General features: G+C 73.0%; 49 protein-coding genes and 1 pseudogene (1 of these 50 only partly in view). 26 read left to right on the plus strand and 24 right to left on the minus strand.

Features of this window, described 5'->3' with window-relative positions:
- Positions 1 to 330: 330 nt before the first annotated feature.
- The 3 genes from AB0P03_RS24960 to AB0P03_RS24970 all read left to right on the plus strand — a co-directional run bounded on the left by AB0P03_RS24960 (position 331) and on the right by AB0P03_RS24970 (position 1,932).
- Positions 331 to 780 (plus strand): hypothetical protein, encoded by a 450-nt coding sequence (locus AB0P03_RS24960; protein ID WP_363630827.1) that lies wholly within the window; start codon positions 331 to 333, stop codon positions 778 to 780.
- A gap of 194 nt (positions 781 to 974) precedes the next feature.
- Positions 975 to 1,451, plus strand: a complete 477-nt coding sequence (locus AB0P03_RS24965; RefSeq protein ID WP_363580989.1) for a hypothetical protein — start codon at positions 975 to 977, stop codon at positions 1,449 to 1,451.
- Between the two features lie 313 nt (positions 1,452 to 1,764).
- Complete coding sequence (locus AB0P03_RS24970) at positions 1,765 to 1,932, plus strand: hypothetical protein (RefSeq protein WP_363580993.1); 168 nt, start codon at positions 1,765 to 1,767, stop codon at positions 1,930 to 1,932.
- Between the two features lie 230 nt (positions 1,933 to 2,162).
- Here AB0P03_RS24970 and AB0P03_RS24975 read toward each other — a convergent pair whose 3' ends face one another.
- A complete protein-coding gene (locus AB0P03_RS24975; RefSeq protein WP_363580995.1) occupies positions 2,163 to 3,683 on the minus strand; it encodes a hypothetical protein in 1,521 nt (506 codons plus the stop codon).
- Positions 3,684 to 4,178: 495 nt separating this feature from the next.
- Complete coding sequence (locus AB0P03_RS24980; protein ID WP_363630828.1) at positions 4,179 to 5,792, minus strand: FAD-dependent oxidoreductase; 1,614 nt, start codon at positions 5,790 to 5,792, stop codon at positions 4,179 to 4,181.
- A 71-nt stretch (positions 5,793 to 5,863) separates the two neighbouring features.
- Here AB0P03_RS24980 and AB0P03_RS24985 point away from each other — a divergent pair, with 71 nt between their 5' ends.
- Positions 5,864 to 6,520, plus strand: a complete 657-nt coding sequence (locus AB0P03_RS24985) for a TetR/AcrR family transcriptional regulator (protein ID WP_363580999.1) — start codon at positions 5,864 to 5,866, stop codon at positions 6,518 to 6,520.
- A 244-nt stretch (positions 6,521 to 6,764) separates the two neighbouring features.
- Here AB0P03_RS24985 and AB0P03_RS24990 read toward each other — a convergent pair whose 3' ends face one another.
- From AB0P03_RS24990 to AB0P03_RS25015, 6 genes are all read right to left on the minus strand, one after another.
- Positions 6,765 to 7,112: a hypothetical protein gene (locus AB0P03_RS24990; protein ID WP_363581001.1), complete on the minus strand. Its 348-nt coding sequence runs from the start codon at positions 7,110 to 7,112 to the stop codon at positions 6,765 to 6,767.
- 322 nt (positions 7,113 to 7,434) lie between these two features.
- Positions 7,435 to 8,457: an ABC transporter ATP-binding protein gene (locus tag AB0P03_RS24995; protein ID WP_363630830.1), complete on the minus strand. Its 1,023-nt coding sequence runs from the start codon at positions 8,455 to 8,457 to the stop codon at positions 7,435 to 7,437.
- A complete protein-coding gene (locus AB0P03_RS25000) occupies positions 8,454 to 9,542 on the minus strand; it encodes an ABC transporter ATP-binding protein (protein ID WP_363630832.1) in 1,089 nt (362 codons plus the stop codon). Before AB0P03_RS25000 ends, AB0P03_RS24995 begins: the two co-directional genes overlap by 4 nt.
- Positions 9,539 to 10,417 carry an ABC transporter permease gene (locus AB0P03_RS25005; RefSeq protein ID WP_363581007.1) on the minus strand — a complete coding sequence of 293 codons (879 nt, stop codon included), beginning with the start codon at positions 10,415 to 10,417 and terminating at the stop codon, positions 9,539 to 9,541. Before AB0P03_RS25005 ends, AB0P03_RS25000 begins: the two co-directional genes overlap by 4 nt.
- Entirely contained in the window at positions 10,404 to 11,372 is a 969-nt protein-coding gene (locus AB0P03_RS25010) for an ABC transporter permease (RefSeq protein ID WP_363630834.1), read from the minus strand. Before AB0P03_RS25010 ends, AB0P03_RS25005 begins: the two co-directional genes overlap by 14 nt.
- The gene (locus AB0P03_RS25015; RefSeq protein WP_363630836.1) at positions 11,369 to 12,922 is read right to left on the minus strand and encodes an ABC transporter substrate-binding protein; all 1,554 of its coding nucleotides are present in this window, start codon (positions 12,920 to 12,922) and stop codon (positions 11,369 to 11,371) included. Before AB0P03_RS25015 ends, AB0P03_RS25010 begins: the two co-directional genes overlap by 4 nt.
- 234 nt (positions 12,923 to 13,156) lie before the next feature.
- On the opposite strand from AB0P03_RS25015, the gene AB0P03_RS25020 reads away from it, so the two are divergent.
- The 7 genes and pseudogenes from AB0P03_RS25020 (at position 13,157) to AB0P03_RS25050 (ending at position 23,923) form a co-directional block, all read left to right on the plus strand.
- Positions 13,157 to 13,759, plus strand: coding sequence for a TetR family transcriptional regulator (locus AB0P03_RS25020; protein WP_363581013.1), 603 nt, complete (start codon positions 13,157 to 13,159; stop codon positions 13,757 to 13,759).
- A 187-nt stretch (positions 13,760 to 13,946) separates the two neighbouring features.
- Complete coding sequence (locus AB0P03_RS25025; protein ID WP_363581015.1) at positions 13,947 to 14,762, plus strand: tyrosine-protein phosphatase; 816 nt, start codon at positions 13,947 to 13,949, stop codon at positions 14,760 to 14,762.
- Positions 14,756 to 16,549 (plus strand): glycoside hydrolase family 3 N-terminal domain-containing protein, encoded by a 1,794-nt coding sequence (locus tag AB0P03_RS25030; RefSeq protein ID WP_363630838.1) that lies wholly within the window; start codon positions 14,756 to 14,758, stop codon positions 16,547 to 16,549. The genes AB0P03_RS25025 and AB0P03_RS25030 overlap by 7 nt, the downstream gene beginning before the upstream one ends.
- 201 nt (positions 16,550 to 16,750) lie before the next feature.
- The gene (locus AB0P03_RS25035) at positions 16,751 to 17,956 is read left to right on the plus strand and encodes a cytochrome P450 (RefSeq protein WP_363581019.1); all 1,206 of its coding nucleotides are present in this window, start codon (positions 16,751 to 16,753) and stop codon (positions 17,954 to 17,956) included.
- A 334-nt stretch (positions 17,957 to 18,290) separates the two neighbouring features.
- Positions 18,291 to 19,355 (plus strand): annotated as a pseudogene (locus AB0P03_RS25040) (type III polyketide synthase); the annotation flags it as partial.
- Between the two features lie 329 nt (positions 19,356 to 19,684).
- Positions 19,685 to 21,355 (plus strand): multicopper oxidase family protein, encoded by a 1,671-nt coding sequence (locus AB0P03_RS25045; protein ID WP_363581021.1) that lies wholly within the window; start codon positions 19,685 to 19,687, stop codon positions 21,353 to 21,355.
- Between the two features lie 186 nt (positions 21,356 to 21,541).
- Positions 21,542 to 23,923 (plus strand): LuxR C-terminal-related transcriptional regulator, encoded by a 2,382-nt coding sequence (locus AB0P03_RS25050; RefSeq protein ID WP_363630839.1) that lies wholly within the window; start codon positions 21,542 to 21,544, stop codon positions 23,921 to 23,923.
- On the opposite strand, the gene AB0P03_RS25055 is transcribed toward AB0P03_RS25050, so the two are convergent.
- Both AB0P03_RS25055 and AB0P03_RS25060 read right to left on the minus strand, forming a co-directional pair.
- Entirely contained in the window at positions 23,913 to 24,080 is a 168-nt protein-coding gene (locus AB0P03_RS25055; RefSeq protein ID WP_350876060.1) for a hypothetical protein, read from the minus strand. The genes AB0P03_RS25050 and AB0P03_RS25055 overlap by 11 nt on opposite strands.
- A 45-nt stretch (positions 24,081 to 24,125) precedes the next feature.
- On the minus strand, positions 24,126 to 24,302 hold the full coding sequence (locus AB0P03_RS25060; RefSeq protein ID WP_350876063.1) for a hypothetical protein: 177 nt from the start codon (positions 24,300 to 24,302) through the stop codon (positions 24,126 to 24,128).
- 219 nt (positions 24,303 to 24,521) lie between these two features.
- Between AB0P03_RS25060 and lxmK the strand changes: the two genes are divergently transcribed.
- The 5 genes from lxmK (at position 24,522) to AB0P03_RS25085 (ending at position 30,706) form a co-directional block, all read left to right on the plus strand.
- Entirely contained in the window at positions 24,522 to 25,724 is a 1,203-nt protein-coding gene (gene lxmK, locus AB0P03_RS25065) for a class V lanthionine synthetase subunit LxmK (protein ID WP_363581025.1), read from the plus strand.
- A complete protein-coding gene (locus tag AB0P03_RS25070) occupies positions 25,721 to 26,761 on the plus strand; it encodes a T3SS effector HopA1 family protein (RefSeq protein ID WP_363581027.1) in 1,041 nt (346 codons plus the stop codon). Before lxmK ends, AB0P03_RS25070 begins: the two co-directional genes overlap by 4 nt.
- A gap of 5 nt (positions 26,762 to 26,766) precedes the next feature.
- Positions 26,767 to 27,747, plus strand: a complete 981-nt coding sequence (locus tag AB0P03_RS25075) for an LLM class flavin-dependent oxidoreductase (RefSeq protein WP_363630841.1) — start codon at positions 26,767 to 26,769, stop codon at positions 27,745 to 27,747.
- A gap of 179 nt (positions 27,748 to 27,926) precedes the next feature.
- Positions 27,927 to 29,321: an alpha/beta fold hydrolase gene (locus tag AB0P03_RS25080; RefSeq protein WP_363630843.1), complete on the plus strand. Its 1,395-nt coding sequence runs from the start codon at positions 27,927 to 27,929 to the stop codon at positions 29,319 to 29,321.
- Positions 29,322 to 29,515: 194 nt separating this feature from the next.
- A complete protein-coding gene (locus tag AB0P03_RS25085; protein WP_363630845.1) occupies positions 29,516 to 30,706 on the plus strand; it encodes an alpha/beta hydrolase in 1,191 nt (396 codons plus the stop codon).
- 142 nt (positions 30,707 to 30,848) lie between these two features.
- Here the strand turns inward: AB0P03_RS25085 and AB0P03_RS25090 are convergent, their stop codons facing one another.
- Both AB0P03_RS25090 and AB0P03_RS25095 read right to left on the minus strand, forming a co-directional pair.
- Positions 30,849 to 32,084, minus strand: coding sequence for an epoxide hydrolase (locus tag AB0P03_RS25090; RefSeq protein ID WP_363630847.1), 1,236 nt, complete (start codon positions 32,082 to 32,084; stop codon positions 30,849 to 30,851).
- Positions 32,085 to 32,344: 260 nt separating this feature from the next.
- Positions 32,345 to 33,403, minus strand: a complete 1,059-nt coding sequence (locus AB0P03_RS25095; RefSeq protein WP_363581037.1) for a helix-turn-helix domain-containing protein — start codon at positions 33,401 to 33,403, stop codon at positions 32,345 to 32,347.
- A 110-nt stretch (positions 33,404 to 33,513) separates the two neighbouring features.
- Here AB0P03_RS25095 and AB0P03_RS25100 point away from each other — a divergent pair, with 110 nt between their 5' ends.
- Positions 33,514 to 34,491 (plus strand): alpha/beta hydrolase, encoded by a 978-nt coding sequence (locus tag AB0P03_RS25100; protein ID WP_363581039.1) that lies wholly within the window; start codon positions 33,514 to 33,516, stop codon positions 34,489 to 34,491.
- A gap of 331 nt (positions 34,492 to 34,822) precedes the next feature.
- On the opposite strand, the gene AB0P03_RS25105 is transcribed toward AB0P03_RS25100, so the two are convergent.
- A complete protein-coding gene (locus AB0P03_RS25105; protein ID WP_363630849.1) occupies positions 34,823 to 35,650 on the minus strand; it encodes a lipase family protein in 828 nt (275 codons plus the stop codon).
- A gap of 195 nt (positions 35,651 to 35,845) precedes the next feature.
- On the minus strand, positions 35,846 to 36,724 hold the full coding sequence (locus AB0P03_RS25110) for an oxidoreductase (protein WP_363630850.1): 879 nt from the start codon (positions 36,722 to 36,724) through the stop codon (positions 35,846 to 35,848).
- Between the two features lie 376 nt (positions 36,725 to 37,100).
- Between AB0P03_RS25110 and AB0P03_RS25115 the strand changes: the two genes are divergently transcribed.
- Positions 37,101 to 37,856: an SDR family oxidoreductase gene (locus AB0P03_RS25115; protein ID WP_363581045.1), complete on the plus strand. Its 756-nt coding sequence runs from the start codon at positions 37,101 to 37,103 to the stop codon at positions 37,854 to 37,856.
- 177 nt (positions 37,857 to 38,033) lie between these two features.
- On the opposite strand, the gene AB0P03_RS25120 is transcribed toward AB0P03_RS25115, so the two are convergent.
- The 3 genes from AB0P03_RS25120 to AB0P03_RS25130 form a co-directional block, all read right to left on the minus strand.
- Positions 38,034 to 38,888, minus strand: a complete 855-nt coding sequence (locus tag AB0P03_RS25120) for a PIG-L family deacetylase (RefSeq protein WP_363581047.1) — start codon at positions 38,886 to 38,888, stop codon at positions 38,034 to 38,036.
- A 165-nt stretch (positions 38,889 to 39,053) separates the two neighbouring features.
- Positions 39,054 to 39,902, minus strand: coding sequence for a hypothetical protein (locus AB0P03_RS25125; RefSeq protein WP_363630851.1), 849 nt, complete (start codon positions 39,900 to 39,902; stop codon positions 39,054 to 39,056).
- A gap of 232 nt (positions 39,903 to 40,134) precedes the next feature.
- On the minus strand, positions 40,135 to 41,181 hold the full coding sequence (locus AB0P03_RS25130; protein ID WP_363630853.1) for an Lrp/AsnC family transcriptional regulator: 1,047 nt from the start codon (positions 41,179 to 41,181) through the stop codon (positions 40,135 to 40,137).
- Between the two features lie 150 nt (positions 41,182 to 41,331).
- Between AB0P03_RS25130 and AB0P03_RS25135 the strand changes: the two genes are divergently transcribed.
- Positions 41,332 to 42,516: a M20 family metallopeptidase gene (locus AB0P03_RS25135; protein WP_363581053.1), complete on the plus strand. Its 1,185-nt coding sequence runs from the start codon at positions 41,332 to 41,334 to the stop codon at positions 42,514 to 42,516.
- A gap of 56 nt (positions 42,517 to 42,572) precedes the next feature.
- Entirely contained in the window at positions 42,573 to 42,899 is a 327-nt protein-coding gene (locus AB0P03_RS25140; RefSeq protein ID WP_363622167.1) for a nuclear transport factor 2 family protein, read from the plus strand.
- A gap of 66 nt (positions 42,900 to 42,965) precedes the next feature.
- On the opposite strand, the gene AB0P03_RS25145 is transcribed toward AB0P03_RS25140, so the two are convergent.
- Together AB0P03_RS25145 and AB0P03_RS25150 are read right to left on the minus strand one after the other, a co-directional pair.
- Complete coding sequence (locus AB0P03_RS25145) at positions 42,966 to 43,637, minus strand: hypothetical protein (protein WP_363630855.1); 672 nt, start codon at positions 43,635 to 43,637, stop codon at positions 42,966 to 42,968.
- 283 nt (positions 43,638 to 43,920) lie between these two features.
- Positions 43,921 to 44,844 carry a hypothetical protein gene (locus tag AB0P03_RS25150; protein WP_363630857.1) on the minus strand — a complete coding sequence of 308 codons (924 nt, stop codon included), beginning with the start codon at positions 44,842 to 44,844 and terminating at the stop codon, positions 43,921 to 43,923.
- Positions 44,845 to 45,148: 304 nt separating this feature from the next.
- Here AB0P03_RS25150 and AB0P03_RS25155 point away from each other — a divergent pair, with 304 nt between their 5' ends.
- Entirely contained in the window at positions 45,149 to 45,574 is a 426-nt protein-coding gene (locus AB0P03_RS25155) for a hypothetical protein (protein WP_363581061.1), read from the plus strand.
- 93 nt (positions 45,575 to 45,667) lie between these two features.
- Here the strand turns inward: AB0P03_RS25155 and AB0P03_RS25160 are convergent, their stop codons facing one another.
- Both AB0P03_RS25160 and AB0P03_RS25165 read right to left on the minus strand, forming a co-directional pair.
- Positions 45,668 to 47,068, minus strand: coding sequence for a HAMP domain-containing sensor histidine kinase (locus AB0P03_RS25160; protein ID WP_363581062.1), 1,401 nt, complete (start codon positions 47,066 to 47,068; stop codon positions 45,668 to 45,670).
- A complete protein-coding gene (locus AB0P03_RS25165) occupies positions 47,065 to 47,751 on the minus strand; it encodes a response regulator transcription factor (RefSeq protein WP_063352055.1) in 687 nt (228 codons plus the stop codon). The genes AB0P03_RS25160 and AB0P03_RS25165 overlap by 4 nt, the downstream gene beginning before the upstream one ends.
- 181 nt (positions 47,752 to 47,932) lie before the next feature.
- Between AB0P03_RS25165 and AB0P03_RS25170 the strand changes: the two genes are divergently transcribed.
- From AB0P03_RS25170 to AB0P03_RS25185, 4 genes are all read left to right on the plus strand, one after another.
- Positions 47,933 to 49,150 (plus strand): UDP-N-acetylglucosamine--N-acetylmuramyl-(pentapeptide) pyrophosphoryl-undecaprenol N-acetylglucosamine transferase, encoded by a 1,218-nt coding sequence (locus AB0P03_RS25170; protein ID WP_363630859.1) that lies wholly within the window; start codon positions 47,933 to 47,935, stop codon positions 49,148 to 49,150.
- Positions 49,151 to 49,224: 74 nt separating this feature from the next.
- Entirely contained in the window at positions 49,225 to 50,253 is a 1,029-nt protein-coding gene (locus AB0P03_RS25175; protein WP_363622064.1) for an SDR family NAD(P)-dependent oxidoreductase, read from the plus strand.
- Positions 50,254 to 50,501: 248 nt separating this feature from the next.
- Complete coding sequence (locus tag AB0P03_RS25180) at positions 50,502 to 51,272, plus strand: hypothetical protein (protein WP_363630861.1); 771 nt, start codon at positions 50,502 to 50,504, stop codon at positions 51,270 to 51,272.
- A gap of 292 nt (positions 51,273 to 51,564) precedes the next feature.
- A complete protein-coding gene (locus tag AB0P03_RS25185) occupies positions 51,565 to 52,356 on the plus strand; it encodes a nucleotidyltransferase domain-containing protein (protein WP_363630914.1) in 792 nt (263 codons plus the stop codon).
- A 272-nt stretch (positions 52,357 to 52,628) separates the two neighbouring features.
- On the opposite strand, the gene AB0P03_RS25190 is transcribed toward AB0P03_RS25185, so the two are convergent.
- A complete protein-coding gene (locus AB0P03_RS25190) occupies positions 52,629 to 53,009 on the minus strand; it encodes a VOC family protein (protein ID WP_363581071.1) in 381 nt (126 codons plus the stop codon).
- 180 nt (positions 53,010 to 53,189) lie between these two features.
- Positions 53,190 to 54,323: a DUF4185 domain-containing protein gene (locus tag AB0P03_RS25195; RefSeq protein ID WP_363581073.1), complete on the minus strand. Its 1,134-nt coding sequence runs from the start codon at positions 54,321 to 54,323 to the stop codon at positions 53,190 to 53,192.
- 394 nt (positions 54,324 to 54,717) lie between these two features.
- Here AB0P03_RS25195 and AB0P03_RS25200 point away from each other — a divergent pair, with 394 nt between their 5' ends.
- On the plus strand, positions 54,718 to 55,350 hold the full coding sequence (locus tag AB0P03_RS25200) for a peptidase inhibitor family I36 protein (RefSeq protein ID WP_363581075.1): 633 nt from the start codon (positions 54,718 to 54,720) through the stop codon (positions 55,348 to 55,350).
- Between the two features lie 46 nt (positions 55,351 to 55,396).
- Here AB0P03_RS25200 and AB0P03_RS25205 read toward each other — a convergent pair whose 3' ends face one another.
- Positions 55,397 to 55,404, minus strand: partial view of a PIG-L family deacetylase gene (locus AB0P03_RS25205; RefSeq protein WP_363581306.1) — the 3' portion only. The gene runs 694 nt beyond the window's last position; 8 of the gene's 702 nt are visible here — the last part of the coding sequence; the start codon falls outside the window, past its right edge; its stop codon occupies positions 55,397 to 55,399.

Below are 55,404 nucleotides of genomic sequence, written 5' to 3' on the forward strand. Positions count from 1 at the left end.
TGTCTACTCCGGCGCACACAGATTTTGCGACGCTCTGGGGTGAGGTAACCTTCCGCTGCGCGGCGGCGGCAACCCCCCGAGCCGCCGCCGCGCGCCCGAAGCAGCGAGCCGCACCGCGCGGGGAGGCAGAAGTCGAAGACCTGGTGCCCGTCGGACCGGAGACGGCCCGGAGGGCGGGACGGGAGGCCCTGGTCGAAACGATCACCAAGGCCGTGCCCGGCGGTGACGGCCGGGCCGTCCGTCGGCTACTGGCCCGCTTCGCGGAACTGGCCGCCATCGCCGACCTGTACGCCCTGCGCGACGCCCCCTCGGAAGTTCATTTCGAGCCCGGTGCATGCCGGAGGGGGCGGCGGTGTCGCCGTCCGCCACGACCTCCCCCTCCTCACCGCCGACCGAGCCGGCGCCACGACCGCAGCCCGTTCCCTCGCCGACCGGCTCGCCGCCGCCTACCGCCTCGACCGGGTCGTCTACCGCAACGGCGCCCGCATGCCCGTCCGGGCCTGGGCCGAAGCCGCCCTCGCCGCCCGCTCCGCCGTCGCCCACAACACCGGCACCCTCAACACCGCCCGCGAGTACGGAATCCACCAGGTCGAGGTCTCTGACGGTCACGACTGCGGATGGAACAGCCACCCCGACCCCGACAAGGCCACCCGCACCCTGCGCACAGTCGAGGAAGCCGCCGACTGGCCCATCTCCCACCCGCGGTGCGCGCGGACGTTCGGGTTGAGCCCCGACGCGTCGGACGCGCCGGGCGAGGACAGTGCTGTCACGGCCCCTTGAACGTCCCCTCCCGTGCCGGCTGGGTGGGAACCGCGTGGGGCAAGTCGACTGGGTGATTCGGAAGCCAACCTTGCCTGTTCGATGGCCTGTTCACACCTTTCGGTGCAGCGGGGTCCGGGGCGGGCTGGGACGATCAAGCCGCCGTGCGCACCTGCGCCCGGGCCGTCCGTGAAACGAATTGAGGACCCCTCGCCATGAGCATTCACGACACCGCCCACCCGCAACTGGCCGAGCACTACAGCCGGGCCGCCGAGTCCCACCTCGACCTGATCACAGCCCGGCGGGCTATCGACCCCGACCTGATCGCCGGGCAAGCGGTGATCGTCCCCAAGAAGTTCTCCTACTCCGGGTCCGTGCACTCCTTCTCGGTCCTCGGGGGCGGTTTCTCCGGGGACTTCACCGACGAGAAGGGCGTCGAGTACGAGATCACCGGTGCCGGAGGCGGCCTGAGCGTCGGAGGCGGAGACGTCTGGGGCACCCTGTGGACCAACGGCCACCTGTCCGACTACGCGGGCTGGACCACCCGCTTCGAGGCGACCACCACCGCGGCCATGTTCAACATCAACCTGTGGGGCCTGGACGGCGAGTACATCGGTTCGTTTGTCGGTGGCGGAGCGGAGATGGGCGTCGGCGCCATGGGCGGACAGGGGAAGATCGACATCAAGCACTGACAACCACCACCTCTGGCCGCGCTGCCATCGTGCAGCGGCAGTGCAGGGTGATCGTCTACGCGGTCGGCAAGTAGCACGGGCGCGGTCCCCGGATTCCACCGACTTCTGGAGGCCGCCGGGCTGTCAATGCCTCTCGTTCACGCCGAGGAGCGGGCCATCGCCCGGCGGAGCGCGAGAGCGATCGGGCTCTCCGAGGGACGGTCGCCGTCAGTCCGCACAGACCGGCTGCCAGCCAGTTGCCTCCGGTAGGCGTCATCAGGTGGCGGACGGCTCGTTGGTCCAGGTGCTTGACGCCCCGAAGAAGGAGAACCCCATGCCCGAGCCCGAAGAGTACGTCGACGAGCAGCCCGAACTGGTCGTCCACAGGGTCGCAGACCCGCAGGACGACGGCTCCGACCCCATTGCGGATACCGCCGACCAGGCACTCGGAACGCAGGCACGGACGCGCGCCGGCGGCTTGATGGACCAGGGCCAGATGTAGCAGAGGCCCGGGCGGGTGGGGCTGCCTTACGGCAGCCCCACCCGCCCCCAGTGGTGGAGGACTGCGTCGGCGGGCGAATCCACCGCGCGTTGGCGCAGAGCGCCGGGTGCAAATGGCGGCTCGCACGGGCGTGACCGGCAGGTCGGGCTGCGGGTAGCTGTGCCGGATCCGCCTCGCGGGCGGATGCACTGCTGCGAGGCGGATCCGGTCCGGGTGCTGCTTCTGCGGGGTTAGGGGTTCTCGACCTCGACGGCGTAGAGGCCGCGGAGGCGGCCGTCGCCGGCGTCGGACTGGGAGGGGTAGAGGATCTGGACGTCGACGGGCAGCGGGGTGCCGGGGTCGATGGTGTGGGAGCCGTCGTTGGGGGACCCAAGGACGACCGTTCCCTCCAGGCCGTCCTTGATGACCCGGTACCACTGGGTCTGCTGGGGGTTGACGCGGGTGCGCGCGGGGACGTCGAAGGCGATCTCCCAGGCTGTCACGCGGTGTTCGTTGGCGGCCAGGGTGAGGTTGTAGCTGACGAGCCAACCCTTGGCGTCCTCGGGCCAGGTCTGGTCCCACTGCCCGGCGATCTTCTGGCCGACGGTGATCAGCGGCAGTTCGGCAGTGGTGGTGACCTGGCCGGACTGCTGGGCCGCGGTATTGGCGCGGGTGGCGGAGGTGATCCGGCTCGTGGCGGTGAAGTCGCCTTCGTGGTGAGGGTCGACGGTGCCCCTCAAGGTGATCACCGCCTTGCTGCCCTTGGGCAGGCTGAGCGGCTGGTGGAGTTCGCCGTCGGTAGCGGTTCCCGGGCCGCACACCGCGCCGTTCTCCCCGCGGCATGTCACCTCCACGTCGAGCAACTGGACGGGGACGTCGCCGCGCACGACGGCGTCGGGGGCGTCGTTGGGCCCGTGGTTCTGGACGCCGATGGTGTAGGAGATCCGATGGCCGGCCTTGGCGGTCAGCGGGCCGCTCATCTCCAGCGGCATGGCGACGGGCAGGGCGACGGTGAGGTTGCGGATGCGGTGGGCGGCGGTGGCCCCGCCGGTGCCGGCGCCGAACCCGAGCTTGAACGTCGCGGGCATCTGCACCTGGCCCGGGCCGGCGGCCAGGTCGAGATTGTCGATCAGCACCGCGCCGTTGGGGTCCGAGGTGCTGGAGCGCCGCACCGTCAGGCGCCCGCCGATGACGGTCACCTGCAGATGGGCCCCCACCCCCCAGCCGCCCCGGAACCCACCCGGCACCTCGACACCGGCCAGCCAGGCGAAGCCCGTGAGCAGGTCCCCGGAGCCGCGCACACCCACAGTGTCGGGGCTGCGGCCGGGACCGCCGGGGCCGCATGAGGGGGCGGCGAAGTTCCCGAAGTTGTCGAAGCCGACGCCCACATAGCCGGCAGTGACGCCGGGAAGGTTGACCGAGCCGTCCTTGATGTAGGAGTAGCCCAGCGCCCCGCCGCGGGCCCCGGGCTGCGTGGTACGGCTCCCGTCGATCAGGTAGAGGCTGAACCCGTCCCCGAGACCCTGGGCCCCGCCGCCCTCACAGGAGTAGTCGAAGTCGATGCTCACCCCGAGCGAGGAGGAGAACGGTTGGTCCAGGAACGCCGTACCCGCCTTCGAGGGGGTGTTCGGCGTCAGCTCCAGGGCGCCCTCGTTCAGCCGCGCGCTACCCAGCAACTGCCAGTGCTCATTCTCCGGGGCTGTGCCGGTGAACGACTCGGTGATGGGGAACTGCACCTGCTGCTGCGCGGCGTCGGGCGTCTGACCCGTCATGGAAGCTCCTCTTCGCTGGACCGGCACCTTCTCGCGGCCCGCAGTGGACGCGAACCGCAGGGACCGTGACGGCCCCGGCGCTGACCATGCCCAAACCCCCGACATCGTACGCCTGGAGGCCTACACAAAGTGACGATAGATCACCTGTGAGTGTCGCGCGGATGTGCGGGGGCCGGGGGGGAGAGATGGGAGCGCCGCGTCTGCGATGCGGCCGTGTGGGAAGTGGGGTGCGGTGGTGTCCGCCGTTGGTGTGCCGGAGGCCGCTGGGCGCGGTGCGACCGGCCTGGCGGCCCTCGGGGTGGGCGGGGCGGTGGTGGTCACGTGCGGGTGATGGTGAAGGGGATGTGCTTGCGGAGGTCCTGGACGAAGACCTTTCCTTCCAGGACTGCGTCACCGACGGCAGCCACCAGCAGCAGGCCGCCGAACTCGACCGGGCGATCGACACCCTGACCCGGCGCTCGCCCTGGCAGCCGCCGTCCTGCGCCGGCCCTGAGCTCAGTCCTGAGCTGCGCCGAGCCACCTGTCGAGCGCCTCGCCGAGCCCGTCCGGGGCCTCACCGCTGTCGCCCGCCCAGGCGACGAAGCCGTCCGGGCGGACCAGCAGGGCGGCCGGCGTGGGCTGTTCGGGGCAGGGGGAAGTCACGATCCGCAACCGGTCGCGGTGGCCGTCGGCGCGGGCGCGCAGCTCGGGGTCGTCGGTGAGGTCCAGCAGCAGCGCGCGGCCGTCGTGCAGGTGGTCGGCCAGTTTGCTGCCGTCGGCGAGTGCGAGGTCCGGTGCGCTGCGGCCCACCAGCGGGTGTTCGCCGGGCAGGTCGTAGCGCTGCCACACGCCGGAGAGCTGCTTGACGAAGTAGGTCGTCCCGGCCGCGGTGTCGGCCAGCTGGGCGACGACGTTGCGCAGCGCGCCGCTGCCCGGCTCGGGCCGCATCAGCGCGACCTGCGCCCTCGTCCAGTCCAGGACCCAGGCGCCGATCGGGTGCCGCTCGGCGGTGTAGCTGTCCAGCAGGCCCTCCGGCGCCCAGCCCTGCACGGTGGCGGCGAGCTTCCAGCCGAGGTTGATCGCGTCGCCGATGCCGAGGTTGAGCCCCTGGCCGCCGAACGGGGAGTGCACGTGCGCCGCGTCGCCGGCCAGCAGCACCCGGCCCGCGCGGTAGGTGCTCGCCTGGCGGGCGTTGTCCGTGAAGCGGGTCGCGCTGTGCACCTTGGTGATCGTCACGTCCACGCCGCTGACGTTGCGCAGGCTGGCCTGCAACTCCTCGGTGGTGACCGGCGACTGGCGGTCCGCGGGCGGACCGTCGAACTCCACGGTGAGGATCCGGCCCGGCACCGGCCCGTGCACGTACGTCCCGACCGAGGTCCGGTTCCAGCCGGCGCCCAGGGCCTCGGAGCCGGTCATCTCCACTATCGCCTGGTGGCCGGTGATCTCCGGGGCCGTGCCGGGGAAGTCGAACCCGGCGAGCCGGCGCACCGTGCTGCGGCCGCCGTCGCACCCGACCAGCCAGCCGGTTCGGATCGGCGCACCGCCGTCGGTGTGCACGGTCACCCCGTGCTCGTCGGTGTCGAAGCCGGTCAACTCCACGCCCCGGCGCAGCTCGACGCCCAGCTCGGCCGCTCGCTCGCCGAGCACGTGCTCCAGGGCGGCCTGCGGGACGAGGGCGGCCTTGTCGACGGGGCCGCGGTCGGCGAAGTCGGGGTCGTCGGCGGGGTCGAAGCGGTCGAAGCTCAGCATGATTCCGGCGAAGTGCCCGGCGATCCGCTGCGGCGCCCGCGTGGGCACTGCGCTGTCGGCGGGCACTTCGCCGTTGGTGGGCGGCCCGCCCGGGCGGCGCTGCCGGGTGAACTGGGCGAACTTCTCCATTGCCTGCGCGTGGATCTCTTCGAGCGCCGGGAGCAGCCCGCGCCGGTAGAAGGCCTCCACGCTGGGCGTGTTGATGGCGCCCGCCTTGACCGTCTGGTCCACCTCGGTGAGTCGTTCGATGACCAGCACCGAGGTTCCGGCGAGCCGGATCTCGCAGGCCAGCATCAGCCCGACCGGCCCGCCGCCCGCCACCACCACGTCGTAGTCCGTGCCTGCGTCCGTGCCTACGTCGGTGCCTGCGTCTGTGCTCATGTCCGTGTTCATGTCCGTGTTCATGACTTCACTGTAGTCACTAAAAATCTGTGGTGGGTATAATTTCGGTCATGGATGTAGCCAGGACCCCAGACGCCGGCGACGAACCGCAGTCCCGGAACCTCACGATGCGTCAGCGCAAGAAGGTGCAGACCCGGCAGCGGATCTCCGGCGTGGCCACCACCCTGTTCCTGGCGCGCGGGTTCGACCAGGTCACCGTCGCCGAGGTGGCCGAGGCGGCGGAGGTCTCGACCATGACGGTCTTCAACTACTTCCCGCGCAAGGAGGACCTCTTCCTGGACCGGATCCCGGAGGCTGTCGAGCTGTTCACGAGCGCGGTGCGCGACCGCCCGGCCGCCGAGTCCCCACTCGCCGCGCTGCATCGCCTGATTCTCGAACTCATCGACGAGGGCTACCCGTTGGCGGCTCTGCGGGATCGCTTCACGGCCTTCTGGCAGGTCGTGGTGGACTCCCCGTCGCTGCGGGCGCGGGCCCGCGAAGGCGTCGAGGAGCTGGAGGGCGCGCTGGCCGGGGTGATCGCGCAGACCTCGCCGGACCCGCAGCCCCGGCTGACCGCCGCGCTCGCCGTCGCCGCCTATCGCACCGGCTGCCTCACCTCTGCGGGCCGGATGCTGGCGGGGGAGAGTGCGGCGGCGGTCGACCCCGATCATCGCGCCCTGCTGGACGCGGCCTTCGGTGCGCTCAGGCGGGCGCTGCCGCTGTCGTAGCGCCATCGCGGTCGTAGCGCCGCCGTGGGCGCGAACGCGAACGGCGAACGGCGGGCGGCCGACAGGCCGAAGTGGCCTGCGGTCGCCCGCCGTTCAAAATCCCCGCGACTACTCGACGACGAGCGAGACCGGGATGGCCCCGGGTGGGTTTCGCGGGCGCCTTGGCCGGACCCCCAATAGCCGCTGGCCGGGTCGCCCGTCCTTCGGCCACCTGGGATCGGTGTGGCTGCGATCGGGTCTGCGGTCAGCTCTCGACCATGAAGGAGCGCGGGTGCGAGTTGAACCTGACCGAACGGCCGGCCGACACGCTGAACAGCGACCCGCCGGTGCAGTCCTCGCCCCAGTAGAAGCGGACCGTGCTGTCCGTCGCGTTGTTCACGCCTGACAGGGGCCCCTGTGCCTCCCTCGGTACGTCGTAGCAGCCGGGGGCCGGGTCGAGGTACGGCACGCCCGGGCCGCTGCCCGACCCGCCGGGGAAGATCACGTTGTAGAACGTCAGGGTGCCCGTGGCGGCCTGGGCGGACGTGGGGACGGCCACGGCCAGCGTCCCTGCGGCGATGAGGGTACCGATCGTCGTGACGAGGCGTCGCATGATGGGACCTCCGGTACGCCGGGTCGCCAGGTGCGACCCGTGATCGCAACCAACGGTAAGGCTGCGTACGCGAATCGTCACCGGCGTGAAGGGGCGCGAACGGCGCGCGAGGGCCGTGCCCCTGCCAGGTGAAAGCCCGACGGGGGCGCCGTCCCGTCGGGCCTCCGTGGTGCCGATGACCTGCGGGTGCTCCGAGTCGGGCACTGCGCTTGAACCCTTCCCGTCGCCGCCGTGGCGCCCGCCCGTCCGCGGCCGGAACGGGAAGGGCCCCTGGGGTGGGAGTGGGGCTCCCGGCCCGGGGGCCCGTGGTGCGTCCGGCTGGTCAGGACGCTGTGGCAGCGCCGATCAGTGGTCGGTGGCAGGCCACCGCGCGGCCTGGTGCCACCTCCCGCAGCTGCGGTTCCTCGGTGGCGCAGCGGGTGTCGGCCAGGGGGCAGCGGGTGCGGAAGCGGCAGCCGCTGGGCGGGGCGAGGGGGGAGGGCGGGTCGGTGGGGAGGAGGCCGGTGTCGCGCAGCGGGCGGCCGGGTTCGGGGACGGCGGCGAGCAGGGCGGCGGTGTAGGGGTGGGCCGGGGCGGCGAGGACGGCCTCGGTGGGGCCGCGTTCGCAGATGCGGCCGAGTTGGAGCACAGCCACCTCGTCGCTCACCGCGCGGACCACGCCGAGGTCGTGGGAGATGAAGAGGCCGGCCAGTCCGCGTTCCTCGGTGAGCCCGCGCAGCAGGTTGAGCACGGTGGCCTGGGCCGAGACGTCGAGGGCGGAGACCGCCTCGTCGGCGATCAGGACGCGCGGTCCGGCGGCCAGGGCCCGGGCGATGGCGACCCGTTGGGCCTGCCCGCCGGAGAGCTGGTGGGGGCGGCGGTCGCCGAACAGGGCGGGCGGGAGGCCGACGGCCGACAGCTGCTCGGTGACGACCTGCTCGCGGTCGCGGGCCGGGTCGGGGTGGGCGTCGAGGGGTTCGGCGACCAGGTCGCGGACCCGGCGGTGCGGGTTGAGGGAGGAGAGCGGGTCCTGGAACACCAGCTGGAGGCGGGGCCGGACGGCCCGCAGGGCGCGCGGGGAGAGGGTGGCGAGGTCGGTGCCGTCGAGGGTGACGGTGCCGGTGGTGGGTGGGGGCAGCCGCAGCAGGGCCTTGGCGATGCTGCTCTTGCCGGAGCCGGACTCGCCGACCAGGGCGAGGGTGCGGCGCGGGTGGAGGGCCAGGTCGACGCCGCTGACGGCGTGCAGCGGGCCGGAGCGGGTGCGGTGGACGACGCTGAGGCCGGTGGCCTCCAGGACGGCCGTTCCGGGAGCGGCGGCGCCGGGAGCGACGGCTTCGGGGGCAGCGGCGTCGGGGGCGGTGGTCATGCCGCGGGCTCCAGTTCGTCGGGTGAGGGCGAGGGCGAGGGCGACGGCGCGTCAGGCGGCGCGGTGAGCGGGAAGTGGCAGGCGGCGGTATGGCCGTCCGCCGCGGTGTGGGTGGGCGGCGCGGTCGTGGTGCACAGGTCCGTCGCCAGTTCGCAGCGCGGGGCGAAGGGGCAGCCGGGGGTGGGCCGGGTGAGGTCGGGCGGCGAGCCGGGGATCGCGGGCAGGGTGCGGCGCAGCGGGCCGGTGACCCGGGGTACGGAGCGCAGCAGGGCCGCGGTGTAGGGGTGCCGGGGGTGGCGGGTGACGGCCTCGGTGGGGCCGGTCTCCACGATCCGGCCGCCGTACATGACGGCGATCCGGCGGGCCCGCCCGTACAGCAGGCCGATGTCGTGGGTGATCAGCAGGGTGGCGAGGCCGCGGCTGCGCCGGTGCTGGTCGAGCAGGTCCAGGACGGTGCGCTGGACGGTGACGTCGAGGGCGGTGGTGGGTTCGTCGGCGAGCAGCAGGGCGGGTTCGCCGGCCAGGGCGGCGGCGATGCCGACGCGCTGGCGCAGGCCGCCGGAGAGCTCGTGCGGGTGGGCGCGGGCCCGCCGGGCGGGGTCGGGGACGTCGACGGCGGCGAGCAACTCGGTGGCGGTGCGCAGCCGTTCGCGCCGGGAGAGCCGGCGCCGGTTGGTGAGGGACTCGGTGACCTGGTCGGCGATCCGGACCACCGGGTTGAGCGAGGTCATCGGGTCCTGGTGGACCATGGCGATGCCGGTGCCGAGCAGTTCGGCGCGGCGGGTGCGGGAGGCGGCGAGCAGGTCCTCGCCGTTCAGCCGGATCTCGCCGGTGGCGACGGCCCTGGTGGTGCGGGACTCGACGCCGAGGACGGCGCGGGCGAGCACGGACTTGCCGGAGCCGGACTCGCCGACCACGCCGAGGCACTCGCCGGCCGCGATGGTGAGGCTGACGCCGTGCAGGACGTGCAGGGCACGGCCGTCGGGGGTGTGCAGGACGGTGTCCAGCGAGCGGACGTCGAGCACCGGGACGTCGAGGGCGGGGACGTCCAGGGCGGGTTCGTCGAGGTCGGGGGCGGAGGTCATCCGCGCGCTCCCTTCGGGCCGGCGGGACCACCCGAACGCAGGTGCTCCCCGAGGTAGTTGAGGGCGAGGACGGTCAGGCAGAGCACGGCCGCGGGCGCCAGCGAGATCCACGGCGCGCTGCCGAGGGCCGTGCGCCCCTCGGCGATGATGCCGCCCCAGGAGGGCTCCGGCGGGCGCAGCCCGAAGCCGAGGAAGCTGAGCGAGCCCTCGGCGACGATGGCGACGGTGGTGGCGGTGAAGGCGAAGGTGAGGGCGGCCGGCGCGACGTGCGGGACGATCTCGCGGCGCAGGACGCGCAGCGGGGCGGTGCCGAGCATGCGGGCGGCCTGGACGAAGCCGCGTTCGCTGAGCGAGAGCACGACGGCGCGCACCACCCGGGTGAAGTGCGGGACGGTGAACAGCCCGATCAGCGTGCCGATCACGGTGAGGCTGGGGCCGCGCAGCGAGACCGCGATCATCACCAGGATCAGGCTGGGCACGGACATCAGCAGGTCGGTCGCGAAGCCGATCGCCTTGTCGAGCGGGCCGCGGAACCAGCCGGCGGCGAGGCCGAGCGTTCCGCCGCCGAGTAGGCCGACCAGGATGGTGAGGGCGGCGACGGTGAAGGAGGCGCGGGCGCCGGCGACGGTGCGTTGCAGGACGTCCCGTCCGGCGCTGTCGGTGCCCAGCCAGTGGCCGGGGCCGGGGGCGGCGGCGGGGTGGGCGAAGTCGCCGTGCAGCGGGTCGAAGCCGGGCAGCAGGGGCAGCAGCAGGGCGGCGAGGGCGACGACGGCCAGCCAGGCCCCGGCGGCGAGCACGCCGGCGGGGGGCCGGCGGCGGGCGGTGCGCGCCGCGACCGTCTCGACGGTCACGACTGGGGTCTCAGCGGTGCTCATGGGCGATCCTCGGGTCGATCGTGCGGTACAGCAGGTCGACCGCGAAGGTGGCCGCGACCACGCCGACGGCGCTGACCACCACCACGGCCTGGACGACGGGGAAGTCCCGGCCGGAGATGGCCCCGGCGGCCAGGCTGCCGACGCCGGGCACCGCGAACAGCGACTCGACCAGCACCGAGCCGCCCAGCGAGGTGCCGATGCCGATGCCGACCAGGGTGACCAGCGGCAGGCTGGACGGTCGCAGGGCGCGGCGCAGCAGCAGCCGGGTGGTGCCCATGCCGCGGCTGCGGGCGGCGGCGATGTACGGCTGGTCGAGGGTGTCGAGCAGTTGTCCGCGCAGGGTGCGGGTGAACACGGCGGCCTCGGTGAGGCCGAGGGTGAGGGCGGGCAGCACCAGGTGGCGCAGGTTCTCGGCCGGGTCCTCGGTGAACGGGGTCCAGCCGGTGGCGGGCAGGATGCGCAGTTGGACGGCGGCGAGCCAGATGAGCAGCAGGCCGAGGGCGAAGCCGGGGACGGCGAGCCAGCCGAAGGTGCCGGCGGTGGCGATCCGGTCGAAGGTGCCGCCGGGCCGCCAGGCGGAGAGCAGGGCGACGGGCACGGCCAGGGCGAGCGCCACCAGCTGGGCGGCGAGGAAGAGTTCGAGGGTGACGGGGATGCGGTCGGCGAGTTCGGTGGTGACGGCGGCTCCGGTGGACAGCGAGTGGCCGAGGTCGCCGTGCAGGGCGTCGGCGATCCACTGCCAGGTGGCGGCGAACAGATTGCGGTCCAGGCCGAGCCCGGCCTCGTAGGCGGAGATCTGTTCGGGGGTGGCGGTGGGGCCGAGGGCGGCGACGGCGGGGGAGCCCGGCATCAGGTGGGGCAGGTACAGGGCGGCGACGGTGACCAGCAGCAGCACGGCCGCGGCGCGGCCGAGCCGCCCGCCGTGGCGCAGCGCGGTGCTGGTGCGGGGGGTCACCGCTTCACCCACAGGGGGGCGGGGGAGACGTTGAGGACGGTGCGCTTGGACAGGTCGGGCAGTCCGCCGACCTTGGCGCCGGCGAGGAAGCCGACGGTGTTCTCGGTGAGGAAGGCCATCGGCACCTCGCCGACGACCCGCCGGGCGGCCTGCTGGTAGGCGGCCGCACGCTTGGCGGGGTCGGTCGAGGCGCGGCCCTCGGCGATCGCCTTCGAGGTCTCCGGGTCGGACCAACTCATGAAGTTGTAGGGCGAGTTGGACAGGTAGAGATTGGTGAGCGCGGTGTCGGTGTCGCCGAACATGCTGGTGGGGAAGTCGATCACCTGGAACTTGCGCTGGAGCATCGCGGTGCCCAGGCCCGCGGCGTCGAGAGGCTTGATGGTCACCTTGATCCCGGCCTCACCGAGCATCTGCTGGATCACGGTGGCGCGCTGCTGGCCCTCGGGGCGGCTGTCGACGAGGTAGTCGAAGGCGAGGTCGGGGTGGCCGGACTCGGCGAGCAGGTCCCGGGCCTTGGCCGGGTCGTGGGCCGGGTACCCGGCGGCGGTGCGGTACGGGGAGCGGGAGCCGATCGGGCCGTCCGAGACCTTGCCCTGGTCGAGGGAGACGACCTTCTCCAGGGCCTCGCGGTCGATCGCGTACTGCACGGCCCGGCGGACCCGCACGTCGTCGAAGGGCGTCGACGCGGTGTTGAAGACCATGGTGGTGGTGCCGCCGGGCCCGGTGGCGCTGCGCAGCCCGTCGGCGGCGGCCTGCTTGAGCTGGCCGGGCGTCTCGGTCCAGATCAGGTCGGTGTCGCCGGAGCGCAGCGACTGGTAGCGGCTGTCGGTGTCGGTGAGCACCCGGTAGACGAGCTTGTCGGCGTGGCCCTTGGCGCCCCAGTACGCGGGGTTGCGGGTGAGGGTGACGGAGACTCCGGGTTGCACGCTCTCCACGGTGTACGGGCCGGAGCCGACGGCGGGGGAGTCGCCGGCCGGGGCCTCGGAGACGTAGCCGAGGGAGCGGGTGAATATGTTCGGGAAGGCGGCGTCGGGCGCCTTGAGGGTGAAGGTGAGGGTGGTCGGGCCGGAGACGGTGGTGGCGCCGATGGTGGCTGCGTCGATGGCGCAGGCGCACTTGCTCTCCGGCTTGGCGAGCCGGGTGACGTGGTCGGCGACGGCCTGGGCGTCCAGCGGCTTGCCGTCGCCGAACTTCACGCCCTCGTGCAGGTCGAGGGTCCAGACCGTGGCGTCCGCGTTGGGGGTGAAGGACTTGGCGAGGTAGGGCTGGACGGCGCCGTTGTCGCCGTTGACCATCAGCGGGTCGTACAGGGCGTTGGCGAGGACCATCATCGGCATCGAGGTCAGGGTGCCGTCGGCCGGGTCGAGCTTGGCGAACGGCCGGTCCAGGCCGATCTTGAGCGTGCCGCCGTCCACGGCAGGCCCGTCGTTCGCCGCGCCGGTGTTCCCGGCGCCGGAGCCGGAGACCGCGTCGTCGGAGGCGGAGCAGGCGGTGAGGGTGAGCGCGGCCGTGCAGGCCGCCGCTACCAGGAGGTGGGTGTGCCGCTTCATGGTTCCTCGGTTCGGGGGAGTGGGGGCGGCCTGGGGGAGTGCGACCGCCGACGCCCCACACCATTCCGGAAGTGGCAGTACTGCCAAAAGGCAGTTGTGCAAATTTCAGATGACGGAACCCGGAAGAGTCGGCGCTCGCCTTGAGCGAGCACGGTCGGACGTGATTCGGTACTGACAGCCGCCCCCTCGGCGGCCCCATCCACACTCAACTCACCGAGAGGAAACGGAAGAACCATGCAGGGGACGGACACCGCGGCGGAGCAGGGCATGCGCGACCGCAAGAAGGCGCGCACCCGCGACACCATCCGCACCGCGGCGCTCGACCTCTTCGAGGAGCAGGGGTTCGAGCGCACCACCGTGGACCAGATCTGCCGCCGCGCCGACATCGCCCACCGCACGTTCTTCCGCTACTACCCGGCCAAGGAGGCTCTGCTGTTCGGCTGGGACTTCGGCCAGGCCATCCTCGACGCCTTCGCCGCCGCCCCCGCCGAACTCCCGCTCTGGGCCGCGCTCGACCACGCGCTGACCGCCACCGGCGGCCGGCTGGAAGAGCCCGTCGAGCACACCGAGCGCCGCCGCCGGCTGCGCCGGAGCCTGATCGAGGTGCAGGGTTCCGTGCACAACTACGCCGTGGTCGTGATCGACAGCTTCACCGAACGCACCGTCACCATCGCGGCCGAGCGGCTCGGCGTGGACCCGGCCACCGACCTGCGTCCGACCGCGCTCGGCGCGCAGTTCGGCGGCATGGTGCGCCACCACGTCCTGATCGCGTCCGAGACCGGCACGGTGGCCGACTGGCACAAGGCCTACCGGGACGTGCTCGACACCACCGGCTGACCCGAGCCGACACCCCTACACCCCGTCACCCCGTCACCCCTACACCCCGTCACCACTGGGCGATGCCGCCGGCCGTCCGGACGGCACCGCGCGCCCTTTCGCCGCCGGCCCTGCCCTTTCTCTCCCCCTCGTGCGGCCCGCCGCACACCTTCACCACCTGCTTCGCACTTCCTGAAAGGCCCCCCGCATGTCCCTGGTCAACTTCCGCGACCCCGCAGCGCTCGCCGACCCCGCGAGCCGGTGGATCCGCCCCGGCACCCTGTTCCGCTCCGCCCAGCCCTTCCCCGCCGCCGACGAGGCCGTCGTCGCCCAGCTGCGCGAGCACGGCATCACCACCATCGTCGACCTCCGGGGCGAGTCCGAGAGCCGCCCCGAGGACTGGGCCGCCGCCGAGGCCGCCGGCATCGCCGTCGTCCTCGCCCGGATCGAGCCGACCAACGACGAACTGGCGCAGGCCATGCGGGCCATGACCACCGCCGAGGACCTCGGCGCCTTCTACCTGCTGATGGCCGAGTCCGCGCCGCAGGGGCTGGCCGCCGCCGCCGAGGCCACCGTCCGCCCGGGCGGCGTGCTGGTGCACTGCGCGGCCGGCAAGGACCGCACCGGGCTGCTCACCGCGCTGCTGCTGGAGCTGCTCGGGGTGCCCGCCGAGGAGATCGTCGCCGACTACGCCCGCACCAACGAGGCGATCGAGCAGATCTGGGCCGGCCTCGCCGACCGCAACCGCGCCGCCCTCAACGAGGTCGAGGCCGGCCGGCTGGTCGTCCCCGCCCCGCTGCTGGAGGCGCCCGCCGGGGCGATGAGCACCTTCCTCGACCTGGTCCGCGCCAAGCACGGCGGCGCCGAGGGCTTCCTGACCGCCTGCGGGGTCACCGCCGAGACCCTGGACGGCTTCCGCGCCAAGGCCGCCGCCCGCGCCGCCGCCAGCACCGAGGCCGGTACCGCCGCCAGCACCGAGGCCCGTACCGCCGCGTCGAACACCGCCGAGGTGACGGCATGCTGACCCTGCTGCGGCACACCGACGGCACGCCCTTCCGCGACCTCAACCACAACGGCACCATGGAGCCCTACGAGGACCCGCGGCTGCCCGTCGAGGAGCGGGTCGAGGACCTCCTCACCCGGATGACCTTGCAGGAGAAGGCCGCGCTGATGCTGCACGGCCGGATGCTCCCCGGCGACCAGGGCCCGTTCCCCTCCGGCGCCCGCCTGATCACCGAGCGCGGCCTCACCCACTTCGCCATGATGGCCGTCCCCGACCCGCGCGCGATGGCCGAGTGGAACAACCACGTCCAGGACCTCGCCGCGGTCGGCCGGCTGGGCATCCCCGTCACCCTCTCCTCCGACCCCCGGCACGGCTTCACCGCCAACCCGGCCACCGCCCACACCGGTGGCGGCTTCAGCACCGGCCCCGAGCCGATCGGACTCGCCGCCACCGACGACCCCGACCTGGTGCGGCGCTACGCCGACCTGATCCGCCGCGAGCTGTGCGCCGTCGGCATCCGGGTCGCCATCCACCCGATGGCCGACCTCGCCACCGAGCCCCGCTGGGCCCGGATCAGCGGCACCTTCGGGGAGGACCCGGAGCGCGCCTCGCGGATGATCACCGCCTACATCGAGGGTCTCCAGGGCGGGCCGATCGGCCCGGACAGCGTCGCCTGCATGACCAAGCACTTCCCCGGCGGCGGCCCGCAGGCCGCCGGCGAGGACTCCCACTTCGCCGCCGGCCGCCGACTGGTCTACCCCGGCGGCGAGTTCGAGACCCACCTGCGCCCCTTCGAGGCCGCCTTCGCCGCGGGCACCGCGCAGATCATGCCCGCCTACGCGATCCCCTCCGGCAGCGGCCTCGCCGAGGTCGGCGCCAACTTCAACCGGGACGTCATCACCGGCCTGCTGCGCGGGCGCTACGGCTTCGACGGCGTGGTCTGCACCGACTTCAACGCCATCACCGGCATGGACGTCCCCGGAGTGGTCACGCTGCCCCCGCGGCACTGGGGCGTCGAGGAGCTGTCCGTCGCCGAGCAGGTCGTGCTCACCCTGGACGCGGGCGCCGACCAGCTCGGCGGCGAGACGGACCCGGAGCTGATCCTGGCCGCCGTCCGTTCCGGCGCCGTCACCGAGGCCCGGCTCGACGAGTCGGTCCGCCGCATCCTGCGCGACAAGTTCCGCCTCGGCCTCTTCGCCGACCCGTACGTCGACCCGGAGGCCGCCGCCGACCTGGTCGGCACCCCGGAGGGCCGGGCGCTCGGCCGCGAGGTCCAGCGCCGCTCGGTGGTCCACCTGGCCGGCGAGCCGCGCACCGCCACCCGGCTGTACGTCGAGGGCGTCGACCCCGCCGTCGCCGCCGGGTACGGCACCCTCGTCGAGGAGCCGGAGCGGGCCGAGCTGGCCGTGATCCGCCTCGCCACCCCGTACGAGCGGCGCGAAGGGCTGCTGGAGCAGCACTTCCACAGCGGCTCGCTGGAGTTCGAGTCGGCCGAGGTCGACCGCCTCACCGCGCTGGCCGCCACCGTGCCCACGGTGTTCGCCGCCCAGCTGGAGCGGCCCGCCGTGCTCACCCCGCTCGCCCCGCACGCGGTGCTGCTGATCGGCGAGTTCGGCGCCGCGGACGAGGTCGTGCTGGACGCCGCGCTCGGCCGGGCTCCGATGACCGCGACGCTCCCGTTCGACCTCCCCCGCTCGGACGCCGCCGTCGCCTCCTCCCGCGAGGACGTGCCCTTCGACACCCGCGCCCCGCTCTTCCGGCACGGGCATCGGGCCACCGGGGAGAACCGGGCCGCCGGGAAGGGCTGAGGCATCCGGGGTCGGGGCCTGCCACGGACCAGCGGACCGGTGGCAGGCCCCGGCGCGGGCGGAGCCGAGCCGCTGATCAGACCGGATGAATTACCGGCGCTCTCGCCCGTCCGTCGGTGTGTGCGGCCGACCGATCGGGTACCGGTGCATTCCGTCCGCCTCCCCCCATCCGGCCCGCGCGGCCCAGACCTGGAGGTCCGCATGTCCACCGACTCCAGCGCACGGAACTGCCCGTTCGACTTCGCCGAGACCCTAGAGTTCGACCCGACGCTCCGGCAGCTCATGAACGACGCACCGGTCAGCCGCATCCGCCTCCCCTACGGCGAGGGGGAGGCCTGGCTCGTCACGGGGTACGACGACGTGCGCACGGTCACCACCGACCGGCGGTTCAGCCGCCACGCCATCGTCGGCCGGGACTTCCCGCGGATGACCCCCGAGCCGATCGTCCAGGCCGAGGCGATCAACGTCATGGACCCTCCCGCCAGCGCCCGCCTGCGCAGCCTGGTGTCCAAGGGCTTCACCCCCGACCACATCGAGCGGATGAGGGACCGCACCCAGCACGTGGTGAACGGGCTGCTGGACCGCATGCGGGACCAGGGGCCCCCGGCCGACCTCATGGAGCACCTGGCCCACCCGCTCCCGCTGATCACGATCTGCGAGGTCCTGGAGATCCCCGAGGCCGACAGCGCCCGGCTGCGCGCCAACGCCCGGACGATGATGGACGTGAGCCTGGCCAACAAGCCGAACGCGGTACGGGCCAAGGCCGACCTGCGGGCGTACTTCGCCGAGCTGACCGCCGAACGGCGCAGGAACCCCGGCGACGACCTGATCAGCGTGCTGGCCACGGCCCGCGACGGCGACGAGGTCCTCGACGAGAAGGAACTCACCGTGATGGCCATGGTCCTGCTGATCACGGGCCAGGACACCACGACGTACGAGCTCGGCAACCTCTCGTACACCATCCTCAGCCGCCCCGACGTGCTCGCCGCACTGCGCGAGCGGCCCGAGACGCTCTCCCGGACGCTCCAGGAGCTGCTGCGCTTCATCCCCTTCCGCAAGGGCGTCGGCATCCCCCGGGTGGCCCTTGAGGACGTGGAGCTGAGCGGGGTGACGATCCCGGCGGGGGACATCGTGCACGTCTCCTACCTGACGGCCAACCGGGACGGCCGCCGGTTCGACCGGCCCGACGAGCTGGACCTGGAGCGGACCAGCCCCTCCCACATGACCTTCGGCTGGGGCGCGCACCACTGCCTCGGCGCGCCGCTGGCCATCACCGAACTCGAAGTCGCCCTCGGGACCCTGCTGGAGCGCTTCCCCAGGATCGCGCTGGCGAAGCCGGCCGCGGAGCTGGCGTGGAACACCACGTCCATCTGGCGCTATCCGCTGGCGCTGCCGGTCACCTGGTGACGGTGCCCCCACGCTCCGGCGCCCGCCCGCCGCCACCCGCCGCCGGCAACACCGCGCACGTCGGCCCGCACACCCCGGGGTGTGCGGGCCGACATGCGGGACGGGCCCGCCTTCCGTAAATTGGGCTAGGTGGCCTGAACCAACTTGCGACCAGCACGACCGCCCGTACCGCGATCATCCGATCCTCGCCCGGTCGGCTCGTCGGCCACTGAGTTGGGTCCCGCCCGGTGCGTCCCGCCGCCCGCGCCCTCCGCGCGTCCGGCTCGCAGCGGCTGCCGTCGAGTGGTGAAATCCCGCCCCGCCAGGGTCGCACCGGGAACACCGCTCGTCTGGAGGAAGTGCCGTGGCAGTTCTGTGCAAACCGGCGATAGACGTACCCGAGCACGTCATCACCAACGAGGAGACCATCGAGCTGGCGCGCAGGCTCCACCCCGACCACCCACAGCTCGAACTGGCGCTGCGTCTCATCAAGAACACCGGAGTGCGCAAGCGGCACCTGATCCAACCCATCGAGGTGGTGCTGAAGCACCCGGGGTGGGACGAACGGAGCGCCGTCTTCGCGACGGAGTCGAAGGCCCGCGTCCCGGCGGTGGTGCTCAGGGCCCTCGAACAGGCCCAAGTGGAGCCGTCCCAGATCGACTTGATCGTCTATGTGTCGTGCACCGGTTTCATGATGCCGTCGCTCACGGCGTGGCTGATCAACAGGCTGGGCTTCCGGCCGGAGACCCGGCAGCTGCCGATCGCCCAACTGGGGTGTGCGGCCGGCGGCGCGGCGGTGAACCGGGCCCATGACTTCTGTTCGGCCTACCCGGGCGCCAACGTGCTGATCGTGGCCTGCGAGTTCTGCTCGCTGTGCTACCAGCCCACGGACCTGGGCGTGGGCTCGTTGCTGTCCAACGGCCTGTTCGGCGACGGGATCGCCGCCGCCGTGGTCCGGGGCGAGGGCGGGACCGGAATGCGGCTGGAACGCAACGGCTCGTACCTCATCCCGGACACCGAGGAGTGGATCTCCTACGCGGTCCGCCCCACCGGATTCCACTTCCAGCTGGACAAGAGGGTGCCGGGGACGATGGAGCCGCTCAGCCCGGCCCTGCGCGCGGTGGCGGAGCAGCACCAGTGGGACGTGGGCACGCTGGACTTCTACATCGTCCACGCCGGTGGCCCACGGATCCTGGACGACCTCAGCCGCTTCCTGGAGGTGCCGCCCGAGGCGTTCCGCTTCAGCCGGGCCACCCTCACCCAGTACGGCAACATCGCCAGTGCGGTCGTGCTCGACGCCCTGGCCCGGATGTTCGACGAGAAGTCGGCCCTCGACGGCCACCAGGGGCTGCTGGCCGGGTTCGGCCCGGGGATCACCGCCGAGATGTCCCTGGGCACCTGGGCGTCGCCCGAATCCTGAACGGCGGCCGGGGCCGGTCGGCCCGACGCCAGTGCCGGCCGGCCGCTCCGGTGCCCACCAGGTGCCCGGCCCCCGCGTCAGTCGTTCCGGGCCCGACGCCAGTGCCGACCGGGGCCCGGGCAGGTGCGGTCGCGCTGCGGAGCGCGCGAAGCTCGCCGATACTGAGCCAACGGGCAGTGACGGAACGTCGCGTCGACGCTACGGTCCGACAGGCCCGGCCCGCGCCGTCGTGGCGCGGCGGCCACCGAGCAGGGCCGCCGGAAGCCACGACCGGCGACCACTGGCCCGGCGGCGCACCGACCGTCCGGCCCTGGACGGAAAGACCGGGAATGCTGAACCGACGAGACCTTTTGAAAGCCGCCGCGATAGGCGGTCCGGCGGTCCTCTTCCCCTGGGACCGCGCACCGGGCGGGGCCCGGGTCTCGTCCCTGGCGTTGTCGGCCGCGCCGGCCGCCCCGGCCCCGCAAGCCGCGCCGCCCAGGTCGGAGGCGAAGCGGTCGGCCGCCCGGATCACCCCCTTCGAGCACGCCATGCCGGTGCCCCCGGTGCTGAGCCCGGTGTCGCGGACGGACTCCTCGGACCTGTACCGGCTACGGATGGCCGACACCCAGGCGGAGATCGTCAAGGGGCTGCTGACCACCGTCCGGACCTTCGGCGGCTGCTTCCCCGGTCCGACCATCCGGGCGGTCAGGGGCCGGGAGGTGGTGGTCCAGCAGACCAACGACCTGCGCGTGCACACCTCCGTCCACCTGCACGGCGGCCATGTGCACTCGCGCTACGACGGCCTGCCGATGGACCTCGTCAAGCCCGGCGAGACCCGCGAGTACCGCTACCCCAACTCGCAGGTGGCCGCCTCGCTCTGGTACCACGACCACGCGCACGAGCTGGAGGCCGAGAACGTCTACCGCGGCCTGGCCGGCGCCTACCTGCTCAGCGACCCGCACGAGAGCGGCCTGCCGCTGCCGAACGGCGAGTTCGACATCCCGCTGCTGATCCGGGACGCCCGGATCGAGACCGACGGCAGGCTGGTCTACACCGACCCGTACGCGTGCCCGCACATGCTGGTCAACGGCAAGGAGCGGCCCTACTTCCAGGTGGCCGCGCGCAAGTACCGGCTGCGGGTCTTCAACGTCTCGCCCAACCGCCATGTGTCGCTGCGTCTCGCCGACGGCCAGCCGTTCACCCAGATCGCCTCGGACGGCGGACTGCTCGCCGCGCCGGTGACGGTGCACGAGCTGACCCTGACCGGCGCGGAGCGCGCCGAGATCGTGGTCGACTTCGCCCGCTACCCGGTCGGCGGATCGGTGGTGCTGGAGAACACGGCCGCGCTGGAGAGCGAGCGGACCGAGGTGCTGCGCTTCGACATCACCCGGACGGCCGAGGACCGGAGCCGGATTCCGGACGTCCTGGCCACCCTGCCGCCGATCCCGAAGGCGACGGTGCACCGGGAGTTCGCGCTGACGACCTTCCCGGACGCCAGGATCAACGGGCGCAAGTACGACCCGAAACGGACCGACGTGCGGACCACCGTCGGCAGCAGCGAGATCTGGACGATCCGCAACCACCTCACCCGCCCGCCGGCCGGGGTCTTCCACGCCCCCCACTCCTTCCACACCCACCTGGTGCAGTTCCGCGTGCTGGACCGTGACGGGGTGCCGGTCGGCCCGGCCGAGGCCGGGCTGAAGGACACCGTCACGGTCCACCCGGGGGAGAGCGTCCGGATCGCCATGACCTGGGGCGAATATCCGGGCGAGTACGTCTACCACTGCCACCACATGGTGCACTCCTCGCACGGCCAGATGGGCCGGATCGACGTGCTGCCCGCAGGATCGGAAGGCTCCGGCCGGGAGTCGGACGACGCCTTCGCCGACTCGGCCCGGTCCACCGGAGCGTCGGCGGCCGGAGCCTCGGCGGCGGGAGCCGGTCGACGGCGGTGGCGACGGCGCAACCGGCACCACCACCACGCGGGCCACCACCGTCGGCACCGGGGGCTGCGGTGAGTCCGGAACCGAACGGCAGACCGGTCCGGGCGAGGGGTTGAGCCTGGCCGCGTGCCGATGCTGAACCGGCGGCGTCCCAGAAGTCTGGGATACCGCCGGTCGGCGCCGCCGTCCAGGATCAGTACGGACGATCCCGCCGGCGCGCCCGCGCTGTGTAGGCGGGCGGAGTCAGCTCTGGAGCCGTCCATGACCATCTTGTTCGAGTCCGGCGTCCCCCAGCGGGAACCTGCGGACCACCGGGCCTTCACGGGTGAACTGTTCGGGCGAGCGCGTGAGACGGCCGAGCTGCTGCGGCTGCTCGCCGACCCCGTCGTACCCGGCGTGCTGCTGCACGGCCTACCGGGCAGCGGCAAGACCCGGCTGGCTTTCGCGGTCGCCGAGCAGTACCGGGCGGCGGGCGGGGCGGCCGGAACTCCGGGACCAGCCGAGCTGCTGACGGCTGATCAGGTCGAGCCGGACGACTACCCGGCGCTGCTGGCCCGCTGTGCCCCGCGTGGGGCGAAGCTGCTCGCCACCGGTCGGCTGTCACCCGTCGGCGCCGGCGTGGCGTACCGGGTGGACCCGCTGGCCGTTCCGGTGGACTGGTCACCGACCGACCTGGATGCCTTCTGCCGTACCCCCGCGGTACAGGCCTTCACGGCTGCCCGGCGGGCCTGGAGCCCGGGCTTCACGGTGACCTCCCGGAACCAGCAGACCGTGGGCCGGATCTGCGTGGAACTCCGGGGCCTGCCAGGGGCGTTGGTGCTCGCGGCCCGGGTGGCGGCGCTGGAGGGCGTCGGCACCGTGCTGGCCGCACTCGGCGGGGCGGAGGGAGGCCGCCTGGTGGCCGCCTATGCCGAGCCGCCTGGCCCGCCGGCGGACCGGGCGCCGGGACGGTCGCCGGACCGGTTGCCGGGACGGGAGGTAAAACGGGAGGCAGGGCGACCACCAGGACGGTGCGGCCCGCTCGGCGCCGACGCGGCGCGGCTGATGTCCTGCACACCCCTGTTCGCCGGCGGGTTCGGGCCCGAGGCGCTCCGGGCGGTGTCCGGGATCGCGCCGAGCGCCTTCCCGGCGGCGCTGGAGGCCCTGCTCGATCGGCAGTCGCTGACGCTGGAGGACCGGCCGTCCGGCCGATTGGACGGTGCGGCCGAGACGCGACTGTACGTGCCGTTCGGCGACCTGCCCGAGATCCGGCCTGCCGGCGGCCCGCTCGTCGTCCTCACGCTCCGCCATGCGCGCTACTACGCCCGGCTCGCCGCCGGGGCCGCCCGGCGGCTGGCCGCCGGCGACCAGACGACATCCCTGCTCGCCCTGCGCGTCGAGGAGGCCAACCTCCGGCTGGCGGTCGACACGCTGACCCGGCACGGGTTCACTGTCGAAGCCCTCGACCTGATGGAGCAGTTGCTCGCCCACGCCCGAGTCGTCGGCCTCGGCCCGGACTGGGCCGACCGGGCCGCCGTGCCGCTCGGCGTCACCAGTCCCACCGATCCCGCCGATCCCACCGGCATCACCGGCATCACCGGCGGGCGAGCGCGGGTCCGGCTCGCGCTGATCCGCGCCGAGGCCCGACTGCTCGACGGCGACCACGAGTTGGCGAGTGCCCTGCTGGATGAGGCCGGGGCGGCCTCATCCGTGCCCGACCGATCCCGGACCACGCCCGATGAACCCTCCACGGCGGCCCGACTCCTGCGGCTGCGGGGCCTGACCGGATGCGACCGGGACCCCGACCGAGCGCTCGCCGCCCTCACCGGGGCAGCAGCGCTCCTCCGTGCGGCCGACGACGAACCGGCGGCCCTGCGCGTCGAGTTGGAGGCCGCCCTGGTCGAGCTTCGGGTCGGCCGGACCGGGCGCGGCGCCGCACTGGCGGGCCGGGTGCTGACCGCGGCCCGGCGCCGTGGGGACGTGCTGCTGGTCGGCACGGCCCTGCTGCACCTGGGCCTGATCGCCGCCGCCGGCGGCGATCCGTCCGCGTCCCGCGCCCACTACGTCGAGGGGCTGGCCCACCTGCGCCCACTCGGCGCAGTCGCCACGCTCGGTGCGCTGGTCGGCCTGGTCGCGAGTCCGCTGCGCCCCGCACCGGCGCGGGCGACCGACGCCGCCCGGCTGCTGGGCAGCTTTCATCCGGGGCGAGCCGGCATTCCCGGCGACCCCGCGGATCCCGACCTGGCCACCGCTCGGCTGCTGCCCGGCATCCGCCGCCGGCTCGCCGAGGACGAGTTCGCCCACGCGCTGGCAACCGGCGCGGCCACCGCGCTCCTGGACCTGCTCTGCTCCTTCTCCCTCGCCCTCCCCCTCGCCGAGCCGGACTCCGCCGAGGCGCCGCCGGGGCGGCAACTGACCAGCCGCCAACTGGAGGTATCGCTCCTGGTGGCCGACGGACTGAGCAACCATCAGATCGCGCGCCGCCTGGGCATCTCGGAGTGGACGGTGGTCAACCACCTCCGCGAGACGATGCGGCGGTTGCAGTGCTCCTCGCGGGTCGGCGTCGCCGGCTGGGTGCACCGCTCCGGCCGCCGGCCGGGCCCCGCCCGCAGCGTGCCGCGGGGCCCGGACGACGTGACGCTCGACGAGTCCGTCAGCCGATGATGGTGATCGTGACGAGCGAGAGGACGACGAGCGAGACGGTCGGGGTGACCTCCAGCTCCGCCGGGACGCCGGCGACGCCGGTGCTGGCGAGCTCCGCGATCGCGGCGTTCGGCGTGGTGTAGGCGGCGTAGCCGCCCATCAGGTCAGCAGTACTCATGTCGAACTCCCTTGAGATGGAAGGGAAATCAGGTCTGCGAGCGGATCACAGCTGGGTGGCGATGGAGACCACCACCAGGGAGATCGCCTCGGTCCACGGGGTGACCGTGAGGACCGGGGTGAACTCCAACTCGGCCGTGATGCCGGTGCTGGCGAGCTCCTCGATCGCCGCGTTCGGGGTGGTGTAGGCGGCGTAGCCGCCCATCAGGTCAGCAGAGCTCATGGTCATCCTCTCGACTCGTCGGATTCGGGCCCGGATCGGGCCCGGATTCGGCTTCGGATTTCGGTCGAGGAGCGGGTTCCTCGACCGCCCCCAGCAGATCAGGCGTTCGATGCCAGTGCCCAGTAGCAGGAAAGTGGGGCATCCTGACCCCTTGCCCGCTCGGGCATGACAGGATCCTGCCTGTGGTGACCGCCGGCCGGGATCCCTAGCGTGGCCGCCATGGCAGCGACAGTCTCGACTCCACCGGCAACGCCGGCAGCCGACCGGGCCGGCCCCGGCCGCACCCCGGGCCTCTTCGAGTACGCGCCCGAAGTGCCGGTGGCACTGGCCGCGTTGGGCTTCGCCCCGCTGGACCCGGACAGCCTGGTGAGCCATCTCGGCCGCAACGACTCGTGGGCGGGACGCACCACGGACGGCACCGGCGTCTTCATCAAACGGCTCGACGGCCAGGCCCCCGACGGAACCGACCGCTATGACCGCTCCTGCGCCTTCGAGTCGGCCCGGACCGGGGCCGGCGCACTCTCCTGGGAGTCGCCGGCGCTGCTCGGCGGCGATCGGAAGCGGTTGGTGCTGGTCTTCGACCTGCTGGTGGATGCCGTCACCGGGAACACCCTCGCCGACGAGGACGGCTTCGACACCGGACTCGCCCGGCGGGCCGGCCGGGCGCTCGCCGAGCTGCACGGCTTCCCGACGGCCGACGTCCGGCCCAAGCCCCGCCCCGGCACGCGCACCGGCCACCGGCTGGCCGCGCTGACCGTGGCCGAGTACACCGCGAGCAGCGGCGCCGAACTGGCCCTCTGGGGCCTGCTCCAGCAGGACCGCCGACTGCACGGCGCCCTGCGCGCGTTGGACGCCCGCTCGGCCGCCGCCGACCACCTCCCGGTCCACGGCGACCTGCGGCTGGACCAGTTCCTGCTCTGCGACGGCACGCTCCAGCTGACCGACTGGGAGGAGTTCCAGCTCGCCGACCCGGCGATCGACCTCGGCGGCTTCGTCGGGCAGTGGCTGTACCGCGCGGCGAGTCGGATGTTCACCGGCGTCGACACCGACGAGGTCGATGCGGAGGTCGACGCCACCGATCCCGACCCCGACCCCGACCTCACTGACGCTGACGCCGACGGCGGCCGAGCCGCCGACGCCCACGGCACCCTCATGCGCAGCGGAGAGCGCGAACTGGCCGCCGTCCTCCCGGTGATCGGCGCCTTCTGGCAGGGCTACCGGCAGCACGCCGACCGGCTCGATCCCGAACTCGCCGAGCGGGTGGTCGGGTACGCCGGCTGGCACCTCTTCGACCGCACCATGGCCACCGCGAGCGTCCGGCCCACCCTGAGCGCGGTTCAGCGCGGCATCGCCGGTGTGGGACGCGGGGCACTGCTCGCCCCGGACCGGTTCATCGAGGCGATCGGGCTGGTGGTGTCATGACGTACGTGTCCGAGCAGCTCGCGGCCGCACTCACCGGCATCGATCTCACCGAGTACCCGCAGGCCGTCACGGTGGACGGCCACCGCATCAGCGCCGACTCGCCGCGCGGCCTGCGGATCGCCCTGGGCACGGCGCTCTACGAGCAGTGGCACGCCGGCCTCGACCGGTCGCGCCTCGACCGATCCAGCACCGCCACCCGACTGCCCCGCCGTGACGTGGAGTTCGAGCGGCAGCTGATCTCGGCGACACCGCACGCGGACACGCTCGCCCCCGCCCGCCTGCGCGCCGCCGTCCCGACCGGAGCCGGGGCCGCAGCCGGAGCCGGGGCCGGAGCTGAGTCCGGGACCGGAACCGGGGGCGCCGCCACGGAGTTCACGGTCGAGCTGGGCGGCGTGACGGTCCGCGTCCCGGCCGCCGCCGTCCGGAGCGACGACCCGCGACCGGCGGACACGTCCGTGACCGTCGAGCTGCCTGCCGTCCGTCCCGCGCTGTCGCCCGGCTTCCTGCTGGTGGACGGGCCGCACGGCGGGCCGCACGAGGGCGAGTCGCTGCGGCGGCTCTACCTGCACGTCGAGGACCCCACCGCCGCGCCCGCGCTCTGGGCGGCGCTGCTCCGGGAGCTGGCCGCCCGCTCGCTGCGATACCGGGCCAAGGTGCTGTCCCGGCCCTGGTCGTACCCGCGTCGCGACGCGGTCGTGCTCTACCTCCCCCGCTCCCACGCCGACGAGTTGACGGCCTTGGCGGCGGCGCTGCGCGGCCTGCCCGGCCTCGGCACGCAGACCTCGGTCTTCGCCCGCCCCCTGGGGCCGGGCATCGCCACCGCCGACGAGCCCGGCGACACCAGGGCCGGGTGGCGCGGCCGGAGCTTCGGCCAGCACCGGGCGGCGGCGGTGGCCGAAGGAGTACTGCGACACGCGGCCGCCCCGGACGGCCCGGACGGCCCGGCCGGATCAGGCGGACCGGCGCTCGCCGCCTCCGTCGCCCGATCGCTGCGCGACGCGGCCACCGACCCCGCCGACCCCTCGCGGAACGGCTGAGCGGCATGCGGATCTCCGTCCTCTTCCCGCACGCCCTCCGCGACCGGGCCGACCTCACCGCGCTGACGGCGCTGGCCTCGCTGGTGGGCGCCGGCGCGGCCGACCGGCTCTGGCTCGGGCAGTCCCTGGCGGTGGAGAGCCACCAGGCGCTGGCCTGGCTGGCCGGTACGGGGCAGCGGATCCCGGTCGGGCTCTCGGTCACGCTGACTGCTCTGCGACACCCCTTCGAGGCGGCCGCCCAGGCCCAGTCCCTGGCCGTGCTCACCGGACACCGGCCGGTGATCGGCTACGGCGCGGGCGAACCCTCGCTCGTCGGTCGCCTGTTGGGCGCCCCCTACGCCCGGCCGGCCGAGGCCGTGGCGGACTACGTCGGCGCCGTCCGCGCGCTGCTGGACGGCCGGTCGGCCGGGCCTCCCGCACCGGGCCCCGGTTCCGCCGCGCCCGGGCTCCGGCTCCCGCACGGGGAGCCCCCGCCGGCGGTCGAGCTGGGCGCGGGCGTCCTGCGACCCGCCATGGCCCGCGCGGCCGGGCGGGTCGCGGACGTCGCGATCACCTGGATGACCCCGCCCCGGTACGTGGCCGAGGTCCTCGTCCCCGCCCTGGCCGAAGGCGCAGCGACGACGGGCCGGGTGGCGGCCCCGCCGAGAGTGGTGACCGTGGTGCACGCCGCCGTCGCCCGGCCGGGCCGCCACCCGATGGTGCTGGCCCAGCACGGCGCCGGCCGGCACCTGGGCGCGCCGCACTACGCCGACATGCTCCGCCGCGCGGGCCTGCACCTGGACACCCGCGACCCGGTGGCCGGAGCCCGCGAACTCGTCGAGTCCGGCGTCTTCCTCTACGGCTCGCTGGCCCAGCTGGCGACCGAGTTCGCCGCCTACGGGACGGCCGGAGTCGACGAGGTGGTCCTGAACCCCGCCGGCGTGGTGCTGGCCCACGGGTGGGACGCCGCGCTGGCGGACCTCACCGAACTCCTCACCCGTTCTTGAGGACGTCGGCGAGGCGTGCCGTCGTGGCGCAGCACGAGGGTGTGGGGGGCGTAGCAGACATGGTTCCGTCCGCCTTCCAGGTCGAATCCCGCCCGGACGCTCGCCATCGAAGTGCCGCGGGGCGCAGGCTGCTTCCGTGACCGCGTCGGCCCGGGCGCGGCGCGAGCGGAAGGACGAACATGACGAGCAAGCGCGGCCGTATCGCCGCTCTGCTGGGCGCCGCCGCGGTGGCCGCCGGGACCACCCTGGCCACCCCCGCAGTCGGCTTCGCCGCCACGGCCGGACCGGCCCGCGCCGGCGGGATCACCGGCCAGGCGCCCTGCCCGGACGCACCGGAGTTCACCTGCGGGACCCTCACCGTCCCGTTCGACCACAGCGGCGCCACCCCCGGCACCCTCGACCTCCAGGTGGCCGTCACCGGCAACACCACGGCCCCCAAGGGCGACCTGCTCTTCCTCACCGGCGGTCCCGGCCAGCCCGGCGTCCCGGCGATCAAGCGGATCGCGGGCAAGCTGGAACCCGTCCTCAGGGACTACCGCCTGGTGATGTACGACCAGCGCGGCACCGGCCGGGGCGCGCTCCAGTGCCGGGGCCTCCAGGAGGACATGGGCTCCTCCGACCTCGCCGCGCCGCGCAAGCAGTCGATCACCGACTGTGCCGCCGCCCTCGGCCCCGACGCCCGCCACTACAGCACCGCGGACACCGTCGCCGACATCGACCTGCTGCGCCGCGCGCTCGGCGACCGGCGCCTCACCCTGGACGGCGTCTCGTACGGCACCATCGTCGCCGAGCGGTACGCGCTCGCCCACCCGGCGCGCGTGGCCCGGCTGGTGCTCGACTCGGTGGCGCCGCAACAGGGTTTCGACCCCCTCGACCTGGCCGCGCTGCCCGCGAGTGCCCGGGTCCTGCGGGCCGCCTGCCGGGCCACCGGCTGCACCACCGACCCGGCCGCCGACCTCGCGGCCACGGTTCGGCGGTACGGCAACGGGGCGCAGGTCCTGAGTGCGCTCACCGGCTACGAGTTCATCGACCCGGACTACGGCGGTGTCCCGGAGATCCTGCACGAGGCCGCCGCAGGGCAGCCCGCGAAGCTCCAGGACTTCTTCGACTTGGTCCACCAGCAGGTCGACGCCGCCCCGGCCGAGGAGCTCAGCCAGGGGCTGCACTCCGCCGCCCTGTGCGCCGACTCGCGCTTCCCGTGGGGCACCACCGACACGCCCGTCGCGGGCCGCGCGGCGGCGCTGGAGCGCACCCGGCAGCGGTTGACGGCCGAGCAGACCTGGCCGTACGACCCGGCGACCGCGACCGGGCTCGGCAGCCTCCTGGTCTGCCTCGACTGGCCGCGCGAGCGGGTGCCGCCGGCGCCGTCGGAGCACCGCAGGCTGCCGGACGTGCCGGTGCTGCTGCTCGGCGGCGACCGGGACCTGGCCACGCCGTACGAAGTGCTGTACCAGCAGGCGAAGTTGGCGCACGACCCGCAGATCGTGATCGTGCCCGGGGCGGCGCACTCGGTGCAGAACCGGGCGGCGAACCCGGCCGGACGGCAGGCGGTGTACGACTTCCTGCTGAAGTAGCGGGAGCCGTCGGCGGGCCGTTCCGCGCGGGGGACGGAACGGCCCGCCGCCTCGCCCCGTCCGGCCTGCTGCGCCGGCCCGTCCGCCTCCTCCGCTGGGATGCCCGGCCCTCCTCCGCTGGGATGCCTCATCCCCTTCCCCGTCCTCCTCTGAGGGGATGTCAACTGCTACGCCCGCGAACTAGCGTTGCCGGCATGACCAGAATCCGTCGTGCTGCCCTGGCCGCCGCGCTCACGCTCGTCCTGCCGCTGCCGATCATCGGGGCGGGTACGGCGTTCGCCGCAGCCGGGCCCTCCGTCGCAGCCCCCTCCGCGGCCTCGGACAGGTACGGCGTCCACCTGGAGCTGCCCCGCCCGACGGGCCCGCACGCGATCGGACGCAGCACCCTGCACCTCGTCGACCAGCACCGCCGGGATCCCTGGGTGCCGGCCGCGGGTGCCCGGGAACTGATGGTGTCGACGTACTACCCGGCCCGGCCCGGGACCGGCGGACCGGCCCCCTACATGACCACCGAGGAGGCCCGGCTGCTGCTGCAGCAGACGGCTCCGGGCGGCGCCGTCCCGGCCGAGACACTCGGCGGCACCCGCACCTACGCGCACGCCGACGCCCGACCGGAGCGCGGCAGGTTCCCCCTGCTGGTGCTCTCGCCCGGCCTCACGCTGCCGCGCGCCACCCTCACCGGCCTCGCCGAGGACCTGGCCAGTCGCGGGTACGTCGTCGCGCTGGTCGACCACACCTACGAGTCCACCGGTGTGACCTTCCCCGACGGACGGACCCGCACCTGCGTCGTCTGCGACCAGACGCCCACCCTCGACGGCCTGGAGGCGATAGCCCGGAGCCGGGCCGAGGATCTCTCCTTCGTCGTCGATCAGTTGACCGACCGTCATTCGCCGTGGCGGTACGCCGGCGTGATCGACCCGCAACGGATCGGCATGGCCGGGCACTCCATCGGCGGTGACGCCGCCGCCGCGACCATGGCCGGTGACGACCGGGTACGAGCCGGGGTGAACATGGACGGCACCTTCTTCGCGCCGGTTCCCGCCACCGGCCTCCAGGGCCGCCCCTTCCTCATGTTCGGCACCCTGGCCAACCACAGCCCGGGCGGCGCGGACACCAGCTGGGACCGCGACTGGGCGCGCCTGGACGGCTGGAAGCGGTGGCTGACCATCGCCGGCTCCGACCACTCCAGCTTCACCGACCTGCCCGTCCTCGCCGCACAGCTGGGCGTGACCGACCCCGCCGTGCCGATCCCGGCACAGCGCGCGGAGGAGATCACCCGCGCCTACGTCGGGGCCTTCTTCGACCTGCACCTGCGCGGCATCCCGCAGCCGCTGCTCGACGGCCCGTCACCGGCCGACCCGGAGGTCGCCTTCCAGCACCCGTGATCCCGCCGTCGACCTCGCGCGGGGTCCCGGTAGGGGGCGGCTCAGGCGGACGGTGCGGTGGGTGGTGCGGGCCGACCGGCCCGCACCACCCCCGCCGGGCAGCGTTCGTCCGGCCTGTCGCCGGGCCAGCCGGCAGGGCTGTTCAGGGCCTGCGGTCGTGGAAGGTGCGGCGCAGGTCGCCCACCCAGGCGTCGGGGTTCTCCCAGGGGATGAAGTGGCCGCCGCGGTCGTGGGCGTTGACGTTGACGTGGTTGAACCAGCCGGCCTGCGGGCCGGTCTTGAACGCCAGGACGCGTTCGTCGGCGGTGTGGATACCGGGTGGGTTCTCGTACGTGACGAGGGTGAGGCCGACCGGGGCCTGGACGACCGGGGTGCGGTCGTGGGCGGGGGTCCAGGGGTAGCGGTTGGCATTGGCGTAGTAACGCATCGACGTGGCGATGGAGTTGTTCACCCAGTAGATCGTGGCGTGGGTGAGCAGGTCGTCCTTGGTGAAGACGGATTCGACGTCTCCGCCGTTGTCGCTCCAGGCGTTCCAGCGCTCCAGCAGCCAGGCGAGCAGCCCGGCGGGGGAGTCGCTCAGCCCGTGGGCCAGGGTGGCGCCGTCGAGCGTGTGCACGGCGAGGTGGGACGCCGAGCGGTGGTCCAGCTCGATGGTGCGGGCGCGGACGTCGGCGGGCTGGTCGTCGGTGAGGGGCCGGTTCCGGGCGAAGTCCCAGGCGCGGGGGCCGGTGAAGAAGTCGAGCGGCAGCCCGGAGCCGATGTGGATGCCGTACAGCTCGTCGGCGTACTTGTGGCCGAGCTGGCTGGAGACGATCCCGCCGATGTCGCAGCCCCCGGCGGCGTACTTCTCGTATCCCAGGGTCTCGGTCATCAGGGTGTGCCAGAGGTCGGAGACCTTCCAGAAGTTGACGTCGGGAAAGCCGGTGAGCGGGCCGGGGAAGCCGAAGCCGGGCAGGGACGGCACGATGACGTCGAACGCGTCGGCGGGGTCGCCGCCGTACGCGGCCGGGTCGGCGAGCGGGCCGATCACCTTCGACCAGTGCCAGAACGTCCACGGCCAGCCGTGGGTGAGGATCAACGGGATCGGGCGGGGGCCGCGGCCGGGCTTGCGCATGAAGTGCACCGGGACACCGCTGACGCTCACCCGGTAGTGCTCGTGGGCGTTGACGGCGGCCTCGGCCTTGCGCCAGTCGTAGCCGTCCCGCCAGTAGGCGACCAGCTCACGGAGGTAGCTGTCCGGGACGCCGTAGGACCAGTCCTCGTTCCCCTCGTCCAGCGGGGCACGGGTCAGTGTGAGACGGGTGCGCAGGTCGTCGAGGACCTCGTCGGGCACGTGGATCGGGGCGGGTTCCAGGGGGAAGGCGTGCGGGGCGGTCATGGCGTGGTTCCTTTCCGGGGAGGAGGAAGTGGTGCCGTCGGCGTGTCGGTCGGTCGGGTGGCGAGCCGGGCCGTCCTGAGGAGTGCGGGCAGCGACGCGGCGAGTGCCTGCCGCTGGTGTGCGGGTCGAACCGGCTGGCCAGGTCGGCCAGATGGCCGATGTACTCCTTATCTAGATCTAGCGGAGAGCGCCCTCATGGTCTTCGACGTGACCGCCCCCCCCGAGGACTGCGACTGCTGCTCGGTGGCTAGGGAAGGGGGCTAGGGAAGGGGACCGTTGAGGTTGAGTCGGTGGAGGGCCAGGGCGAGGTGGAGGCGTGTGCGTCCTTGCGGGGTGTCGGGGGCGAAGCCGAGGGCGGCGGTCAGCTTGGGCAGGCGCGCCTGGAGTGTGGAGTGGTGCAGATGCAACGCGGCGGCTGCCTGGCGCAGGCTGTCGTGGGCTTCGAGGGCGGCCAGGGTTTCCAGCGCGCCGGTGCCGGCTCTTTCCGCCGCACGCAGCGCGCGCACATCCTCGATCAACGCGTTGTGCGGGGAGACATGCTCGGCCACGAGGGCCAGGCCGCCCAGCGCGTCGTAGTTGAGGTGGCGCGGACCGTGGGTCTCGGCTGTCAGCCGCAGCGCCGTCAGCGCTCCGTGCCATGATCGCGGCAGCCCACCGGCTTCCACGGCGGGGCCCAGCCCGGCTCTTGGCCCGTGCTCGGTCCCGATGCCGGGTCCAAGGCTCGCGGTGGGCTCGGTCGTGGTGTCGACGACGATGGCGGCGGTCACGCGTCCGAGGCGAGTGCTCCACCGGTTGATCGTTGGATCATCCGGGTTTCCCAGCAGGGCCGCGACCCTGAATCTCGCTGCGGGAAGGGCGAGTCTGCGCACGCCCTGCGCGCGGGCTGCGGGTGTGGCCTCCGGTGAGAGCAGCACTTCCACGCTGGCCGGGTCGTGTGTGGCGGCCCGGCCGCGGGTTCGGTCCAGGACGATGCCCGCCCCGGCCGCGAGGCGTTCGAGAACGATGGCGTCGGTGGGCAGCGACATGCCGGTGCGTTCGAGCCAGACCCGGCCTGCGGTCGTACCGCGTAGTGCGGTGCCGGGCCAGGAGGGAACGTCCGCGGCCGGTTCCAGCCGGTGGCCGTCGGGATGGATGCGCACCAGGACGTGACGGTCGGGATCGGCCAGCCCCGCCGTGCAGCCCGAGAGGATGGCCCCGGCCCTGACGAAGGCATCGAGGCCGGCCCGCTGCTCGACGAGGGTGTCGAAGTAGGCGATGGCGCGCACCGCGTCCCCGGCGGCGGGATCCAGTGCCGAGAGCCGTTGGAGCAGTTCTTCCACCACTGGACCATATCCGCCACATGGCGGATGACGTGAGCCATCCGGCGGTGGATCGGGCGGCGACCGGCCAGGACACTGGGGCGGCGAACCACTGAAGGAAGGACCCGAGCATGTACTCCCGACCACCGTTCGACCCCGAGTTGGCCGCAATCCTGGCCACCTATCCGCAAGAGGTGCGGGAACTCGGCTGGCTCGGGCCGGCCGATATCCCCGCTTACCGGGAAATGAACGCGACGGTGCCCGGCGGGGCCGACGCGGCCGCGCTGCGCCGGGACGGGGCCGTCGAGATCGAGGAACGCACGGTGCCCGGCCCCGCCGGGGCACCGGAGATCTCGCTGCTCATCATGCGTCCTACCCGCGGCGCGGGCTCACGCCCGTGCGTCTACCACACCCACGGTGGCGGCATGATCTCCGGCAACAAGTGGGAGCTCTCCCACGTGCTCGCCGAGTGGGTGGACGTCCTCGGCATCGTCGGAATCTCGGTGGAGTACCGGCTGGCTCCCGAGCATCCCCATCCCGCACCCGTCGAGGACTGCTATGCCGGGCTGGCGTGGGTCGCGGCCAACGCCGACGAGTTGTCCATCGACCCCGAACGGCTGATCATCTGGGGCACGAGCGCGGGCGGTGGGCTCGCAGCGGCGACGGCGCTGCTGGCTCGGGACCGCGGCGGCCCGGCCCTGGCCCACCAGATGCTGCAGGCGCCGATGCTCGACGACCGCTGTCAGACAGCGTCCAGCCAGGAACTCGACCGCGAGGGATTCTGGGACAGCCGGGCCAACCTGACGGCATGGACCTGCCTGCTCGGGCAGGCCAGGGGCGGGCCCGAGGTCTCGCCCTACGCGGCTCCGGCCCGCGCGGCAGACCTGAGCGGGCTGCCCGCCACCTACATCGACACCGGCCAGGTCGACACCTTCCGGGACGAGACCATCGACTACGCCGCGCGGCTGTCCCGGTCCGGAGTCCCGGTCGAATTGCACGTGTGGCCGGGAGCCTGGCACGCCTTCGCCACCGCCGCGCCGCAGGCGGCCGTCTCGCAACTCGCCATCGCGGCCAGGACCGCCTATCTCCAGCGCGTCCTGGACTACTGATCCGAAAACGACAGCGGGCTGACTCGTCAACAGGCGTGGCGGGGCACCGGTGCGGCGGCCGTATCGACGCCGCCATGCGGGGGAGTCGGGCAGATCCCGTCAGCAGCCGCTTGCTCCAGACGGAGCACGGGCGGTGACCCCGGTATCCGCGTGCGCCGGGTGTGCAGTGTCGGAGACGGAATCCAGCTCCGGCAACGTCAGCACCGCACCGACCGGTACGGCGGAGCCGTTGGACTTCTCCTTGACGTCCCAGCAGGGTGAAGCGGCGCGACCGCTGTTGAGCCACCTGGTCGCGCCGGGGCCACCCGGCCGGCCCCGGGGTGTCCTGCGATCAGGCGGTTGTGGCGAGGTTCTTCTCGAACGCGGCGAGGTAGTTGCGCAGGTGGTGGTCCTTGATGCCGTCGGTCTCGGGGGCGAACATGTCCTGGCGGTAGCCCTTCGCCCGGTCCTTCAACCCGGCGATGAGCGGCATGGCCTCGTGGAGCCCTCCGTCGGCGTCGAAGTAGCGGAGTGCGCTGACGTGGGTGAAGGCCGGCTCGGGCGGGAGCTGGGGGACGATGTCGTTGTTGTTGACGAAGCGGTAGCAGCGGTCCCGGAAAGCCGTGTTGTGGGCGGCGGCGAGAAGGCGTTCACAGGTGCGGGGCTGGCCGAAGGTGTAGACGCCGTCGGGGAGTTGGCGAGGCTCCTCGAAGTACCAGCAGACGCCGGCCAGCATGGCGAGGGCGCCGCCGAGGCTGTGGCCGGTGAACCAGACGCTCTGCCCGTTGGTGCGCAGTCCCTGGATGGTGTCGCGGATCTCGGGGTAGACGGACCGCAGGGCCTGGTGGAATCCGTAGTGGACGAAGCCCTTGTTCGCCGGTCCGGGAACGGGCGGGGTGCTGACGTCGGTGAGCCAGTCGTAGATCTTCAGGACCTCGGTGCCCCGGAAACCGGTGACGATCATGCGGTCGCTGGCCATCGTGTAGGCCTGGGTGTCCTCGATCAGGAACGGCATCTGGTGCGTCGACTCGAAGTGCCGCACCTCGTCGAAGCCCCAGGCGTGGGCCTTGTCCTCGATGCCGGCCCGGTCCAGCACGGCCAGTCCGGCGGCCTGCGCCATCCAGTAGGCGTGGGGGAGGGAATAGCGGGTCGTCGAGTGGTCCAGAGCGGGGATGGCCATCGGTGTCCTCCGGGAAGCGGGCCAGCGGGTCGCCCAGCAACCTAGCGCCGCATGCGAACGGAGGGGAGCCGGAAGCGCGGAAGGCCACCCGGACGGGCGCAACCGCGGCGGGACCCGGATCCGGGCGGGCGGTGAGGGAACCGCCGCAGGACACGGGCGCCCGGCCATGGTCGAGGTTGAGGACCACGGTGAGGACTACCGCGCTCTCGCCGAGCCGATGGTGTCGAGTTCGGCGACCGCGTCGGCGGGCAGCACCAGGTCGGCTGCGGCGGTGTTCTCGCGCAGGTGGGCGATGGAGGAGGTGCCGGGGATCAGGACGGTGGTGGCCGAGCGCTGCAACAGCCAGGCCAGTGCGACCTGTTGCGGGGAGGCGTCGAGGCGGGCGGCGACATCGTTGAGCACCTGGGACTGGAGCGGGCTGAAGCCGCCCAAGGGGAAGAACGAGGCGAAGGCGATGTTCTGGTCCGCGCAGCGGTCCACGAGTGTGTCGTCCTGCCGGTTGGCCAGGTTGTAGAGGTTCTGCACGGTGACGACCGGGGCGATGGCCTGCGCCTCGGTGAGCTGGGCGTCGGAGACGCCGCTGATGCCCAGGTGGCGGATCAGCCCCTGACGGCGCAGGTCGGCCAAGGCGCCGAACCGCTCGGCGATGGGCGCGTCGGAGATGTTTTCCACCGAGTCCAGGCGCAGGTTGACGACGTCCAGGGCCTCCAGGCCGAGGTGCCGGAGGTTGTCGTGGACCTGGGCCTTGAGGTCCGCGGGTTCCTGCGAGGGGATCCAGTCGCCGGTCTCGTTGCGGCGGGCGCCGACCTTGGTGACGATGTGCAGTCCGGCCGGGTAGGGGTGCAGGGCTTCCTTGATGAGTGCGTTGACGACGAACGGCCCGTAGTAGTCGCTGGTGTCGATGTGGGTGATGCCCAGCTCGACGGCTTCGCGCAGGACCGCCAAGGCCTGGTCGCGGTCCTTGGGGGGACCGAGGACGCCGGGGCCGGCCAACTGCATGGCGCCGTAGCCCATCCGGCTGAGGGTGAGGTCGGGGGCCAGGGTGAGGGTGCCGCCGGGAGCGCTGCTGGTCATGTCGTGCCTTTCGCCGGTTTCGCTGAGGCCGGGGGCGACGAATCGGATGCTCGTGGACAGCCCGGCGTGATTCCTAACTCTGGGGGAGCGGGGGTGGGCGGGGCGGCACCCCGGTGTTCCTGGGCGTGGCAGGGACACCCGCCCGTGGCGTGATGCGGGCCGGCACCAAGCCGTGGGCCTTTCCCCCGTGCGCGGTGGTGAGTTCCGATCGCCACGGGCGCAAGCCGCGGGACCTCGACATGCGGGCCCCGGCACGCCGCCATAGCGTGAGCGTGGTGGTGGCGGCGAGACGCCAGGCACACCCGTCCGGGCCGGCGGGCCTGCCCGGCTTCCCCCCTTCCCTCCCCTTCCTCCGGCTCCCGATGAGGAGAGTTCCATGCCCGGCCATACGCTCAAGGACAAGGTCGTCGTCATCGCAGGCGCATCGAAGAACCTCGGCAGCCTCATCGCCAAGGAGTGCGCCCGGGACGGTGCCAGGATCGTTGTGCACTACAACAGCGATTCCTCCCGCGACAAAGCCGAGCAGACGGCGGCCGACGTGAAGAAGCTCGGCGGCGACGCCATCGTCCATCAGGGCGACCTGAGCGGGGTCGCCGAGGTGGAGACGCTGTTCGACACCGCGGTGCGTGCCTTCGGCAAGGTCGATTGCATGGTCAACACGGCCGGCATGGTCATCAAGAAGCCCATGACGGAGACCACGGAGGAAGAGTTCGACAGGATGTTCGCCGTCAACACCAAGGCGGCGTACTTCATGATGCGCGAGGCGGCCAAGCGTCTGGAGGACGGCGGGAAGATCGTCACGATCGTGACCTCGCTGCTGGCCGCCTACACCGGCCTGTACTCCGTCTACGCCGGTAGCAAGTCCCCCGTCGAGCACTTCACCCGCGCCCTGTCCAAGGAACTGTTCGGCCGCAACATCTCCGTCAACAACGTCGCCCCCGGCCCGATGGACACCTCGTTCTTCTACCCGGCCGAGACCGACGACTCCGTCGCCTACCACAAGTCGTCCTCCATGAACGGGGAGCTCACCAGGATCGAGGACATCGCCCCGCTCGTGAAGTTCCTGCTCACCGACGGCTGGTGGATCAACGGGCAGACCGTGTTCGCCAACGGCGGCTACACCACCCGCTGATCCGACGGCCCGCACCGGTTCGGTCACCGGCGCGGGCACGGGTACCGGCAGCCAGGGCTCCGGTCCAGGTCTGGGCCCTTGCCGACTGCCCCCGAGTGGAAGCGGCCACGCCCTTCCGGGCGTGGCCTGCATCGTTTCGTCCGGGGCCCGGGCCTGCCCTGCGGCTCAGCCTGCGGCTCAGCGCAGGCCGGTGAACAGGTCCTTCTCGGGCAGCGCCGCGCCGGTGGTGTCGAGGACCCGGACGAACGTCTCCACGCCCATCAGCTCGGTGAACCGCTCCCGGCCCATCTTCAGGAAGAAGATGTTCTCGCCCTGGCTGGCGTGCGCGAGCAGCGCGTCGTACTTCTGCCCGCCGAAGGCGGTGGCGTCCACCCAGGTGGTGATCTCCTCGTCGGGCAGCCCGATCGGGGGCAGCTCCACGGCCTCCCCGGTGGGCTCCGGGTTGTCCCCGTCGCCCCCGTCGTTCCCGTCGGCGCCGAACTCGCGCATGAGCTCGCCGAAGCGCTGCATCATCGAGTGCGGCGCCGTGGTCCAGTACACCTTGGGCGTCAGGGCGGCCTGGGTGAGGGCGGCCATGGTGATGCGGTTGGCCTGGATGTGGTCGGGGTGGCCGTAGAAGCCGTTCTCGTCGTAGGTCACGACGACGTCGGGCCGGTAGTGGAGCATCAGGTCGGCGAGCCGGGCAGCGCCGTCGGCGACGGGGGTGCTCCAGAACGATCCCGGGGCGTCGTTGGCGGGCCAGCCCATCATCCCGGAGTCGCCGTAGCCGAGCAGTTCGAGGTGGTCGACCCCGAGGACCCGGCAGCTGGCTTCGAGTTCCTGGCGGCGCAGTTCGGCGACGGCGGCGGGGTCGTGGCCCTCCTCGCCCGGCTTGGCGCCGCCGGGGCCGTCGCCGCAGGCGCCGTCGGTACAGGTGACGAGGACGGTGCGGATGCCCTCGGCGGCGTAGCGGGCGAGGACGCCGCCGGTCGAGGTGGCCTCGTCGTCGGGGTGGGCGTGCACTGCCATCAGCGTCAGGGGCCGGTCGGCCATGGGTGTCGTCCTCCGGTCGGTCGGGTGTGGTCCGCCTCCCAGTCTGCGCCAGCGCCTCGGGCGGCTCGGGCCCGGGCGCCGGGCAGGTCGGCGGGGTGGCGCCGCCGGGCGGTGCGCTCGGCCTCCCGGCCGCCTCGCGGGGCTTCCGGGGTGTGGGCGGCGAGGTCAGCCGGTGGTGCAGTTGCCGGGTCGGCAGTCGCGCCAGGGGCCCCAGGCGCCGCCCGGGGCCTGCTCGGAGGTCTGGGCGAACCACGAGGAGGCGTTCCACATGTGCGCGACCACGGTCAACGTCCCGTCGGCCGACTCGGTGACGGAGGAGGGGGTGGCGACCCCGGACGGCAGCGGACCGGATCCCAGGGCGGTCCAGGAGCCCCAGACACCGGGGGCGCTCTGCTCGTTGACGTACAACTGCGGGCTGCTTGAGCCCTGGTAGACCTCGAAGAAGGCCAGCGTGCCGTCCGCCCGCTGGAAGGCCACCGGCGCCCCGAAGAACCTCGGCACGCCCGCCCCGGCGGGGCCGAAGGGCTCGGGTGCCGACCACGGCCCGTCCGGGCCGGCCTGGTGCATCCGGACCAGGACCGACGACTGGTACCCGATGGTGAACACCTCCAGGGCGCCGTCGGCGTCCGCGGCGGCGGTGAGCACCTGGTTCTGGAAGTTGAGGTTCATGCCGTTGACCTGGTTCCAGGCGCCGAACGGGCCGCCGGGGGCGGACTGCGTCTGGTACCAGATGGTCTGTCCGGTGGCGTAGTCGGTCGAGAAGACCGCGAACCGTGCCTGGGTGCCGTCGGGACGGGTGACCGTGGTGGACTGCCCCTCGGTGCCCGGGGGCGTGGTGGTGTCCCGGGGCCGGTCCGCCGTCGACGACGCGGTCGCCGGTGCCTGTACCGGGGCCGGTGCCTGGGTCCGTGCCTGGGCCTGGGCCTGGGCGGATGGTGCGAGGAGGCCGACTGCGCCGATGAGTGCGGCGCAGACGGTCGCCGCCGCCGTGCGTCGCCGTGCGCTCCTGGGCATGGTTGGTCCCTGCCTTCCGATCGGTCTGCGGGGCCCGGAGCCGGGCAGTGGCGCGGGCCGTCGGCCATCCTGCCCACCAGGGCGACCGGTACGGGCGCCTACACCCGGAAATGGCCGGAACACGCGGGCGGGCCGCCGGGCCTGCGCGAGGCGGCCCGCGGCTCCTGGCGGCTCCTGGCGACGGCGCGTTGCGGCGCCGACCGGTCCGAACGACTGAACGGCTGAACGGCCGTCAGGAGACCGGGACCGGGTCCCGCCAGATGTCCAGCGGAACGGCGCGGACCGCGCGTCCGTCCGCGTCGAGGATCCGGCCCATCCGCTTCACGGTGCGCAGCGACACGCGGCGCTCGGCCACCCGCAGGTCGGGGAACCTGCGGGCGAGAGCGGTTTCCAGCCGCTGGACGTCGGCGAGGGAGCGCTGCCAGACGGAGAGCAGGAGGTTGTGAGGGCCGGTGACGGACACGCACAGCCGGACCTCGGGGAGTCTGGCGAGCTGGGGTCCGACCTCGTCGAGCCGGTCCGGGGGGAGGTTGGCCCGGAAGGTCGCCAGGACCGGCCGGCCGGCGTCGCGGGCGGCGATCTCGCAGCGGAAGCGGATCGCGTCGGAGGCGGCCAGCCGGTCGAGGCGCCGGCGCAGCGTGGACGGGCTGAGCCCGGTGGCGGCGGCCAGCTCGGCTTGGCCGAGGCGGCCGTCGACGCCCAGTCTGATGAGCAACTCCCGGTCTTCTTGCCGGACTTCAGCTCGTGCGCCGGACGGCGTCCCGTAGCCCGCCGGGTGATCGTCGTGCAGTTCCACGCGCTGGGCGGGGTCCAGCGAGTCCAGTCGCCAGCGGATCCCCTCGGCGTAGAAGCCGGTCGCCAGGTGGACGCGGACGGCGTTGACCCCGGGGAGTGGGCCGAGCCGTTCGGCGGTGTACCGGGAGACCATCGCCAGGTCGGTGAAGGCCACGGTGACGACGAGGTCGCAGCCCTGGGCGAGGTGCTCGATGCTCATCACGTGCGGGTCCTCGGCCAGTTCGTCGGCGATCTGCCGGAGCCGGTCGGGAGCGCAGTCGAGGTCGAGGTAGGCGACGCACCCGCGGTCCTCGGGGTGCGGCAGGCCGTAGGCGGTCACCCAGGCGATCCCGGCCTGCGAGAGCCGGTGCCAGCGGCGGGCGGCGGTGACCGGGCTGATCCCGAGCGTCTGGCCGAGCAGGGACCAGGGTGCGCGGGGCCGCAGTTGCAGCGCGTTCACCAGGGCGAGGTCCAGCTCGTCCACCGTCACCTCGGCGCCGGTCACGGCCGGCTGCCGGTGGATTCGTTCATCGAAGGGCCTCCTGGTGGCGTGATCCTGCGAAATCGCGGGAAAATCCCGCCGAGAGATCCAGAATCACGGAACAAGATCGCTCTGCACAAGTTCCCGCCACGCGCGGGATCGACGGAGGTGCCCGTGTCCCTGCACGACGACGCTCTCGCTCTGGCCCCGGACCTGGTCCGGCTGCGCCACGACCTGCACCGGTTCCCGGAGCTGGGACTGACCCTGCCGCGCACCCAGGAGCGGGTGCTGCGGGCCCTGGACGGACTGCCGCTGGAGGTGAGCCAGGGCTCCGCGCTGAGCTCGGTCACCGCGGTGCTGCGCGGCGGCCGACCGGGGCCGGCGGTGCTGCTGCGCGGCGACATGGACGGCCTGCCGGTCGCCGAGAAGGCCCCGCTGCCGTTCGCCGCCGACAACGGGGCCATGCACGCCTGCGGACACGATCTGCACACCACCATGCTCGCGGGTGCCGCACACCTGCTGGCCGCACGGCGGGAACAGCTCCACGGCGACGTGGTCTTCATGTTCCAGCCGGGCGAGGAGGGGTGGGACGGAGCCGGAGCCATGCTGGCCGAGGGCGTCCTCGACGCGGCAGGCAGGCGCCCGGTCGCCGCCTACGCCCTGCACGTGTCGTCGGCCATGCGGCACGGGGAGTTCGGCTCCCGGCGCGGGCCGATCATGGCCGCTTCCACTGCGCTGAACGTCACCGTCCACGGTGCGGGCGGCCACGGCTCGGTACCGCACCGGGCCAAGGACCCCATCCCGGCGGCCTGCGAGATGGTCACCGCCCTGCAGACCATGGTGACCCGCCGCTTCGACGTGTTCGATCCGGTGGTGGTCACCGTCGGGCTGATCCAGGCCGGTACCCAGCGCAACATCATCCCCGAGACCGCCTACTTCGAGGCGACCGTGCGCACCTTCTCCGCCGAGGCGCAGTCCAAGGCCGCCGACACCACGGTGGAGCTGGTCAGGGCCATCGCGGCCGCCCACGGCCTGCGGGCCGAGGTCGAGTACCTTCCCCAGTACCCGGTGACCGTGACCGACGGGGCCGAGACCGACTTCCTGGCGGACACCGTCCGGGAGGTCTTCGGCGAGGAGCGCTTCCAGTCGATGCCGAACCCGATGACCGGGTCGGAGGACTTCTCCCGGGTCCTGGACGCCGTGCCGGGATCGTTCGTGTGGCTCGGCGCCGCCCCGAAGGGGACCGACCCCGACGACCTGCCGGTCAACCACTCGCCCTACGCGGAGTTCGACGACGCGGTGCTCCCCGACGGGGCCGCGCTCTACGCCGAACTCGCCACCCGCCGTCTCGCGGCCTGAGCCCGGCTGAACCCGTAATACGTAATTCGTACACCGAGGAAGGGACGACCAATCACATGACCGAACCGCGCGAGGTGGTCGAGCAGCAGCTCGCCGCCTACAACAGCCACGACATCGACGCCTTCGTCGCCACCTATGCCGAGGACGTCACGATCCACCGGGCCGACGGCACCCGACTTCAGGGTCGGCAGGCTCTGCGCGACAGGTACGCCGGACAGTTCGCCAAGGGCCGCTGCCGGGCGGAGATCGTGGGGCGGCTCAGCGAAGGCGACTGGGTGGTCGACCACGAAGTCGCCCACGGCCTGGCCGACGAGCCGGTCCGCGTCCTGGTGGCCTACCGGGTGCGCGAAGGCCTCATCGACCGCGTCGACTTCCTGGGCTGAACCAGCGCAGGCCCGTACGGCGGTCGCCGTCGTACGGCCGGTCCGCGCCCCGTCGGTGAATCGCCGTCAGAGGCCGGGGACGGCGTCCTTCGCGACGGTGTGCCAGTTGGTGACGATCGGCTTGTCGACCGGCGTGTCGCCGACGGGGATGCTGGCCGGGTTGGGGTCGGCGTTGCCGATGCCCACGATGACGTCGGTGAACTGGACCGCCTGGTTGTCCTTGGTGGTCTTCGTCATGATGCCCGCGTACGCGACCTTGGCGCCGCTCAGGGTGATCGGTTCGCCGGTGGCCTGCTCGGCGTTGGCGGCCTCGATGCCGCGCGAGCCGAACGCGATGGTGGGGTGGGTGCCGGGGAGCGTGCAGGTGATGCCCGGCTTGGCCTTGGCCGTGATCAGGAGGTAGCCGCCGGCCTGGGATTCGGCCTTCGCGCCGAGGACCAGGTCGTTGGCGCCGCAGGCCTGGCCGTAGCCGGTCTTGTCGGCGGCGGGGGAGGAGGCCGCGTCGGGCGACTTCGGCGTGGAGGACGACTTCGGCGTCGAGGGCGACGTGGGCGCGGCGGCGGCTTTCGTCGGCGAGGCCCCGGTGGATGCGGTTGCGGCCCTGGTGGGCGCGGCGGCGGTGGCCGCGGGGCTGGCGGCGGTGGAGCCCGTGTCGCTGTTGTCCGGCCCGCAGGCCGTCGCGGTGGCGGCGAGCGCCGCGACGGCGGCGGCGGTGAGGGCGAGGCGGCGCGTGCGCATGAGGTCTCCCGATGTCGTTCGACCGGTGAGGTTCACCGGGTGTGATCACCGTAGGCGGGGGTCGTTCACAGGCAGGTGCGGGAAGTATCCCGATCCTGTCCCAGAAACCGATGGGCTTTGTCCGCCCGACAGTTGACGGCTCACCCGCGCAGGGCGCCCGCGCCATGCTCTCGCCCCGGCGGGTGCCCTCACCCCCGGCGGGCCGAACCGCGTCCCCGACGCCGTGGTCGTCCGGTAGCCGCACCGCCCGGGCAGGCAGGGCCCGCCTGCCCGGGAGGCAGTCTCAGACGCCGTCCTTGTGGCCGTTCGCGACGAGCAGCCGCTCCATGCTCTGGTGGGCGGGGGCGGCCTCGGTGTTGCCGTCGTCGTGGAACATCCTGAGGTACTGGATGAGGGCGCTCACGCACTTGTCCCGCCCGTCGTACTCCGCGTTGTCGACGAGTCGGCAGTCCTTCGAGATCTCCCTCATCTGCCCGCCGGGAGCGGTGTACACGGGGTGCCAGATCAGCTTCACGTCCGGGTTCAGCCGCTGGACCAGCCGTAGTTCCGGGACCTCCAGCCTGATGAGGATGCTCTCCGGAGCGTAGGCCCGTACGAAGATGTGCACGGGGCCGGTCGCGCGGGACACGAAGGCCTTGGACAGGACGCTCCACATCGGCCCCGTCAGCTTCCAGTCCGGGTGCAGCTCCAGGACGTTGAGCACACTGCCGATCCGGGTCCGCCCCAGGGGCGTGTGGCCCTTCCGGTACGCGTAGTCACTGGTCTCGATGCCGCCCGCCCACAGGGCCATGGTGGGCGTCTCGATCTCCAGGTGCTCGGCCACGAGCTTGACGAACTCCTGGTACCAGGAGTTCGACGCCCGGAGCTCGCGCTGCTCCTGGCGGTCGCTCGTCTTCGCCATGGCCTCGTCGTTCAGCGTGCCCTGCGAGTCGACCCCGCCGAGCAGCAGTTGCCAGGCGGCGTCGGCCTGGGGTTGGGGGATGCCCGCGGCCTTCGTCAGCTCCTGGTACGGCCCCCACTCGGGGTGCTCGGTGGGCCTCGTGGCGTAGTGCTCGTCCAGGCCGCCCTTCTGGCGCTGCACCTGGCGTGTCACCGCCGCGTTCCCCACCCGCCGCTGAAGCGCGGCCAGGCCCGTGAGGCGCGCCCCGCGCTCGGCGGCGGCCGGCGCCGCCGTCTGCCGCTCCGCGGTTCTCCGTGTCTCGCGCACGCCCTCCCCGTCCTTCCAGCCGCCCCCGCCCGCCGAGTCTAGGGGCGGCGGGAGCGATTGGACGAGGGACGAAAGGGCAGAACCGGGGCCACGGTCAGCCCCTCCGTGGTGCCGGCCCGGCAGCCGCCCACTCCCGAAGCGACCCGCCCGACGATCCCGCAGTCCACCGTCCCGTCCCGACCATGCCGGGCCGCGTCGCAACCCGGCCGGGGCGGCGGCCGGCCCCGATAATCGGTGGGCACACCCGGGCGCCTGCGCAAGGCGCGGTCCCCCCATGTGGGGGAGTTCCAGAGGAGGTTGGTTCATGAGCAGGACGAAGAGGACCGGGACGAAGGCGTGGGGCGGCCGGGCCGCCGTGATCGGTGCGCTGGGTCTGGCCTCGGTGGCCCTGGCCGCCGGGCCCGCGTTCGCCAAGGGCGAGGTGGAGGTCGTGGCTCCGCACACGGCGCGGGTCGGCACGACCTTCACGGTCACGGGGCACGGGGACGACGACGGCGCCGCCTACGTGCAGGTGTGCCTGGAGGGCCGCGGCAGCGGGTCGACGTGGGAGCGGATGACCTGCGGCGCCGTGGTCGAGACGGGCACCGAAGCGGAGGTCGCCGCGCAGGTCAAGGCAGCACACGGCGGCGTCCTGGAATACCGCGCGGTGCTGTTCGGCCTGACCGGCCTGGACGACCGCCACCCCGTTCGCGAGAGGACCTCGGATCCGGTGACGGTGGAGGTCCGCTAAGACCGGCGGCGCGGACCAGCCGCCGATGGGGCCGCGCCGCCGCTCCTCCTCCGGGCCGCCTGGCCGCCGCGCCGCCGAACCGTCGCGGCCCGCTCAGCCCGGCAGCCGCAGGCGGAACAGCGCCCCGCCGCCGGGGGCGGCCTCGGCGGTGAGGGTGGCGCCGTGCGCGTGGGCGATCTGCCGCGCCATGGCGAGCCCGAGCCCGGAGCCGGGCAGGGCGCGGGCGGCGGAGGCCCGGTAGAAGCGGTCGAAGACGTACGGCAGGTCCTCGGGCGCGATGCCGGGGCCGTGGTCGCGGACGGTCAGTTCCAGCCCGGCGGTGAGCCGGACCTCGACCGTGGCGCCCGGCGGGCTGAACTTGGCCGCGTTGTCGAGGAGGTTGGAGACCAGCCGGGCCAGCCGGGCCGGCACGCCGGGGACGGTGCGCTCGGCGGCGCCGTGGCCCGCGGCACCCTCCGCGTCGTCGTCGAGGGCGAAGGCGATCGCCGGCCAGTGGCCGCGCGCGGTGTCGACGCAGTGCCCGACGAGCCGGCCGACCGCGACCTGTTCGAGCAGCGGCTGCGGCTCCTCGTCGCGGGCCAGCTCGATGAGGTCGTTCACCATCCCGGTCACCTCGCGCAGCTGGCGGTGCAGTGCGGACGCCGCCCGCTCCCGCTGTCCCTCGGTCAACCGGTCGGCGCGGGCCAGCAGTTCGGCGTTGGTGCGCAGCGCCGTCAGCGGGGTGCGCAGCTCGTGCGAGGCGTCGGCGACGAGCCTGCGCTGGGCGGCCACGGACTGCTCCAGTTCGCCCAGCATGGTGTTGAAGCTGCCCGCCAGCCTGGTCAGTTCGTCCTCGCGGCGCCCGGGCGGCAGTTCGATCCGCAGCCCCGCGTCCCGGGTGTCGGCGATCCGTTCGGCGGTGCGGGTCAGCCGGGCGACCGGGGCGAGGGCGGTGCGGGCCACGGTGCGCCCGAGTACGGCGGCCAGCAGCAGGCCCGCCGCCGCGACGGCCGCCATCAGCGCGCCGGCCTGACGCACTCCCTCCTGGACGCTGTCGGCGCGCAGCGCGACCTGGACGGCCTGCCGGGCGCCGGGCGGCGCCGCGATCATCGGGGTGGTGAGCATCCGGGCCGGGTGGCCGCCGATGGTGAGGTCGGTGAAGTAGCCGGCCCGCTGCCGGTCGGCGACCTGGCGGGTGGTCGGCGTGACGGGCAGCAGGTACGGCTCGTTCGGCGCCTTGCCGGGGTCGGCGGAGACGATCTGGGCGCAGGCCGGGGCGGCCAGGAAGTTGCACTCGCCGTAGACGACCTGCGGCCCCTGGTCGCGGTGCTGCTGCTGCACCAGGGTGGCCTGCTGGGTGAGGTGCTGGTCGAGCTGGTGGTTGAGCTCGTAGCGGACGATGCTGAACGCGGCCGCGCTGATCCCGAGCGCCACCACGGCGACCGCTGCCGTGCAGGCGAGGGCCAGCCGGGTGCGCAGCGGGCGCCGGCGCCGCCAGCGCGCGTGCGCCCTCAAGCCCGGTCCAGCCGGTAGCCGACCCCGTGCACCGTGTGCACCAGCCGGGGTTCGCCGCCGGCCTCCAGCTTGCGGCGCAGGTAGCCGACGTAGACGGCGAGGGAGTTGGAGTCGGGGCCGAAGTCGGCGCCCCACACCCGCTCCATGATCACCTCGCGCGGGAGCACCTGGCCGGGGTGGCGCAGCAGCACCTCCAGCAGCGCGAACTCGGTGCGCGAGAACTCCACCGGCCGTCCGGCCCTGCTCCCGGTCCGGGTGGCCGGGTCGACCTCCAGGTCGGCGAAGCGGTAGCCGGGCTCCTCGGCGGCCGGGGCGCTGCGCCGCAGCAGGGCGCGCAGCCGGGCGGTCAGCTCGTCCAGGGCGAACGGCTTGACCAGGTAGTCGTCGGCTCCCGCGTCGAGGCCGTCGACGCGGTCGCTCACCGAGTCGCGCGCGGTCAGCACCAGGATCGGGAGCCGGTCGCCCAGGGCCCGCAGCCGGCGGCAGACGGCCAGCCCGTCGAGGACGGGCATCATCAGGTCGAGGACCATCGCGTCGGGCTGCCAGCCGGACACCTCGTTCAGCGCCGCCAGCCCGTCGGCGGCGCCGCGCACCTGGTAGCCCTCGACGGCCAGCCCGTCCTCGACGGCGGCCCGCACCTCCGGATCGTCGTCGACGACCAGCACTCTCTGCCCGTTGCTCATGCGGACAACCCTCTCAGAACGAATCTGAGAAGCCTCTTAGCTCGTCCTCGCGGCGGCCACGGGGCCCTCTGCCGGGCGTTGCCACCTCTGTGCCGCCGGTCGCGCCTGGGCGCGTCCGTCGTCCTCGCCCCGCAGAACGACTCTGAGAAGTCTCTTAGGCGGCCTCAGCAAGCTCGACGGCATGCGGACAGAACACGGCAACCACGGCAACCATGCCAACCACGATCCGGCCCGCCCCCTGTCGGTGGTGATCGGCGCCGGCGGCACCGGCGGACACATCTACCCGGGCCTCGCGCTGGCCGAGGCGCTGCGCAGAGCCGACCCGCGGGCCGTGATCTCCTTCGTCGGCACCGAACGCGGACTGGAGACCACCCTCATCCCGCAGGCCGGCTACCGGCTGCACACCGTCGACATGATCCCCTTCGACGCCTCCCTCGGCGCGCGCCGCTACCTGCTGCCCGCGGCGCTGCTGCGCTCCGGCCGGGACTGCCGGGAGATCCTGCGGGCCCAGGGCGCGCAGGTCGCGGTCGGCATGGGCGGCTACCCGAGCGCGCCGGTGATCGTCGGCGCCAGGATGGCCGGGCTGCCGAGCGTGGTGCACGAGTCGAACGCGGTGCCCGGGCGGGCCAACCGCTTCGCCGCCCGGCTCACCCCGCACATCGCGCTCGCCTTCGACCGCACCCGCGAGCACCTGCCCGCCGGCCGCTCGGCGCAGACCGTCGGGATGCCGCTGGTCGGCGCCGTCGCCCAGCTCGACCGGGCGGCGCTGCGGGCCGAGGCCCGTCGGCACTTCGCCGTCCCGGAGGGCGTCCGGCTGCTGGTCTTCAACGGCGGCAGCCTCGGCGCCGCCCGCCTGACCGCGGCCGCCGTCGAGCTGGCCGGACGCTGGCGCCACCGCACCGACCGGCGGCTGCTGATCAAGACCGGCCCGGCCGCGCTGGCGCAGGTCCGGGCCGCGCTGGACGGCAACCCGGTGGCGCACGCCGTCGCCTACCTGGACCGGATGGACCTCGCCTACGCGGCCGCCGACCTCATGGTGTGCAGGGCCGGCGCGGCCACCGTCGCCGAACTCTCCAGCCTCCGGATGCCCGCCGTGCTGGTGCCCTACCCGCACGCGCCGCACGACCACCAGACCCACAACGCGCGCGTCCTCTCCGACGCCGGCGCCGGCCTGCTGCTGCCGGACGACGAGTGCACCGGCGAACGGCTGGCCGCCCTGGTGGAACCGCTGCTCGCCGACCCGGCCCGGCTCGCCGCGATGGCGCAGGCCGCCGACCCGGGCGACCACGCGCGCGCCGCCGACCTGCTGGCCGCCAAGGTGCTGCGCGTCATCGGCCGGACCCCGGCGCCCGCGCCGCCCGCCGTCCCGGCCCCCCTCCCCGGCCCGTACGACCGCTGACCGCCGACCACCTGACCGCCGACCACCTGACTGCTGACCGTCGACCACCCGCCCCGAACCACCGGAGGACCACCATGAACCGCCCCGCCCACCCGAACACCCCCGCCGCCCACCAGGACTGGACCGGCCGGACCGTCCTGGTCACCGGCGCCGAAGGCTTCATCGGCAGCACCCTCGTCGACCTGCTGGTCGCCCGCGGCGCCCGCGTCCGGGCCCTGGTCCACTACAAGCCGTACGCCGAGCGCGGATACCTCGCCCACTACCTGGCCGACCCCGACAGCCCCGTCGAGATGCTCGCCGGAGACGTCCGCGACGCCGGCCGGGTCCTGGACGCCGTCGCCGGCTGCGACACCGTCTTCCACCTCGCCGCGCTCATCGGCATCCCCTACAGCTACCAGGCCCCCGAGGCCTACGTGCAGACCAACGTCGTGGGCACCCAGAACGTCGCCGCCGCCTGCCTGCGGCACGGCGCCCGCCTGGTGCACACGTCCACCAGCGAGGTGTACGGGACCGCGATCACCGCACCCATCGACGAGCACCACCCGCTCCAGCCGCAGTCCCCGTACTCCGCCTCGAAGATCGGCGCGGACATGATGGCACTCTCCTACTGGCACGCCTTCGAACTGCCGGTCGCCGTCGTCCGCCCGTTCAACACCTACGGCCCGCGCCAGTCCGCCCGCGCCGTCATCCCCACCATCCTGGCCCAACTCCACTCCGGTGCACGGGAGATCAGGCTCGGCTCGACCACCCCCACCCGGGACTTCACCTACGCCACCGACACCGCGGAGGGCTTCCTGGCCATCGCCCGCGCCGACCGCACGCTCGGCGAGACCGTCAACCTCGGCACCGGCAGCGAGGTGTCCATCGGCGACCTGGCCAAGGCCCTGATCGTCGCCTCCGGCCGGGACGCCGACATCGTCGTCGACCCGACCCGGCTGCGCCCCGGCGGCAGCGAGGTCGAACGGCTGCTCTCTGACAACCGCAAGGCGCGCGACCTGGCCGGCTGGCAGCCCCGGGTCGGCCTGGACGAGGGCCTGCGCCACACCTCCGACTGGGTCGCCGAACACCTGCACCTCCTCGCCCCGGACCGCTACCAGGTCTGACGCCGCCACTTTGCGGCCAACTTCCCCCTGGGGAAGGGGGCTTGGTGCCGGAGCCCACCCGCCGGCTCCGGCACCAAGCCCCACCACCGGCGCCGACACAACGACCCCGGAAACCGGCACCTCAAGGACCGCCGCGCGTTCGATGAACGTGCCGCCTTCCTTCAGGTGTTGGCTGCCGACACCGATCGTGCGGTGAAAGGGTGTCCTACACTGCGAGCGCCGGCACGGACCGCGATGGGAGAAGGTGAGTGGACATCGACGTCCATGGATTGATGTCGTTGTCGGCCCAGCAACGCCTCCGGCTGCTCGCCGACCGACTGAACGCCTACCGGCTATGGGCGTACGAAGACCTCTTCCCCGCAGCGTTCGCCGACGCCGTCGACATCATCCACGCACGTGGCGAGCAGCACCTCAATGCCCAGCGGTTCGTCGACCACACGTTCATCAACCTGATCACCAGACCCGGCGACCTGGTGGCCTTGTGCCGGCGAATCCCTGCCGCGCACCTGCGTCTGGCGGTTGTCGAGGCCTACGTCCGTCATCCTCTGGTCCCGCCCGACGTTCTGGCCGCCATGGGTGCCTCGGGTGAGGTGTATCGGGAGCTTCCGCCCGGGGGCTGGGCCGAGGTGCCGATGCTCCTGCACGCGTCCGCCAGGCTCAGTGCCGAGCCGAGCCGCCGTTTCGAGCTCCATGAGCTGGTTCCGTTCGGTACCGTCCACGATCGGTCGTGTGCCCGGTCGGTTCTTCACTCGGCTCTGGAAGCGGACCAGCTCACCGACCAGGCGCGCGCAGCCGTGCTGAGTCCGGGCGGTGCCGAGATACCCGCGCCCGCCTTCCACGACGGCCAACGAGCGCAGGTGGTGCTCGATGACCGTAACCGCACCCCCCACTGCGGCACCGTCCGGGACAAGGTCTGGCACCACAGGGATCAGCAGTGGTACTTCTTCCTGCGCGACGACTCCGGGCGCAGGATCAGCAAGCGGTACTCCGCCGCGGACCTGCAAGCCCGCTGCGCCTGACAGCCGGCCCACGGCTCGGGTGGCTCGGCCACACTCACCGTGTCCGTTCGGGGTGGCGAGCGGGGCGTTGGAGCGCTGTCGCAGGACACGGGGGACGGGTGTCGGCTCCGTCGCCCGATGGCTCCGGAGGATCGGCCGTTCCCTCCCGCGCTCGTCACCAGACGCGCGTGGATCGTCTGCCGCCGGGGCACCCGCCCTCGAAGCCCTCGCATCCGATGGCCTCCGGCGGAAACGGCTGGCCCGACGCGTTGGTGAATGCCAGACTCGCCCCGTGCGAGCGATCATCGAGGAGATGGCCAACCGCCTGGCCGAGGTGCCGGGCGTCGTCGGAGTCATGCTCGGCGGCAGCCGGGCCCGCGGAGAGCACCGGCCGGATTCGGACTGGGACCTCGGCGTCTACTACCGTGGCGGGCTCGATCTCGCCGCGTTGCGCGCGCTGGCCGGCTCCGAGGTGGAGGTGGCCGGCCCGGGCGGCTGGGGGCCGTGGGTGAACGGCGGCGCGTGGCTGCGAGTCGACGGCGTGGCAGTGGACTGGATCCTGCGGGACGTGGACCGGGTCGAGCAGGTGTGGGCGGACTGCCGCGAGGGTCGGTACGAAGTCGGCGTGCAGGCGGGGCATCCCCTCGGCTTCTGGTCGCCCTGCTACGCGGGCGAGGTGGCGCTCGGCCAGGTCCTGGCCGACCCAGCCCGCGAGCTGACGGACCTTCAACAGGAGACCGCGACCTACCCCGAGCCGTTGCGAGAGGCCCTGACGGCGGGAGCCTGGGAGGCGGAGTTCCTGGTCGGCGCCGCAGCGAAGGGCGCGGCACGGGCGGACACGCTGTACGTCTCGCTCTGCCTCTCCCGGGCCGTTGGCGTGCTGGTGCAAGCGATGTTCGCCGCCGACCGGCGCTGGTGCCTCAACGAGAAGGGCGCGCTGGCCGCCGCCGAGACGCTACCGGCCGCGCCAGCCGGCTTCGGCCCGCGAGTCCGCCACCTGTTGGGGGCGCCCGGAGAGAGCGCCGAACTGCTGGCGGCAACAGTGGCCGAGGCGCGGCTGCTGGTCGAGGAGACCCTCGCCGAGCTCCGGAGCCGCACCGAGTAGCAGCACACACCTCGAACCGGGCGCCTCGCCCCTGGCGGCCCGTCAGCGGCTCCACGCCATCATGCGAGCAGCGAACCACCGGGCGGCGGAATCAGCTGGTTCGTTCCTTCGGGTTCACCGTGCAGAAGTAGACGCGGTTGGTCAGCTTGTCGAATCTGCACAAGACTTTCGCCACGTCAGATTCGAGACCGATCAAGCCACCCCCGCCGCACCGGACTTCGCGGCAGGCCCCGGGCGTCCGGAACCTGGCGCCGAGCCGTGGCCGATGAGCATCAGAGCGGGTCGATGCGAGCCTTGAGCAGGCAGAACTCATTGCCTTCGGGGTCGGTCAGGACATGCCACTGCTCCTGCCCGGTCTGGCCGATGTCGGCCGGGCGCGCGCCGAGCGCCAGAAGGCGTTCGAGCTCGGCGTCCTGATCGCGGTCGGTGGGGTTCACGTCGATGTGCAGGCGGGACTTGCCCTTCTCGGGCTCGTCCCGACGGCTGAGGAAGATCGTCGGTTGCGCACCGCCGAACCCTTCGCGCGGCCCGATCTCCATCGAGCCGTCGTCCTCGCGACCGAGTACGACGAAGTCCAGGACCTCGCACCAGAACCGCGCCAGCACCTCGGGGTCGCGGCAACCGAGCACCAGCTCACCGATACGACACGCCATGACGAATACCTGCTCTCAGCCGGGGAACCGCAGGGGAGACCGCACGCGAACCGCACGGGCTCCCGGCAGCGAAAACAACCCCGCGACCGTACCGGACGAGGCGAGCGCGGTCGACATGATTTCCGGGCCGACGCCGGGCCGACGCCGGGCCGACGGCATCGGCCCGAAGCCGGAGCGGGCTCAGGACAGCATGTTGATCCGGTACTGCATGATCCGGTAGTTCGTCGGGTCGTACCACTGGCTGACGACGATGTGGAAGTTGCCGAACGTCGAGCCGGGGATGACGAAACCGCCGTACGGGCTGGCGACGAGGTTGGCGACCTCCTGGCCCGGGGCGCAGGGGAGGATCATGGCCTGCTCCAGCGTCGTGGTCAGGTCCGAGGTCGGAAGGGCGAAGACCATCGCCCTGATCGACAGCTGGTCCATGTTCAGCCACGTGAGGACGTACTTGCCGTCCATGGCGCGGAAGCACATCTCGCCCCACTTGCGGGTGCCGAAGACGGTCGTCGGGGCGGGCGCGTTCCACCGCCACCCGCCGTCGGCGTAGCCCCACGGCTCGTAGGCGTCCGGATTGCCGAGGCTCTCCTTCCGTACCCGGTGCAGCAGCATTCCCGATTCCACGTCGCGGTTGAAGACCGTGGACAGGACGTAGCAGTAGCCGTCGTCGGCCACGGCGTACGTCTTCTGCTGGAACTGGCCGCCGTACAGGTCGCCCGGCCACTGGCACAGGTACTGCCAGGTCTCACCGTTGTCGGTGGAGCGCCAGAAGTCGGTGTGGTGGGTGTCGTAGATGACGCCGCGCATGAGGTGCATGTACATCACGCCGTCGACGACGAACACGTCGGACGGGATCGCCGTCGTGGCCTTGTCGCCGACCGGGTTGTGCGGCTCGTCGACCAGGCTGTTGGCGTGGCTGCCGCCGACGCTGCCGTCGATGCGCAGGTTGTTCAGGTCGGCGCTGCTGGAGCGCAGACCGACCGGGGCACGCCAGTCGGCGGCGCCCACCTGGGCGCCGTCGAAGGTGTCGCCGCAGACGAAGAGCATGGTGCCGTCCGGACACAGCACGGGGATGCCGAGGTCGGTCCACGGCGAGGCGAACGGCCCGGTCTCGACCGGTCCGCTGAGGTTCTTCACCTTGGTCGCGACCGTCGGGCTCGGAGGGTCGTTCGGACCGCCGGCGACCGCCGCTGGGGCACCCGAGCCGATGGCCCCCGCCCCCACGGCGACGCCGATGCCGATCTTGAGGAGCTTCCGGCGGGAGGGCCCGCCGGCCGCCGCGTCGGTCCCGCCCGATGAGCCCGATGAGAGTGTCATTTCTGTCGATGGCCTTTCCGAGTCGACGAATTCCCGTGGCTCCGAACGGATCGCGCACCTCGGCGGCGACGGGTCGCCACCGAGGCTACGGCGCCCCGTCGCCCTCCCGTCGACCGGTGGGCAAACCTTCACCCAAATTGGCTATGCCACACGGAAGTTCCGCATCCGGACGTGGACCAGCCGACGGGAGGTGGGGCCGAACGTCCACAGCCGGACGGCCCGCCCACCACCGGCCGCTCCGTGACCCGATCCCGGACGATCCCGGACGGGCGCGGTGAGCAGCAAGTGCTCTCCCGGGCGCAGGTTTCGATCGATCAGCGCGTGCGTGCCGTTTCACGCCCCCTGATCGAGACGCGAGCATCACATATCGTATGCGTATCGCTACCGTTGGAATATGACGCACTCTCAAGTCCGCAGTCTCCTCGTTCGTGGGGTCGTGGCCTTCGTGCTCCTGGCTGCGCCCCTCGGGGCGCGGGCCGCAGCCGCGCCCAGTACGGGTGAGGACGCGCGGCCCGCCATCAGAAACCTGGCCCGCGGTGACCGCGACCTGCTGCAGCAGGCGGTGGACGCCCAACTCACCGCGAGCAAGGACGGTAAGCAGACCGCCGCCAACGAGATCACGTACCCGGACGGGGCGGTGGTGGTCCTGCCGCTGCCGGGCGAGGCGCAGGCTCCGCCGTGGAGCGGGGACCACCACCGTCGGTCCGCCAGGGGCGCGGACTGGAAGAAGTGCCCGGCCCCGACCAGCGAACCCTCCTACTACTGCTTCTACGCCGACAAGAACTGGGGCGGTAGGAGGCTGCAGTTCAACCTCTTCCACGAGGACAGGCCGGTGTACTTCGCCGACTACGGGTTCCGCGACCAGACCAGCAGCTGGGTCAACACCGCCCGCGGCCTGGAGGTGATCGTGGACAACGACCCGGGCGACGGCCAGTGGCAGATGCTCTGGAAGGAGCCGCCGGAGTCCCTGTCCGCGTCGGTCGGCTTCGACAACATGGCCGACCGTTTCTGGGCCGTTCGTCAGTAGCCCTACCGCGCGCCGGCTGAGCTCGTGGCCCCGACCGGCTACTCGGCTACGCCA

The sequence above is a fragment of the Kitasatospora sp. NPDC088779 genome, assembly GCF_040685395.1.
Lineage (GTDB): Bacteria > Actinomycetota > Actinomycetes > Streptomycetales > Streptomycetaceae > Kitasatospora.

Excerpts from the sequence above, each read along its gene's own strand:
- AB0P03_RS25070 (WP_363581027.1), top strand. The coding sequence starts at position 25,721 with ATGACGTACGTGTCCGAGCAGCTCGCGGCCGCACTCACCGGCATCGAT.
- AB0P03_RS25175 (WP_363622064.1), top strand. The coding sequence starts at position 49,225 with ATGAACCGCCCCGCCCACCCGAACACCCCCGCCGCCCACCAGGACTGG.
- AB0P03_RS24995 (WP_363630830.1), bottom strand. The coding sequence starts at position 8,457 with ATGACCACCGCCCCCGACGCCGCTGCCCCCGAAGCCGTCGCTCCCGGC.
- AB0P03_RS25060 (WP_350876063.1), bottom strand. The coding sequence starts at position 24,302 with ATGAGCTCTGCTGACCTGATGGGCGGCTACGCCGCCTACACCACCCCG.
- AB0P03_RS25025 (WP_363581015.1), top strand. The coding sequence starts at position 13,947 with ATGTCCCTGGTCAACTTCCGCGACCCCGCAGCGCTCGCCGACCCCGCG.
- AB0P03_RS25170 (WP_363630859.1), top strand. The coding sequence starts at position 47,933 with ATGCGGACAGAACACGGCAACCACGGCAACCATGCCAACCACGATCCG.
- AB0P03_RS25020 (WP_363581013.1), top strand. The coding sequence starts at position 13,157 with ATGCAGGGGACGGACACCGCGGCGGAGCAGGGCATGCGCGACCGCAAG.
- AB0P03_RS24985 (WP_363580999.1), top strand. The coding sequence starts at position 5,864 with ATGGATGTAGCCAGGACCCCAGACGCCGGCGACGAACCGCAGTCCCGG.
- AB0P03_RS25015 (WP_363630836.1), bottom strand. The coding sequence starts at position 12,922 with ATGAAGCGGCACACCCACCTCCTGGTAGCGGCGGCCTGCACGGCCGCG.
- AB0P03_RS25035 (WP_363581019.1), top strand. The coding sequence starts at position 16,751 with ATGTCCACCGACTCCAGCGCACGGAACTGCCCGTTCGACTTCGCCGAG.
- AB0P03_RS25185 (WP_363630914.1), top strand. The coding sequence starts at position 51,565 with ATGGCCAACCGCCTGGCCGAGGTGCCGGGCGTCGTCGGAGTCATGCTC.
- lxmK (WP_363581025.1), top strand. The coding sequence starts at position 24,522 with ATGGCAGCGACAGTCTCGACTCCACCGGCAACGCCGGCAGCCGACCGG.
- AB0P03_RS25195 (WP_363581073.1), bottom strand. The coding sequence starts at position 54,323 with ATGACACTCTCATCGGGCTCATCGGGCGGGACCGACGCGGCGGCCGGC.
- AB0P03_RS25005 (WP_363581007.1), bottom strand. The coding sequence starts at position 10,417 with ATGAGCACCGCTGAGACCCCAGTCGTGACCGTCGAGACGGTCGCGGCG.
- AB0P03_RS25090 (WP_363630847.1), bottom strand. The coding sequence starts at position 32,084 with ATGACCGCCCCGCACGCCTTCCCCCTGGAACCCGCCCCGATCCACGTG.
- AB0P03_RS24975 (WP_363580995.1), bottom strand. The coding sequence starts at position 3,683 with ATGACGGGTCAGACGCCCGACGCCGCGCAGCAGCAGGTGCAGTTCCCC.
- AB0P03_RS25075 (WP_363630841.1), top strand. The coding sequence starts at position 26,767 with ATGCGGATCTCCGTCCTCTTCCCGCACGCCCTCCGCGACCGGGCCGAC.
- AB0P03_RS25055 (WP_350876060.1), bottom strand. The coding sequence starts at position 24,080 with ATGAGTACTGCTGACCTGATGGGCGGCTACGCCGCCTACACCACGCCG.
- AB0P03_RS25045 (WP_363581021.1), top strand. The coding sequence starts at position 19,685 with ATGCTGAACCGACGAGACCTTTTGAAAGCCGCCGCGATAGGCGGTCCG.
- AB0P03_RS25165 (WP_063352055.1), bottom strand. The coding sequence starts at position 47,751 with ATGAGCAACGGGCAGAGAGTGCTGGTCGTCGACGACGATCCGGAGGTG.
- AB0P03_RS24990 (WP_363581001.1), bottom strand. The coding sequence starts at position 7,112 with ATGCGACGCCTCGTCACGACGATCGGTACCCTCATCGCCGCAGGGACG.
- AB0P03_RS24980 (WP_363630828.1), bottom strand. The coding sequence starts at position 5,792 with ATGAGCACAGACGCAGGCACCGACGTAGGCACGGACGCAGGCACGGAC.
- AB0P03_RS25030 (WP_363630838.1), top strand. The coding sequence starts at position 14,756 with ATGCTGACCCTGCTGCGGCACACCGACGGCACGCCCTTCCGCGACCTC.
- AB0P03_RS25110 (WP_363630850.1), bottom strand. The coding sequence starts at position 36,724 with ATGACCAGCAGCGCTCCCGGCGGCACCCTCACCCTGGCCCCCGACCTC.
- AB0P03_RS24970 (WP_363580993.1), top strand. The coding sequence starts at position 1,765 with ATGCCCGAGCCCGAAGAGTACGTCGACGAGCAGCCCGAACTGGTCGTC.
- AB0P03_RS25000 (WP_363630832.1), bottom strand. The coding sequence starts at position 9,542 with ATGACCTCCGCCCCCGACCTCGACGAACCCGCCCTGGACGTCCCCGCC.
- AB0P03_RS25085 (WP_363630845.1), top strand. The coding sequence starts at position 29,516 with ATGACCAGAATCCGTCGTGCTGCCCTGGCCGCCGCGCTCACGCTCGTC.
- AB0P03_RS25080 (WP_363630843.1), top strand. The coding sequence starts at position 27,927 with ATGACGAGCAAGCGCGGCCGTATCGCCGCTCTGCTGGGCGCCGCCGCG.
- AB0P03_RS25050 (WP_363630839.1), top strand. The coding sequence starts at position 21,542 with ATGACCATCTTGTTCGAGTCCGGCGTCCCCCAGCGGGAACCTGCGGAC.
- AB0P03_RS25100 (WP_363581039.1), top strand. The coding sequence starts at position 33,514 with ATGTACTCCCGACCACCGTTCGACCCCGAGTTGGCCGCAATCCTGGCC.
- AB0P03_RS25140 (WP_363622167.1), top strand. The coding sequence starts at position 42,573 with ATGACCGAACCGCGCGAGGTGGTCGAGCAGCAGCTCGCCGCCTACAAC.
- AB0P03_RS25120 (WP_363581047.1), bottom strand. The coding sequence starts at position 38,888 with ATGGCCGACCGGCCCCTGACGCTGATGGCAGTGCACGCCCACCCCGAC.
- AB0P03_RS24965 (WP_363580989.1), top strand. The coding sequence starts at position 975 with ATGAGCATTCACGACACCGCCCACCCGCAACTGGCCGAGCACTACAGC.
- AB0P03_RS25145 (WP_363630855.1), bottom strand. The coding sequence starts at position 43,637 with ATGCGCACGCGCCGCCTCGCCCTCACCGCCGCCGCCGTCGCGGCGCTC.
- AB0P03_RS25105 (WP_363630849.1), bottom strand. The coding sequence starts at position 35,650 with ATGGCCATCCCCGCTCTGGACCACTCGACGACCCGCTATTCCCTCCCC.
- AB0P03_RS25155 (WP_363581061.1), top strand. The coding sequence starts at position 45,149 with ATGAGCAGGACGAAGAGGACCGGGACGAAGGCGTGGGGCGGCCGGGCC.
- AB0P03_RS25200 (WP_363581075.1), top strand. The coding sequence starts at position 54,718 with ATGACGCACTCTCAAGTCCGCAGTCTCCTCGTTCGTGGGGTCGTGGCC.
- AB0P03_RS25115 (WP_363581045.1), top strand. The coding sequence starts at position 37,101 with ATGCCCGGCCATACGCTCAAGGACAAGGTCGTCGTCATCGCAGGCGCA.
- AB0P03_RS25190 (WP_363581071.1), bottom strand. The coding sequence starts at position 53,009 with ATGGCGTGTCGTATCGGTGAGCTGGTGCTCGGTTGCCGCGACCCCGAG.
- AB0P03_RS25125 (WP_363630851.1), bottom strand. The coding sequence starts at position 39,902 with ATGCCCAGGAGCGCACGGCGACGCACGGCGGCGGCGACCGTCTGCGCC.